At 67.4% G+C, this 55,984-nt stretch carries 51 protein-coding genes and 3 tRNA genes (2 of these 54 cut by a window edge); 15 read left to right on the top strand and 39 right to left on the bottom strand.

Annotated features, from left to right (window positions below):
* From AC1D1W_RS04325 to dxr, 4 genes are all read right to left on the bottom strand, one after another.
* A protein-coding gene (locus AC1D1W_RS04325; RefSeq protein ID WP_243179606.1) for a hypothetical protein crosses the window boundary here: on the bottom strand, positions 1–463 show its 5' portion. Its footprint begins 50 nt before the window's first position; 463 of the gene's 513 nt are visible here — the first part of the coding sequence; its start codon is at positions 461–463; the stop codon falls past the left edge of the window.
* Complete coding sequence (locus AC1D1W_RS04320; RefSeq protein WP_243179607.1) at positions 460–1,149, bottom strand: MarR family transcriptional regulator; 690 nt, start codon at positions 1,147–1,149, stop codon at positions 460–462. The genes AC1D1W_RS04325 and AC1D1W_RS04320 overlap by 4 nt, the downstream gene beginning before the upstream one ends.
* A gap of 120 nt (positions 1,150–1,269) precedes the next feature.
* Complete coding sequence (locus AC1D1W_RS04315; protein ID WP_476943022.1) at positions 1,270–2,601, bottom strand: M50 family metallopeptidase; 1,332 nt, start codon at positions 2,599–2,601, stop codon at positions 1,270–1,272.
* Between the two features lie 33 nt (positions 2,602–2,634).
* Positions 2,635–3,819 (bottom strand): 1-deoxy-D-xylulose-5-phosphate reductoisomerase, encoded by a 1,185-nt coding sequence (gene dxr, locus AC1D1W_RS04310; protein ID WP_243179609.1) that lies wholly within the window; start codon positions 3,817–3,819, stop codon positions 2,635–2,637.
* Positions 3,820–3,983: 164 nt separating this feature from the next.
* On the opposite strand from dxr, the gene AC1D1W_RS04305 reads away from it, so the two are divergent.
* On the top strand, positions 3,984–5,477 hold the full coding sequence (locus AC1D1W_RS04305; protein WP_476943021.1) for a lipase maturation factor family protein: 1,494 nt from the start codon (positions 3,984–3,986) through the stop codon (positions 5,475–5,477).
* A 136-nt stretch (positions 5,478–5,613) separates the two neighbouring features.
* On the opposite strand, the gene AC1D1W_RS04300 is transcribed toward AC1D1W_RS04305, so the two are convergent.
* Genes AC1D1W_RS04300 through AC1D1W_RS04285 form a run of 4 tightly spaced genes read right to left on the bottom strand, consistent with a single transcriptional unit; the run spans position 5,614 to position 8,908 of the window.
* Positions 5,614–7,146 (bottom strand): tripartite tricarboxylate transporter permease, encoded by a 1,533-nt coding sequence (locus AC1D1W_RS04300; protein WP_243179611.1) that lies wholly within the window; start codon positions 7,144–7,146, stop codon positions 5,614–5,616.
* Positions 7,139–7,678 carry a tripartite tricarboxylate transporter TctB family protein gene (locus AC1D1W_RS04295; protein ID WP_243179612.1) on the bottom strand — a complete coding sequence of 180 codons (540 nt, stop codon included), beginning with the start codon at positions 7,676–7,678 and terminating at the stop codon, positions 7,139–7,141. Before AC1D1W_RS04295 ends, AC1D1W_RS04300 begins: the two co-directional genes overlap by 8 nt.
* A gap of 2 nt (positions 7,679–7,680) precedes the next feature.
* Positions 7,681–8,727, bottom strand: a complete 1,047-nt coding sequence (locus AC1D1W_RS04290) for a Bug family tripartite tricarboxylate transporter substrate binding protein (RefSeq protein ID WP_243179613.1) — start codon at positions 8,725–8,727, stop codon at positions 7,681–7,683.
* 52 nt (positions 8,728–8,779) lie between these two features.
* The gene (locus tag AC1D1W_RS04285; protein ID WP_476943020.1) at positions 8,780–8,908 is read right to left on the bottom strand and encodes a hypothetical protein; all 129 of its coding nucleotides are present in this window, start codon (positions 8,906–8,908) and stop codon (positions 8,780–8,782) included.
* Here AC1D1W_RS04285 and AC1D1W_RS04280 point away from each other — a divergent pair.
* Together AC1D1W_RS04280 and AC1D1W_RS04275 are read left to right on the top strand one after the other, a co-directional pair.
* Positions 8,900–10,480 (top strand): ATP-binding protein, encoded by a 1,581-nt coding sequence (locus tag AC1D1W_RS04280; protein WP_243179614.1) that lies wholly within the window; start codon positions 8,900–8,902, stop codon positions 10,478–10,480. The two genes, AC1D1W_RS04285 and AC1D1W_RS04280, sit on opposite strands and share 9 nt — an antisense overlap.
* On the top strand, positions 10,477–11,205 hold the full coding sequence (locus AC1D1W_RS04275) for a response regulator (RefSeq protein WP_243179615.1): 729 nt from the start codon (positions 10,477–10,479) through the stop codon (positions 11,203–11,205). Before AC1D1W_RS04280 ends, AC1D1W_RS04275 begins: the two co-directional genes overlap by 4 nt.
* A gap of 441 nt (positions 11,206–11,646) precedes the next feature.
* On the opposite strand, the gene AC1D1W_RS04270 is transcribed toward AC1D1W_RS04275, so the two are convergent.
* The 7 genes from AC1D1W_RS04270 to AC1D1W_RS04240 all read right to left on the bottom strand — a co-directional run bounded on the left by AC1D1W_RS04270 (position 11,647) and on the right by AC1D1W_RS04240 (position 19,804).
* On the bottom strand, positions 11,647–12,489 hold the full coding sequence (locus AC1D1W_RS04270) for an HpcH/HpaI aldolase/citrate lyase family protein (RefSeq protein WP_079551424.1): 843 nt from the start codon (positions 12,487–12,489) through the stop codon (positions 11,647–11,649).
* On the bottom strand, positions 12,486–13,058 hold the full coding sequence (locus tag AC1D1W_RS04265; RefSeq protein WP_028277097.1) for a MaoC family dehydratase: 573 nt from the start codon (positions 13,056–13,058) through the stop codon (positions 12,486–12,488). Before AC1D1W_RS04265 ends, AC1D1W_RS04270 begins: the two co-directional genes overlap by 4 nt.
* A complete protein-coding gene (locus AC1D1W_RS04260; RefSeq protein WP_028277096.1) occupies positions 13,055–13,816 on the bottom strand; it encodes a CoA transferase subunit B in 762 nt (253 codons plus the stop codon). Before AC1D1W_RS04260 ends, AC1D1W_RS04265 begins: the two co-directional genes overlap by 4 nt.
* Before the next feature lie 2 nt (positions 13,817–13,818).
* Positions 13,819–14,619: a CoA transferase subunit A gene (locus AC1D1W_RS04255; protein ID WP_243179617.1), complete on the bottom strand. Its 801-nt coding sequence runs from the start codon at positions 14,617–14,619 to the stop codon at positions 13,819–13,821.
* Positions 14,620–14,638: 19 nt separating this feature from the next.
* A complete protein-coding gene (locus tag AC1D1W_RS04250) occupies positions 14,639–15,802 on the bottom strand; it encodes an acyl-CoA dehydrogenase family protein (RefSeq protein WP_476943019.1) in 1,164 nt (387 codons plus the stop codon).
* 107 nt (positions 15,803–15,909) lie between these two features.
* The gene (locus AC1D1W_RS04245; protein WP_476943018.1) at positions 15,910–18,189 is read right to left on the bottom strand and encodes an acetyl/propionyl/methylcrotonyl-CoA carboxylase subunit alpha; all 2,280 of its coding nucleotides are present in this window, start codon (positions 18,187–18,189) and stop codon (positions 15,910–15,912) included.
* A gap of 7 nt (positions 18,190–18,196) precedes the next feature.
* Positions 18,197–19,804: a carboxyl transferase domain-containing protein gene (locus AC1D1W_RS04240; protein ID WP_243179619.1), complete on the bottom strand. Its 1,608-nt coding sequence runs from the start codon at positions 19,802–19,804 to the stop codon at positions 18,197–18,199.
* A gap of 118 nt (positions 19,805–19,922) precedes the next feature.
* On the opposite strand from AC1D1W_RS04240, the gene AC1D1W_RS04235 reads away from it, so the two are divergent.
* Entirely contained in the window at positions 19,923–20,621 is a 699-nt protein-coding gene (locus AC1D1W_RS04235) for an SACE_7040 family transcriptional regulator (protein ID WP_279294146.1), read from the top strand.
* A 114-nt stretch (positions 20,622–20,735) separates the two neighbouring features.
* Here AC1D1W_RS04235 and AC1D1W_RS04230 read toward each other — a convergent pair whose 3' ends face one another.
* From AC1D1W_RS04230 to pdhA, 3 genes are read right to left on the bottom strand one after another with little or no spacing between them, the layout of a single operon-like run.
* On the bottom strand, positions 20,736–22,172 hold the full coding sequence (locus AC1D1W_RS04230; RefSeq protein ID WP_243179621.1) for a dihydrolipoamide acetyltransferase family protein: 1,437 nt from the start codon (positions 22,170–22,172) through the stop codon (positions 20,736–20,738).
* Positions 22,169–23,179: an alpha-ketoacid dehydrogenase subunit beta gene (locus AC1D1W_RS04225; protein ID WP_476943017.1), complete on the bottom strand. Its 1,011-nt coding sequence runs from the start codon at positions 23,177–23,179 to the stop codon at positions 22,169–22,171. The genes AC1D1W_RS04230 and AC1D1W_RS04225 overlap by 4 nt, the downstream gene beginning before the upstream one ends.
* Complete coding sequence (pdhA, locus tag AC1D1W_RS04220; protein WP_374706662.1) at positions 23,179–24,357, bottom strand: pyruvate dehydrogenase (acetyl-transferring) E1 component subunit alpha; 1,179 nt, start codon at positions 24,355–24,357, stop codon at positions 23,179–23,181. The genes AC1D1W_RS04225 and pdhA overlap by 1 nt, the downstream gene beginning before the upstream one ends.
* Before the next feature lie 195 nt (positions 24,358–24,552).
* Between pdhA and AC1D1W_RS04215 the strand changes: the two genes are divergently transcribed.
* Positions 24,553–25,026, top strand: a complete 474-nt coding sequence (locus AC1D1W_RS04215) for an Lrp/AsnC family transcriptional regulator (protein ID WP_026266622.1) — start codon at positions 24,553–24,555, stop codon at positions 25,024–25,026.
* A 136-nt stretch (positions 25,027–25,162) separates the two neighbouring features.
* Positions 25,163–25,876 carry a hypothetical protein gene (locus AC1D1W_RS04210; protein WP_476943016.1) on the top strand — a complete coding sequence of 238 codons (714 nt, stop codon included), beginning with the start codon at positions 25,163–25,165 and terminating at the stop codon, positions 25,874–25,876.
* Between the two features lie 88 nt (positions 25,877–25,964).
* Here the strand turns inward: AC1D1W_RS04210 and AC1D1W_RS04205 are convergent, their stop codons facing one another.
* Together AC1D1W_RS04205 and AC1D1W_RS04200 are read right to left on the bottom strand one after the other, a co-directional pair.
* Positions 25,965–27,581, bottom strand: a complete 1,617-nt coding sequence (locus AC1D1W_RS04205; protein WP_476943015.1) for a solute symporter family protein — start codon at positions 27,579–27,581, stop codon at positions 25,965–25,967.
* Entirely contained in the window at positions 27,578–27,958 is a 381-nt protein-coding gene (locus tag AC1D1W_RS04200) for a DUF485 domain-containing protein (RefSeq protein ID WP_026538258.1), read from the bottom strand. The genes AC1D1W_RS04205 and AC1D1W_RS04200 overlap by 4 nt, the downstream gene beginning before the upstream one ends.
* 218 nt (positions 27,959–28,176) lie before the next feature.
* Between AC1D1W_RS04200 and AC1D1W_RS04195 the strand changes: the two genes are divergently transcribed.
* The 4 genes from AC1D1W_RS04195 (at position 28,177) to AC1D1W_RS04180 (ending at position 32,150) form a co-directional block, all read left to right on the top strand.
* A complete protein-coding gene (locus AC1D1W_RS04195) occupies positions 28,177–29,394 on the top strand; it encodes a sensor histidine kinase (RefSeq protein WP_243179624.1) in 1,218 nt (405 codons plus the stop codon).
* A gap of 90 nt (positions 29,395–29,484) precedes the next feature.
* Positions 29,485–30,204: a LytR/AlgR family response regulator transcription factor gene (locus AC1D1W_RS04190; RefSeq protein ID WP_243179625.1), complete on the top strand. Its 720-nt coding sequence runs from the start codon at positions 29,485–29,487 to the stop codon at positions 30,202–30,204.
* Positions 30,201–30,608, top strand: a complete 408-nt coding sequence (locus AC1D1W_RS04185) for a DUF485 domain-containing protein (RefSeq protein ID WP_243179626.1) — start codon at positions 30,201–30,203, stop codon at positions 30,606–30,608. Before AC1D1W_RS04190 ends, AC1D1W_RS04185 begins: the two co-directional genes overlap by 4 nt.
* Before the next feature lie 66 nt (positions 30,609–30,674).
* Entirely contained in the window at positions 30,675–32,150 is a 1,476-nt protein-coding gene (locus AC1D1W_RS04180; protein WP_476943014.1) for a sodium/solute symporter, read from the top strand.
* A gap of 163 nt (positions 32,151–32,313) precedes the next feature.
* On the opposite strand, the gene AC1D1W_RS04175 is transcribed toward AC1D1W_RS04180, so the two are convergent.
* The 6 genes from AC1D1W_RS04175 to rpsB form a co-directional block, all read right to left on the bottom strand.
* The gene (locus tag AC1D1W_RS04175; protein WP_043434151.1) at positions 32,314–32,940 is read right to left on the bottom strand and encodes a DivIVA domain-containing protein; all 627 of its coding nucleotides are present in this window, start codon (positions 32,938–32,940) and stop codon (positions 32,314–32,316) included.
* 31 nt (positions 32,941–32,971) lie between these two features.
* Positions 32,972–33,892 carry a phosphatidate cytidylyltransferase gene (locus AC1D1W_RS04170; RefSeq protein WP_079551459.1) on the bottom strand — a complete coding sequence of 307 codons (921 nt, stop codon included), beginning with the start codon at positions 33,890–33,892 and terminating at the stop codon, positions 32,972–32,974.
* On the bottom strand, positions 33,892–34,449 hold the full coding sequence (gene frr, locus AC1D1W_RS04165) for a ribosome recycling factor (protein WP_018774548.1): 558 nt from the start codon (positions 34,447–34,449) through the stop codon (positions 33,892–33,894). Before frr ends, AC1D1W_RS04170 begins: the two co-directional genes overlap by 1 nt.
* A gap of 134 nt (positions 34,450–34,583) precedes the next feature.
* A complete protein-coding gene (gene pyrH / locus AC1D1W_RS04160) occupies positions 34,584–35,321 on the bottom strand; it encodes a UMP kinase (RefSeq protein WP_018774549.1) in 738 nt (245 codons plus the stop codon).
* A 174-nt stretch (positions 35,322–35,495) separates the two neighbouring features.
* Positions 35,496–36,332: a translation elongation factor Ts gene (gene tsf / locus AC1D1W_RS04155; RefSeq protein ID WP_028275233.1), complete on the bottom strand. Its 837-nt coding sequence runs from the start codon at positions 36,330–36,332 to the stop codon at positions 35,496–35,498.
* Between the two features lie 133 nt (positions 36,333–36,465).
* A complete protein-coding gene (gene rpsB / locus AC1D1W_RS04150) occupies positions 36,466–37,374 on the bottom strand; it encodes a 30S ribosomal protein S2 (RefSeq protein ID WP_476943013.1) in 909 nt (302 codons plus the stop codon).
* A 490-nt stretch (positions 37,375–37,864) separates the two neighbouring features.
* Here rpsB and AC1D1W_RS04145 point away from each other — a divergent pair, with 490 nt between their 5' ends.
* Complete coding sequence (locus tag AC1D1W_RS04145; protein WP_476943012.1) at positions 37,865–38,575, top strand: M23 family metallopeptidase; 711 nt, start codon at positions 37,865–37,867, stop codon at positions 38,573–38,575.
* A gap of 134 nt (positions 38,576–38,709) precedes the next feature.
* Here AC1D1W_RS04145 and AC1D1W_RS04140 read toward each other — a convergent pair whose 3' ends face one another.
* The 6 genes from AC1D1W_RS04140 to AC1D1W_RS04115 form a co-directional block, all read right to left on the bottom strand.
* The gene (locus AC1D1W_RS04140) at positions 38,710–39,900 is read right to left on the bottom strand and encodes an acyl-CoA dehydrogenase family protein (protein WP_459384265.1); all 1,191 of its coding nucleotides are present in this window, start codon (positions 39,898–39,900) and stop codon (positions 38,710–38,712) included.
* A 221-nt stretch (positions 39,901–40,121) separates the two neighbouring features.
* Positions 40,122–40,195, bottom strand: a tRNA-Ile gene (locus AC1D1W_RS04135).
* Between the two features lie 194 nt (positions 40,196–40,389).
* On the bottom strand, positions 40,390–41,586 hold the full coding sequence (locus tag AC1D1W_RS04130) for a glycosyltransferase (RefSeq protein WP_028278277.1): 1,197 nt from the start codon (positions 41,584–41,586) through the stop codon (positions 40,390–40,392).
* Positions 41,587–41,691: 105 nt separating this feature from the next.
* The gene (locus AC1D1W_RS04125; protein WP_028278278.1) at positions 41,692–42,594 is read right to left on the bottom strand and encodes a DMT family transporter; all 903 of its coding nucleotides are present in this window, start codon (positions 42,592–42,594) and stop codon (positions 41,692–41,694) included.
* Positions 42,594–43,217, bottom strand: coding sequence for a CDP-alcohol phosphatidyltransferase family protein (locus tag AC1D1W_RS04120; RefSeq protein WP_243179632.1), 624 nt, complete (start codon positions 43,215–43,217; stop codon positions 42,594–42,596). The genes AC1D1W_RS04125 and AC1D1W_RS04120 overlap by 1 nt, the downstream gene beginning before the upstream one ends.
* A 55-nt stretch (positions 43,218–43,272) precedes the next feature.
* Positions 43,273–44,151: a phage holin family protein gene (locus AC1D1W_RS04115; protein ID WP_476943011.1), complete on the bottom strand. Its 879-nt coding sequence runs from the start codon at positions 44,149–44,151 to the stop codon at positions 43,273–43,275.
* A gap of 184 nt (positions 44,152–44,335) precedes the next feature.
* Between AC1D1W_RS04115 and AC1D1W_RS04110 the strand changes: the two genes are divergently transcribed.
* Entirely contained in the window at positions 44,336–45,559 is a 1,224-nt protein-coding gene (locus tag AC1D1W_RS04110; protein ID WP_476943010.1) for a multidrug effflux MFS transporter, read from the top strand.
* 370 nt (positions 45,560–45,929) lie between these two features.
* Entirely contained in the window at positions 45,930–46,337 is a 408-nt protein-coding gene (locus AC1D1W_RS04105; protein ID WP_028278282.1) for a hypothetical protein, read from the top strand.
* A gap of 137 nt (positions 46,338–46,474) precedes the next feature.
* Here the strand turns inward: AC1D1W_RS04105 and AC1D1W_RS04100 are convergent.
* The 7 genes from AC1D1W_RS04100 to AC1D1W_RS04070 all read right to left on the bottom strand — a co-directional run bounded on the left by AC1D1W_RS04100 (position 46,475) and on the right by AC1D1W_RS04070 (position 54,363).
* A tRNA-Asn gene (locus AC1D1W_RS04100) sits at positions 46,475–46,547 on the bottom strand.
* 134 nt (positions 46,548–46,681) lie between these two features.
* A tRNA-Asn gene (locus AC1D1W_RS04095) sits at positions 46,682–46,754 on the bottom strand.
* A 53-nt stretch (positions 46,755–46,807) separates the two neighbouring features.
* Positions 46,808–48,763, bottom strand: a complete 1,956-nt coding sequence (gene dnaG / locus AC1D1W_RS04090) for a DNA primase (protein ID WP_476943009.1) — start codon at positions 48,761–48,763, stop codon at positions 46,808–46,810.
* Positions 48,764–48,815: 52 nt separating this feature from the next.
* The gene (locus AC1D1W_RS04085; protein ID WP_243179636.1) at positions 48,816–50,114 is read right to left on the bottom strand and encodes a deoxyguanosinetriphosphate triphosphohydrolase; all 1,299 of its coding nucleotides are present in this window, start codon (positions 50,112–50,114) and stop codon (positions 48,816–48,818) included.
* Entirely contained in the window at positions 50,098–51,276 is a 1,179-nt protein-coding gene (gene dusB / locus AC1D1W_RS04080; protein WP_018774562.1) for a tRNA dihydrouridine synthase DusB, read from the bottom strand. The genes AC1D1W_RS04085 and dusB overlap by 17 nt, the downstream gene beginning before the upstream one ends.
* Before the next feature lie 99 nt (positions 51,277–51,375).
* Positions 51,376–52,920, bottom strand: coding sequence for a YibE/F family protein (locus tag AC1D1W_RS04075; protein WP_476943008.1), 1,545 nt, complete (start codon positions 52,918–52,920; stop codon positions 51,376–51,378).
* A 69-nt stretch (positions 52,921–52,989) separates the two neighbouring features.
* Positions 52,990–54,363, bottom strand: a complete 1,374-nt coding sequence (locus AC1D1W_RS04070; RefSeq protein ID WP_476943007.1) for an FAD-binding oxidoreductase — start codon at positions 54,361–54,363, stop codon at positions 52,990–52,992.
* 269 nt (positions 54,364–54,632) lie between these two features.
* On the opposite strand from AC1D1W_RS04070, the gene AC1D1W_RS04065 reads away from it, so the two are divergent.
* Both AC1D1W_RS04065 and AC1D1W_RS04060 read left to right on the top strand, forming a co-directional pair.
* Entirely contained in the window at positions 54,633–55,397 is a 765-nt protein-coding gene (locus AC1D1W_RS04065) for an alpha/beta hydrolase (protein WP_043437079.1), read from the top strand.
* A protein-coding gene (locus tag AC1D1W_RS04060; protein WP_476943006.1) for a DUF1295 domain-containing protein crosses the window boundary here: on the top strand, positions 55,397–55,984 show its 5' portion. Its footprint extends 225 nt past the window's final position; only the first 588 of its 813 coding nucleotides appear in the window; it begins with the start codon at positions 55,397–55,399; its stop codon lies off the right edge, out of view. The genes AC1D1W_RS04065 and AC1D1W_RS04060 overlap by 1 nt, the downstream gene beginning before the upstream one ends.

Here is a 55,984-nt window from a genome sequence, read left to right as displayed (position 1 = left end):
GCATGGAGGTGAGGGTTCCGATGATGAACCGCTCGGCGGCCACCGGGGTGGCTTTCAACTCGGCAAACCGGCCGAGGCCCTTGATGGCCACGACGTAGGCGATGGCGACGGGCTGGCCGGCCAGGATCGCCAGGCACACGGCGAACCGTTCCAGGATGCCGATAATGGCACCGCCGCGCAGGATGCGCACGCTGCTGACGGTCTCGGCGGGCGGCGCGGCGGACGCCGCTGCCGGGGTAGGCGCTGCTGCGTCCGGCCCGGCCGGCTCCGGGGCCGCCTGGAGGTCGGGGTCCGTGGTGGAGTCGGCGGCGGGGTCCTCGGCTGCGTCCCCGCCGGCGCCGGCGCCGCTTCCGGCGTCGGCCCGGTCATCAATGGTGCGGGCGAGGCGGAACACCCAGGCAGTGACCGGCCAGCCGACGAATCCTGCGGTGAGCAGGGCCAGCGTGATCCACAGGGCGTTCACTTCTCTCCTTCGGTGCTGTCGTGGGCGAGGGTCAGCAGCAGTTCTGCGGCCGGCCTCGCGGCCCATTCTTCCTGCCAGCCCGAGCGGAGGACTGCGCGGCTCACCGACTGCTCCGTGATTCCGAGTTTCTGTGCCGCTATTTTTTGGCTGCCGTGGGTTCCGTGGGTGTCGTTCCGCACCGAGCGCAGCACGTCCACCACCTTCCATTGCGCCGCGGTCCGGTCCTGGACCAGGCGGCCAATCAGCCGGAGCACCGCCTCCGCATTGGCGCAGGCCTTGGCCCCCTGGGACCCGCTGGCGCCGTCCGCGGCCGTGGTTGCTGCATTTGCCCGACGGCGGTCGCGGCCGGCAACCACGGCGAGGGGAACATGGGCGGCCGCCCCCTTGGCCCGGTCGACGGCGGACCGGGCCGCCACGAAGGCGGGACCGGAGCCTTCGCGCGGGCTGGCGGGCAGCGGCAGGTCCACCTCCCCCACCCCGATCCCGACATACCAGCGGCCGCTGCGCAGGGCGTGCAAGGCGATCTCCACCACCTCGTCGGCCCGTTCTACGACGCCCTGGACCTCGTCGCCCACCGAACGCTCAAAGCGCCCGGCGGTGGAGAGCGCACTGAGCCCCTTCAGGAGGCCGGGAACCCGGTCGATGTCGCCCGTGCTGCCGCGCTGGTCGATTGTCATGACGTACATGACCCCAGCCTAGGGGAGGTGATCGGGAATAATCAACCATTTTCAACTGATTAATTAATATCAGCCTAAATAGGCTTATGAATGATAGTCAGCGGAATTTGGCTGAAATGCCAGCCGGACCTACCCGAAGAGGTTGACCGGCTTGACGATGTCGGCGTAGATCAGCAGCGCGCCCATGCCCATCAGCAACACCGCCACCACATACGTCACCGGGAGCAGCTTGGCGATATCGAAGGCGCCGGGATCCGGGCGGCCGAACAGCTTGGCGATCTGGCGCCGGGCCCCCTCGTACAGCGCGCCCGCAATGTGGCCGCCGTCGAGCGGCAGCAGCGGAATGAGGTTGAAGACGGCCAACGCGAAGTTGAGCCCGGCCAGCAAACCCACCAGGGCGGCGAAGCGGGACTGCAGCGGGACCTCCTCCATCGCGGCGACCTCGCCGGCCACGCGGCCCACGCCCACCACGCTGATGGGGCCGTTGGGGTCCCGGGGTTCCTCGCTGAAGGCTGCCTTGGCCACGCCGGCCACGCGCTCCGGCAGGTTCACCACCACACCGGCGACCTGCTTGATGTTCTMCCCCGCCATGGGCAGCACGGCCGACGCCGGCTGCTGCACGAGTGCCGTCTGGGCGCCGATGCCCAGGAAGCCGACGTCCTGGTACTGCAGGCTTCCGTCAGCGGCCTTGGCCTGGCGGCCGTCGGGACCGAGAACCGGGCGGGCGGAGAGCACGGGCGTGACGGTCGTCGAGACGGTGGCGCCGCCGCGCTCCACGGTGATGCTCACCTGCCGGCCCGCCGAGGCGCGGATCCAGCCGGTGAGTTCGTCCCACTTGGTGACGGCCTTGCCGTCGAAGGAGGTGATGGTGTCGTTCGGCAACAGGCCCGCGGCCGCGGCCGGGGTGGGCTTGCAGTCGGCGGAGTCCGGGTCCACGGTCTCGCCGGCCTTGACCTGGCATTTGGAGACGTCCGCGATCGTGGTGGTCTGGCTGGCGGTGCCGAAGCCCATCAGCAGCACCGCGGTCAGCACGACGCCGATCAGCAGGTTCATCGCGGGCCCGCCGAGCATGATGATGATCTTTTTCCAGACCGGCAGCCGGTAGAAGACCCGGGTTTCGTCGCCGGGGCCGATTTCCTCGTGGGCCAGGGAACGGGCATCGGATGCCAGTGACTGGAACATTCCGGTGCTGGAAGTGCGGACGGTTCCGTCTTCCTTGTTCGGCGGGTACATCCCGATCATGGACACGTAGCCGCCCAGCGGGATGGCTTTGAGGCCGTACTCGGTTTCGCCCTTTCTCTTCGACCAGACGGTGGGTCCGAAACCGATCATGTATTTGGTCACGCGGACCTTGAAGAGCTTGGCTGGGAGCAGGTGCCCGACTTCATGCAGGGCAATGGACACGGCGATGCCGATCGCCACGAAGACGACACCGAGGACAAAGAGGAGGACGGGGCTCATGCTGTGATCTGCTGCTTCCTGAAAACTGGCAATCTAGACGCTTCTTACGGCTAAACGTTCGTGGGTGCGGGCGCGTGCCCATCTTTCAGCATCCAGTACGGACTCCACCGTCAGCCCGGAGGAGCCTGAGTGTTCGCTGAGGACGGCATCGATGGTGTCCACAATGTCGGTGAACCGGATCTGCCCGGCGTGGAAGGCCATCACCGCTTCCTCGTTCGCGGCATTGAACACGGCCGGGAAGGTGCTGCCCTGCGTGGCGGCCGCCTTGGCGAGGTCGACGGCGGGGAACGCCACGGTGTCCAGCGGCTCGAACGTCCAGCTGGTGGCCTTGCTCCAGTCGCAGGCCCTGGCGGATCCGGGGACCCGGTCCGGCCAGCCGAGGCCGAGGGCAATGGGCAGGCGCATGTCCGGCGGCGAGGCCTGGGCGATCGTGGAGCCGTCGACGAACTGGACCATGGAATGCACCACGGACTGCGGATGGACCACGACGTCGATCTTCTCCAAGGGGATGTCAAAGAGCAGGTGCGCCTCGATCACCTCCAGGCCCTTGTTGACCAGGCTGGCGGAGTTGGTGGTGACCATCAGGCCCATGTCCCATGTGGGGTGGGCGAGGGCGTCCTGCGGTGAGACGTCGTGCAGCTCGTCCCGGGTCTTGCCGCGGAACGGCCCGCCCGATGCCGTCAGGATCAGCCGGTCCACTTCCGCGGCGGAGCCGGAGCGCAGGCACTGGGCAATGGCCGAGTGCTCCGAATCCACAGGCACGATCTGCCCTTCGCGGGCCGCGGCCTTGACCAGGGCGCCGCCGACGATCAGGGACTCCTTGTTGGCCAGTGCCAGCGTGGCCCCGGAGGCGAGGGCGGCCAGGGTGGGGGCAAGTCCGATGGAGCCGGTGATGCCGTTGAGGACGACGTCGGCGGTGATTTCCGCGACCCGGGTGGAGGCGTCGGGGCCGGTGATGAGTTCGGGGCTGTACCCGATGAGTCCTGCCGCGCGGGCGGCGTCGTCGATCAGCCCCCGGAGGGCGGAGGCATCCCCGGAGGCGACACCGACAGCCTGGGCGCGGGTGTGGACGGCCTGCCGGGCCAGGAGTTCGAGGTTGCCGCCGCCGGCGCTGAGCGCGACGACCTCAAAAAGGTGCGGGGCGCCGTCGACGACGTCAATCGCCTGTGTGCCGATGGAACCGGTGGACCCGAGGAGGACGATTTTGCGCGGCTGCATGATTCAAGTATCCCGCACCGCGCCGGTGCGCCGCGTTCGCCTCGGGGTAGCACTTCACGGCAGTCGCGGCGGGCAACGCTGCCGTGAAGTGCCACCTCGACGCCGTCGGGTTGAGTCTTCCGCCGCTCGTTGACGCAGCAGGGCGGAGGCGTAACGTGGAAAACGTGGAGTGGACCGCGTGGTTCGACGCGCCGGAGTACGAGTTCGCCCGGCAGGTGCTGCAGCGCAGCACCGCCACCCTGTATTTCGTGGCCTTCCTCTCCTCGCTGAACCAGTTCCCGGCCCTCCTCGGCGAGCGCGGCCTGTTGCCGGTGCCGGCGTATCTTGAGGGCTTCAACCGTCTGGGCCGGCCCAGCCTGTTCCGCTGGCGCTACTCGGACCGGCTGCTGCGGACGGTGTGCTGGAGCGGCATGGCCATTGCCGCCACGCTTATCGCCGGGCTGCCGCAGCTCGGGCCGCCGTGGGTTCCGCTCATCGCGTTCCTGGCCCTGTGGCTGTTGTACATGTCGATCGTGAACGTGGGGCAGACGTTCTACGGCTTCGGCTGGGAGATGCTGCTGCTGGAGGCCGGGTTCACGGTGGCCTTCCTCGGCTCCGACCAGACTCCCCCGCCCCGGACCATCCTGATCCTGCTGGTCTGGTTGGCGTTCCGGTTGGAGTTCGGAGCCGGCCTGATCAAGATCCGGGGCGGCCAGGAATGGCGAGACCTGACTGCCCTGTACTACCACCACGAGACCCAGCCGATGCCGGGGCCGCTGAGCCGGCAGGCCCACCTGCTCCCCAAGGCCTGGCACCGGGTGGAGGTCCTGGGCAACCACTTCGCCCAACTGGTGGTGCCCTTCTTCCTCTTTGCCCCGCAGCCCCTGGCCAGCGCCGCCGCCGGAATCATCGTCTTCACCCAGCTGTGGCTGGTGGCGAGTGGAAATTTCGCCTGGCTGAACTGGATGGCGATCATCCTGGCCTTCGCGGCGGTCAGCGATCCCGTGGCGCACGCCGTGATTCCGGCGATCCCGCTGGACTGGTATGCCGCGTCCGCGCCCGCAGGCGCCGGAGCAGTGGCCGGCAGCCAGGCGCCGGTTCCGTGGCTCGTGGTGGTCGTGTTCGCCACTGTGCTGCTGGTGGTGCTCAGCTACCGGCCCATCGAGAACCTCTTGTCCCACCACCAGCTGATGAACGCATCCTTCAACCGCTGGCAGCTGGTCAACACCTACGGCGCGTTCGGCACCGTCACGAAGCGGCGGATCGAGATCGTGGTGGAGGGGACCCTCGACGAGGACCCCGGGGACGACGCGGACTGGCGGGAGTATGGGTTCAAGGGCAAGCCCGGCGACGTCCGGCGCATCCCGCGCCAGTACGCCCCGTACCACCTGCGCCTGGACTGGCTGATGTGGTTCCTGCCGCTGCGTACCGTGCACGAGGAGTGGTTCTACGCGTTCCTGGCCAAACTGCTGGCGGCGGACCGGCCCACGCTGCGGCTGCTGCGCCACGACCCGTTCGACGGCGGACGTCCGCACTGGATACGTGCCACCAGCTACCTCTACCATTTCTCCACCCGGGCCGAGTTCCGCGCGACAGGCCAGCGCTGGATCCGGACCCCGCTGTATGTCGTCATCCCGCCGTCGCGGCTCCCCGCGCCGCGCCCGGCGTCGGAGGCGTGAGGCCCGGCGTCGGAGGCGTGAGGCCCGGCGCGGTGCGGCCCTGAGCGGTGCGTTCCCGTGGGCCCTTTTACCGCAAAAGGCCGGAATGATTGTCGTCATTCCGGCCATTTGCGGCAATTCAGTTCAACGCCCGCGCTTAGACGGACACCTCTTCCTTCGCCGGCGCAGCCTCCAACGTTGTCTGGCGGCGGCGCAGCCACCACGAGGCGGCGAAGATCAGTGCCATGGAGACGTACACCACCAGGGCGAATGGCGAGGAGAACAAGGCCGTGGGGTCGTTTTGCGAGAGCTGCAGCGAACGCCGCAATTGCACCTCGAACATCGGCCCCAGGATCATCGCCACCACCATGGGCGCCACGGGATAGCCGTAGCGGCGCATGAAGTAGCCCAGGATGCCCACCACCAGCAGGATGCCGACGTCGCTCGGGGAGAAGTTCACCGAGAAGGCGCCGAGCGCGGCGAAGACCAGGATGCCGGCGTAGAGGTAGGGCCGCGGGATCTGCAGGATCTTCACCCACAGGCCCACCAGGGGCAGGTTCAGCACCAGCAGCATGAGGTTGCCGACGTACAGCGACGCGATCAGGGTCCAGACAAGCGCGCCCTGGTTTTCGAACAGGAGCGGACCGGGCTGGATCTGGTAGCGCTGGAACGCCGTGAGCATCATGGCCGCCGTCGCCGTCGTCGGGATTCCGAGGGTCAGCAACGGCACCAGGACACCGGCGGCCGCCGCGTTGTTGGCCGCTTCCGGTCCGGCGACGCCTTCGATCGCGCCCTTGCCGAACTGGGCCTTGTTGGCGCCCTTGGCCAGCTTCCGCTCGGCGGCGTAGGACAGGAACGTGGAGACGTCCGCGCCGCCGGCCGGGACGGTGCCGATCGGGAACCCGATGAAGGTTCCGCGCAGCCACGGCTTCCAGGACCGCTTCCAGTCCTCCTTGGACAGCCAGGCGTTCTTGCCCTTGCTGACCGGGATCAGCTCCACCGGGCCGTGCCGCAGCTTCGATGCGACATATAGCGCCTCGCCGAGGGCAAAGAGGCCCACGGCCACGAGGACCATGTCGACGCCGTCCACCAGGGTGGGGTTGTCGAACGTGAAGCGCTGCTGGGCCGTGCTGTCATCGATGCCGATCAGGCCGATGAACAGCCCGAGCGCCAGGGATGCCAGGCCGCGCAGGACGGAGGCGCCCAGCAGCGCGCCGACGGTCAGGAAGGCCACCACCATGAGGGCCACGTAATCCACGGGGCCGAGGCCGACGGCGAAGTCGGCCACGACGGGTGCCAGGAAGGTCAGCAGGACCGTGGCGATGGTGCCCGCGATGAAGGATCCGATCGCCGCCGTCGCCAGGGCTGCCGCTCCCCTGCCGGCTTTGGCCATCTTGTTCCCTTCAAGCGCCGTGACGATCGAGGAGGACTCGCCCGGCGTGTTCAGCAGGATGGAAGTGGTGGAACCGCCGTACATGCCGCCGTAGTAGATCCCGGCGAACACGATCAACGCGGCCGCGGGGTCCAGGGCATACGTGATGGGCATGAGCAGGGCCACGGTCATGGCGGGGCCAATGCCGGGCAGCACCCCGACGGCGGTGCCGACGAAGACCCCGCCCAGCGCGTAGAGCAGGTAGACGGGCTGCAGCGCGGTGCTGAATCCCTCGAGCAGGAGCATGAAGCTATCCATGGAAGAACGGCACCCCCTCGAGCAGCGGCCCCGGCGGCAGGGACACGCCGAGCAGGCCGCCGAAGACGTACTGCAGCACCAGCGCCAGGATCACGGACACGCCGATCGCCTTCCAGAGGGGTTTGGCGTCCAGGGACCAGGCGGCACCGCTGAAGAGCACGGCGGCGGCCACCGGCCAGCCGGCCGGCTCGATCAGGAAGATGTGCAGCACCACGAAACCCACGAGTTTGGCCAGGGCCACCCAGTCGGTCTTGGCGGTCACGTCCAGGTCTTCGCTGTCCTCGGCCTGCCCGACTTTGCCGCGGAGGACCTGCAGGACCACCCCGGCGCCGCACAGCACCAGCAAGCCACACACGATGTAGGGGAAGGCCCGCGGGCCGATGCCGGTCTCCGACGGCGGGATCGGAATGGATCCCGCCGTCGCCAGGCCCGCGACGCCCACGCTGACGAACACGAGGGCGAACAGGATCTCCCCTGTCGGCCGTTTGGCGGGCGCCGCGGCGGGTGCCGACGTTGATGCGAGGTCAGACACTGTTACTTGACCAGGCCGATCTGGGTCAGGGTGGTCTTGACCTTGGCGATGTCCTCGGTCAGGAAGGTCTTGAAGCCGTCACCGGCCAGGAACGCGTCGTCCCAGTTGTTCTTGGTCAGGGTGGACTTCCAGGCCTCGGACGCGTGCAGCTTGGTGACGACGTCGGTCAGCTTCGCTCGCTGGGCGTCGTCGATGGACCCGGGGGCCACCACGCCGCGCCAGTTGGTCAGCACGACGTCGATCCCCTGGTCCTTGAGCGGCTTGATCCCGGGAAGCGCCGGGGCCTCGGCCTTTCCGGAGACGGCGAGCGCCCGGACCTTGCCGGCCTTGACCTGTTCGGCATACTCGCCCACGCCGGAGATGCCGGCCTGGACCTTGTTGCCGAGCAGCGCCGCGATGGACTCGCCGCCACCGGAGTAGCCGATGTAGTTCAGCTTGTCCGCTTCCACGCCCTGGGATTTCAGGATCTGCCCGGCCAGGATGTGGTCCGCGCCCCCGGCCGAGCCACCCGTGATGGCCACGCCCTTGCCGTTGGCCTTGATGTCCGCGACGAGGTCGGCGACGGACTGGTATTTCGACGACGACGGCACGACGAGAACCAGCGGCTCTTCGGTGAGCCGCGCGATCGGGGTGGTGTCTTCGAGCCGGGTCTTGGCGCCATTGGTCTCGACCGCACCCACCATGACGTAGCCCATCACCATGAGGGTGTTGACGTCCTTCTCGGTGGCGAGCTTGGCGAGGCCGTTGGTCCCGCCGCCGCCGCCAATGTTAGTGACCTGGGCGGAGGAGACGAGTTTGTTGGTCTGCAGGTCCTGCTGCATGGCGCGTCCGGTCTGGTCCCAGCCGCCGCCGGGGTTGGCCGGGACGATGATGCTGAGCTTCTTGATCGGATCGGCGCCCGCGGACCCGCCGGCAGCCGTGCCGGTTCCGCTTCCCGCGCAGGCGGACATGGCCAGGACGACTCCGGCGGCGCCGGCAATGAGGGCGGCGCGACGTGTGTGGGTGGGACGCGTGAAAGCGGGCCGCGTGAAAAAGTTCTGGGCAGTCATGGTTTCTCCTTGAGCGAATGTGATGCACATCATTGGAATCACGTCACTGACCCTAGGAGCGCCCGCCGAACGGCAACAGCATTTGGCCGTAGAGGTAGTAGTGGTCATATTGGTCACGGCCCTGGCCGTCTTTTTGGCGGCCGGGCTGCGCCCGCAATGGGAAACTTGTGACATGTTTCACAGGATTCCCCTTCGGTTCCAGCTGGTCGCATTGCAGCTGGGCATCGTGCTGGCTGTCCTCACGGTGGTGGGGGCCGTGACCATCCGGATGCAGGAACAACAGCTCCGTGACGCCTACAAGGGCAGGCTGATCGGCGTCGCCGAAAGTGTTGCCCAGCTGCCCTCGGTCATCAACGCGTTCGGCACATCGTCGCCGGCGCAGACCATCCAGCCGATCGCGGAAGTCATCCGGCAGGCATCCAACGTCACCTATGTGGTGGTGACGGACCGGCACGGGGTCCGGCAGTCGCACCCCAATCCGGCGGAAATCGGCCGGCCGGTCTCCACCGATCCGTCCGTGCCGCTGTCCGGGGAGATCTATGTGGGTACCCAGACGGGCACACTCGGTGAGTCCTGGCGGGTGAAGGTTCCTATCTTCGATGCGGCCGGCGCCGTGATCGGCTCCGCATCCGTGGGAGTGCTGGAGAGCACCCTGGCCGCTGACCTCCATGAGGACATGCCGCAGCTGTTCGGCTGGCTGCTCGGGGCGGCGCTGCTGAGTTCGATGGGCGCGATGTATGTCTCGAAACTGGTGTGGCGGCGGATCTACAAACTCGAGCCCGAGGACATCGCTGCCCTGCTGGAAACGCGCGACGCCATGCTCCACGGCCTGGGTGAAGGACTGGTGGCGGTGGACGCCGACGGCAGGGTCGCGCTGGTCAACGATGAGGCACGCCGCCTGCTCGCCCTGGCCGGGGACATCACCGGGACCCCTGCAGAGGCAAGCCTGGAACCGGCGGTCCTCCGCTTGCTCTCGGCCGGATCCGCCACGGAGGAACTGGTGCTCTCGGGTGAACGGATACTGCTGGGCAAGGTCAATGCGGCCACCGTCGACGGCCGCGAAGTCGGCAAGGTGCTGATCCTGCGCGACCGCACGGAGCTCCACACCGTCCTGCGTGACCGCGACGGCGCCGTGGACGTGACGCAGGCACTCCGCGCCCAGGCGCACGAATTTGCCAACAAACTGCACGTCATCTCCGGGCTGCTGGAGCTCGGAAAGCAGGACAAAGCCATCGAATACCTGGGCCGCAGCCACAACGACGCCGTCTTCGCGAACCGGCCGCTGGCGGCCGGAATCACCGACCACGGGGTCCAGGCGCTGCTGATCGCCAAGTCCACGGTCTGCGCCGAGCGCGGCATCGAGATCATCGTCAGCCCGGATTCGCTGTGCTCGGTTGATGACTCAGGCGACGTCATCACGGTGCTGGGCAACCTGATCGACAACGCTGTGGACGCTGCGGGTTACGACAGCACTGTTGCCATCCGGCTGGGCGAGAGTGCCGACGGCGGGCGGACCATCGTGGTGGAGGACGACGGACCCGGCGTCCCGGTTCCTGAACGCGCTAAAGTGTTCGAGCCCGGCGTGACCAGCAAGGAGTCCGAGGGAATCAACAGCCGCGGGTTTGGGCTGGCCCTGGTCCAGCGGGTTGCCCTCCGGCGCGGAGGCCGGGCGGCAGTATCCTCATCGGTGTTGGGCGGAGCCTGCTTCTCGGTAGTGCTCAGGACAAAAGAGGCGGAACTACAAAACCAATGAGCGCCATACGCACCCTCATCATTGACGATGACGTAGCAGTGGCCGGGATCCATCACGGGTTCCTGCTCGCACGCGGCGGATTCGACGTCGTGGCCATGGCCCACACCGGGCAGCAGGGCATCGATCTGGCCGCGGAGCTGGGCCCGGAGCTGGTGTTGCTGGACATCCATCTGCCGGACATGTCCGGCCTGGACGTCCTGCAGCGGCTGCGCGCGCGCCGGCGGCCCGTGGATGTCCTCGTGATCACCGCGTCCAGGGAGCTTGACACGGTCCGCGGCGCGATGGCCGGCGGTGTGCTGCACTACCTGGTCAAGCCCTTTTCCTCGCAGGCATTGAACGAACGGCTCGACGAGTACGTCATGCTGCGGGACCATCTGGCCTCCGGCGCTTCCGGGCCGCTTGACCAGGCGAGCATCGACCGCCTGGTGGCGCCCTCCCGCCGGTCCGGGGCGGCGGAAACCCCGGCGGGTCAGGCCGCCCAGCCAGACCAGGCCGCCGTACGGCTGCCCAAGGGACTGTCGCGCCCCACCCTGGACGCGGTCATCGAGGCACTGAAGGCCAGTCCGGAGGACGTCTCGGCGGCCGGCCTGGCGCTGCAACTGGGCCTGTCCCGGGTCAGCGCCCGCCGCTACCTCGAGTACCTCGTAGTTCACGGCCATGCCCGGCTGACGCCCCGCTACGGAGCCGCGGGCCGGCCGGAGAACCGCTACCTCTGGCGCCGCTGACATGTCCGGTTCTTGGAGGCAGCATTGAGCATGTCCAGTTCATGACGGCCACACTGAGCATGCCCAGTTCATGACGGCCACACTGAGCATGCCCAGTTCTTGGGGCAGCCCGGGACACGTGGCACAAATGCGGGGCACGGGCCGCGGAGACTGGCCGAGGTTCAGAGCCACAAGCCACCCATTCGACGCAGATGGCCGCAATAGGACCAGCCAATCCGGCCATCTGAGGCGAATCGACGAAGTCAACCCCGGCCGGATCCCACCTCTGCACCCACGACGATGCCCGGCCATCCTCCGGGACGCCGGCAGCCACTCAGGGACCCATTGGCAGTGGCCGCGGAGACTGGTCGAGGTGCATCCACGACGATGCCCGGCGCCAGCCCCGGGACGCCGGCCAGCCCACTAACCCAGAGCACGTGTCGGTGGGTAGCCGTCCCGCGGTCAGGACCCGACGCGGCCCGCGCGGCGCAGTGTGGACGCGGCGTGCTTGAGGATGGGCCCGTCGACCATCTTGCCCTTGAACTGGAAGACGCCCGAGCCGGCTGCGGAGGCGGCATCGAGCAGCTCCGCGGCTGCCGAGACGTCGGCCTCGGAGGGTGCGTAGGCTTCGCGGACGACGGCCACCTGGTCCGGATGGATGCAGGCCTTGGACGAGAATCCGGATGCCACCGCGTCACGGGATTCGAGGGCCAGACCGGCCAGATCCGGGATGTTGACGTAAACGGCGTCGATCGCGTCCTTGCCGAAGGCGCCGGCGGCCAGCAGCACGCTGGAACGGGCGTGCAGCGCGACGGCCCGGTAGCTGCCGTCCTCCGCCCGGCTCGAGGTTCCGCCGAGCGATGCCAGCAGGTCCTCCGCACCCCACATCAGGGCCACCACATTGGGCTCGGCGGCGATGGCGGCGGCGTTGAGGACGCCGGCGGCCGTCTCGCAGAGGGCAATTACGCTGTAGCCCTCGAGTTCCCTCAGCTGGGCAGCGCTCTCCGCCTTGGCCAGCATGATGTGCCGGTAGGGCGTGTGCTTGAGGCAGTGCAGGTCCTTCTCGAACTCGTCCGTGCCGGCCGGGTTGACCCGTACGATCGTGCGGGACGGATCCAGTTCCGGGACGTCGCCGGTGGCGCCAAGCTGGGCAAGGATGGCGCCGCGGGCCCGCTGCTTGTCGGCAGGGGCAACGGCGTCCTCAAGGTCTACGATCACGGTATCGGCGCGTTCCGCGGCTTTCTGGTACCGCTCGGGGCGGTCGGCGGGGCAGAACAGCAGGGCAGGGCCCATCAGGAAACTCATGTCTCTATTCTCCCCTTTTGCGCCGCTTCCAGCTCGGCAGCGGCGTGGGCCTCGCGTGTCCACATCAGGCAACTGCGGGCGGCGAGCGCCACCACGTCCCCGTGCTGGTTCCGTCCGGTGTGCTGCATGGTCACGATGCCCTGCCCCGGGCGGGACGCGGACAGCCTCTTCCCGGTCACCACCGTCTCCGTGTAGAGGGTGTCCCCGTGGTACAGCGGGTGCGGAAAAGACACATCCGTCAGGCCGAGCTGGGCGATGATGGTGCCCTGGGTCAGCTGCGGCACGGACTGGCCCACCACGGTGGCCAGGGTGAACATCGAATTCATCAGCCGCTGGCCGAAGGGCTGCCCGGCGCTCCAGGCCGCGTCGAGGTGCAGGGCCTGGGTGTTCATGGTCATGGTGGTGAACAGGACGTTATCCGTCTCCGTGACCGTCCGGCCCGGCCGGTGGGCGTAGACCACGCCCTCATCCAGCTCATCGAAATAGAGGCCGCGCTGCTCAATCACCCGGGGGGTGCCGGTACCCGGGTGCGCGCCTGTGCCCGGTGAAGTCGTGCCTGCATCACTCATACGGTCAGTTCCTGGTCTTCCTCAAAGAGTTCGGCTCCGGTGGCCGCCACGACGTCCTCCACGGACACGTTCGGCGCCAGTTCCCGCAGCACCAGCCGGGACTTCCCGCCCTCGGTCACGACGTCGATCACGGCGAGGTCGGTGATGATCCGGTCCACGCAGCCTTTGCCGGTCAACGGCAGCGTGCAGGTTTCCACGATTTTCGGCTTGCCGTTGCGGTCCACGTGATCCATCATCACGATCACCTTCTTGGCCCCGAACACCAGGTCCATCGCGCCTCCCATGCCCTTGACCATCTTGCCCGGGATCATCCAGTTGGCGAGGTCGCCGTTGACGGCGACCTCCATGGCGCCGAGCACGGCCACGTCGACGTGGCCGCCCCGGATCATGCCGAAGGAGGCTGCGGAATCGAAGAACGCCGCGCCCTTGTTGACCGTGACGGTTTCCTTGCCGGCATTGATCAGGTCGGGGTCGACTTCATCCTCGGCCGGGTACGGCCCGACGCCCAGGATGCCGTTCTCCGAATGCAGCACCACCTCGACGCCGGCCGGAATGTAGTTGGGTATCAGCGTCGGCATGCCGATGCCGAGGTTGACGTACTGGCCGTTGTGCAGTTCCTGCGCGACGCGGGCCGCGAGTTCATTGCGGGTCCAGCCCTTGCCCTCAGCACCGGCGGCGTGTTCGACGGCGGAGCGCCGGTATTCGTGGCGCACGGCCTCGGGACGGGGCGGGGCCTCTGCGGCTTTGTTCGTTTCCACGGCTAGGCTCCTGCCTGCTCCGGCGACAGTTTTGGTGTGCCGGAGGCGCTGGTGGCCACCGCAACCGTCCGCTTTTCAATGCGTTTCTCGCCCTGCGGGGCCAGAACCACGCGCTGGACGAAGATCCCCGGGACGTGGACGTGCTCCGGGTCCAGCTCCCCCGGCTGCACGAGCTCCTCGACCTCGGCGATGGTGATCTTCCCTGCCATGGCGCACAGCGGGTTGAAGTTCATGGCCGTGGCGTGGAAGACGAGGTTGCCGTGGCGGTCACCCTTCCAGGCGTGCACGAGGCCGAAGTCGGGCGTCAGCGATTCCTCCAGCACGTACTCGGCGCCGTGGAAGCTGCGGACTTCCTTCGGGGCGGAGGCAATCGCGACGTTGCCCTCGGCGTCGTACTTCTGCGGCAGGCCGCCTTCGGACACCTGGGTGCCGACGCCGGCCGGGGTGTAGAACGCGGGGATACCCGCGCCGCCGGCGCGCAGCTTTTCGGCCAGCGTGCCCTGCGGGGTGAGGACCACCTCCAGCTCGCCGGAAAGGTATTGCCGGGCGAACTCCTTGTTCTCCCCCACGTAGGAGCTGATGGTGCGCCGGATCCGGCCGTCCTTGAGCAGGATCCCGAGGCCCCAGTCGTCGACGCCGCAGTTGTTGCTGACGGTTTCCAGGTCCGTGGCACCGCGCTCATGCAGGGCCTCGATCAGCGTCACGGGAATGCCGCACAGCCCGAACCCGCCGACGGCGAGCGAGGCGCCGTCGTGGATGTCCGCGACAGCCTCGGCGGCGCTGGCAACAACTTTGTTGATCATCGGTGATCCTTCCGGCCGGCTACAGTCCCAGTTCGCGGGCGATCAGCATCAGCTGGACCTCCGTGGTGCCCTCGCCGACTTCAAGGATCTTGGAGTCGCGGTAGTGGCGCGCCACGGTGAATTCGTTGATGAAGCCATAGCCGCCGAACACCTGGGTGGCGTCCCGCGCGTTGTCCATGGCTGCCTCGCCTGCGACCATCTTAGCGATGGCCGCCTGCGTCTTGAACGGCTTGCCGGCAAGCATCCGGGCGGCCGCGTCGTAGTAGGCCAGGCGGGCCGTGTGGGCGCGGGCTTCCATCCGGGCGATCTTGAATGCGATGGCCTGGTATTTGCCGATGTTCTGCCCAAACGCGCTGCGTTCCTTGGCGTATTTCACCGACTGGTCCACGCATCCCTGGGCGGCGCCGACGGCCAGGGCCGCGATCGCGATCCGGCCTTCGTCCAGGATGGAGAGGAAGTTGGCGTAGCCGCGGCCCTGGGTACCGAGCAGGTTCTCCTCGGGGACGTGGACGTTGTTGAACGTCAGCGGGTGGRTGTCCGAGGCGTTCCAGCCGACCTTGTTGTAGGCCTTTTCCGCGGTGAAGCCCGGAGTGTTGGTGGGCACCAGGATGGTGGAGATTTCCTTCTTGATGCTGCCGTCCGCGCGTTCCTCCTGGCCGGTGACCGCGGTGACGGTGACGAGCCTGGTGATGTCGGTGCCGGAGTTGGTGATGAACTCCTTGTTGCCGTTGATGACCCACTCTCCGCCGCCCAGCTTGGCGGTGGTCTTCGTCCCGCCGGCGTCCGAGCCGGCTTCCGGCTCGGTCAGGCCGAAGCCGGCGAGCGCCTTGCCGGAGGCCAGCAGCGGCAGCCATTCCTGCTTCTGCGCCTCGTTGCCGAAGCGGTGGATCGGCATCGCACCGAGCGAGACGCCGGCCTCGAGGGTGATCGCGACAGACTGGTCCACCCGGCCGAGCTGTTCCAGGGCCAGGGCCAGAGCGAAGTAGTCCCCGCCCATGCCGCCGAACTCTTCCGGGAACGGCAGGCCGAACAGGCCCATGTCCGCCATCTGGGAGACGACCTCGTAGGGGAAGCTGTGCTCTTCGTCGTGCTTGGCGGAGACAGGGGCCACCACCTCGTCGGCGAATTCGCGGACGGTGTCGCTAAGGATCTGGTAGTCCTCGCTGAGTTCAAAATCTGCCATGGGGTGTCTCCTGTGTCTGAGGTACATCTGTGGTCTGGTGAAAAGGGGTGTTGGCTGCGCTGTGGTTGGTCAGCCGGGGTGAGGGCGGTGGTGTCAGTAGGGTGCGGTCATTCGGCCGCGCCCATGGCGATGACCGCTTCCTCGATCGTGTCCTCGGCTTTCGAGGGCTCCGTCGGGACGGCGGGGTGGATCGTCGCCAGCACCTGGTCTGCCTTGACGAGGTCGCCGGAGCCGACGCTGATGTGGACGGTTCCGTCCAAGGGCGCCACGAGCTGGTGCTCCATCTTCATGGCTTCGACCGAGAGCAGGACCTGGCCGGCCTCCACGGTGTCGCCGTTGCTGACGGACACGGACACCACGGTGCCGGGCATCGGCGAGCGCACCGCCGGGTCGGCGGCGCCTTCCTCGCGTTCGATCGCCGCCAACACCCGGGCAAGCCGGGTCTCCCGGGTGAGCACCTCAAGGCGGCAGGACCAGCCCTCGCTGCCGAGGAAGATTTCCGACAGGACGCGGGGATCGGGAGCCATCCAGCTCTGGGCGGGAGGACCGGTGCGAACGGGTGCAAGTGCATAACTGCTGGTCTCGCCCTCGAGGGTGAGCACCGGGCGATCCCGCGCGGTGAACTCCATGAAGGCTGTGAGCTGCGGACCTCCGTTAACCCTTACAGTGACTTGCTCCCCCGCGACCGGGCCCCTCACCTCCACTGTGGCGACGCCCCCGTCGGGGGTTCCCAGGCTGATCCGGCGCGGCGCCGGCGCACCGATCCGCCAGCCGTCGCGGCGCTGCCACGGGCTGCCTTCACGCTCCTCCTGCTTGGCTTCCTCCGCCATGGCCAAGGCGTACAGTGCGGCGACCACAAGTTCGCTGTCGCCCACCCGCCGGAAGCTGAATTCCGGCATCTTGCGTTCGATCAGGCCGGTGTCGAGCCGGCCGGCGCGGACGTCGGCGTCGTTGGCCAGCAGCCGGAGATATTCAACATTGGTATCGATGCCCAGCACTGTGTACCCGGCGAGCGCCTCGTCCAAGGTATCGAGGGCAGTCGTTCGGTCTTGGCCCCAGGCAATGACCTTGGAAATCATCGGATCGTAGCTGGAGGAGATCTCGAGTCCGTGGACGAGGGCGGAGTCCACCCGGACGCGGCCGTGGGCCGTTTCGACTTCGTTGCGGGCCGGAGCACTCGGGCGCTGGGCCGGGCCGGGCAATTCGTCCAGCAGCAGCACTTCACCGCCGGAGGGCAGGAAGTTCTTCTCCGGCACCTCAGCGTAGACGCGTGCCTCCACGGAGTGGCCGGTCAGGACGACGTCGGCCTGGGTCACCGTAAGTTCCTCGCCGGCGGCGATGCGCACCTGCCATTCGACGAGGTCAATGCCGGTGACCATCTCGGTGACCGGGTGTTCGACCTGCAGGCGGGTGTTCATCTCCATGAAGAAGAACTCGTCCGGGGCGGCGTCCGAGACCAGGAATTCCACGGTCCCGGCGCCGGAGTAGTGGACGCTGCGCGCGGCCTGGCAGGCGGCCTCGCCGATCCGGGCGCGGATCTCCGCTCCGTCGGGCAGGGATTCCAGCAGCGGGGACGGTGCTTCCTCGATGACCTTCTGGTGGCGGCGCTGCAGCGAGCACTCGCGCTCCCCCAGGTGGATGACGTTGCCGTGGTTGTCCGCCAGGATCTGGACCTCGATGTGCCGCGGCGTGAGCACGAGCCGTTCCAGGAACAAGGTGTCGTCGCCGAACGCACTCGCGGCGACCCGGCGTGCGGTGGCCAGGGTGGCTTCCAGGTCCTCGGCGCGTTCGACGATGTGCATGCCCTTCCCGCCGCCGCCGGCGGAGGGCTTGATCAGCAGCGGGAACCCGACGCCGGCCGCGGCCTCGATCAGCTGCGCGTCACTCATGCCGGGTTCAGCGATGCCCGGGACCACGGGGACGCCGTAGCCGGTGACGTGGTTCTTGGAGCGGATCTTGTCGCCCATGACGTTGAGGGATTCGACGCCGGGGCCGATGAACGTGATCCCGGCGGCTTCGAGGGCACGGGCGAAGTCGACGTTCTCGCTCAGGAAGCCGTAGCCGGGGTGCACGGCCTCGGCGCCGGTGTCGCGGCAGGCCTGGATGATGGCCTCGATCTTGAGGTAGCTCTCGGTGGCCGCGGCGGGGCCGATCCGGACCGCCACGTCGGCTTCCCGCACGTGCCGCGCGTCGGCGTCGGCGTCGGAATAGACGGCGACCGAACGGATGCCGAGGGCGCGCAGGGTCCGGATGACGCGGCAGGCGATTTCGCCGCGGTTGGCGACGAGCACGGTGCCGAACAACGGGGTGCCGGTTGTGGGGGTGGCTGGAGGGGTGGCCACGGAAGGCGTGGTGGGCGAAGAGATGGTCGGCGAAGAAAGGTTCATGGCTGGCTCACATCCGGAAGAGGCCGAAGGAGGTCTCCGGCAGCGGGGCGCGGGAGACGACGTCGAGCGCCAGTCCCAGGACGGTGCGGGTGTCCGCGGGGTCGATCACGCCGTCGTCCCAGAGGCGGGCGGTGGAGTAGTAGGGGCTGCCCTGGTCCTCGTACTGGGCCTTGATGGGGGCCTTGAAGGCTTCCTCGTCCGCGGCGGACCATTCCTCGCCGCGGGCCTCGTACTGGTCCCGCTTCACGGTCGCGAGCACGCTGGAAGCCTGGTTGCCGCCCATCACGGAGATCCGCGACGCCGGCCACATCCACAGGAAGCGCGGGGAGTAGGCGCGTCCGCACATCGAGTAGTTCCCGGCGCCAAAGGACCCGCCGATCACGACGGTCAGCTTGGGCACGCGGGCGGTGGCGACGGCGGTGACCATCTTGGCGCCGTTCTTGGCGATGCCGCCCTGTTCGTAGTCCTTGCCGACCATGAAGCCGGAGAGGTTCTGCAGGAAGATCAGCGGGATCCCGCGCTGGTCGCACAGTTCGATGAAGTGCGCTCCCTTGAGGGAGGACTCGCTGAACAGCACGCCGTTGTTCGCCACGATGCCCACGGGGTGGCCGTGCAGCTTGGCGAAGCCCGTGACCAGGGTGGTGCCGTAGTTTTTCTTGAACTCGTGGAACCGGCTGCCGTCGACCAGCCGGGCGATGACCTCACGCACGTCGTACTGGGCGTTGACGTCCGTGGGCACGGCACCGTAGAGCTCATCCGGGTCGGCAACGGGCTCGACGGCGGTGTCCACGTCCCAGACGGGTGCGGCAGGCTTCGGCAGGGTGGAGACGATGTCGCGGACGATCTGGAGGGCATGCTCATCGTTCTCGGCCAGGTGGTCCGTGACCCCGGAAATCTTCGAGTGCACGTCGCCGCCGCCAAGTTCCTCCGCGGTCACGATTTCGCCGATCGCGGCCTTCACCAGCGGCGGGCCGCCCAGGAAGATGGTGCCCTGGTTGCGGACAATCACGGTCTCGTCGCTCATCGCCGGAACGTACGCGCCGCCGGCGGTGCAGGAGCCCATCACGGACGCGATCTGCGGGATCTTCGCCGCGGACATCCTCGCCTGGTTGAAGAAGATCCGGCCGAAGTGTTCCTTGTCCGGGAAGACCTCGTCCTGCTTGGGCAGGAACGCCCCGCCGGAGTCCACGAGGTAGATGCAGGGCAGCCGGTTCTCCAGCGCGATTTCCTGCGCGCGGAGGTGCTTCTTCACTGTCATCGGATAGTAGGTGCCGCCCTTGACTGTGGCGTCGTTGGAAATGACCAGCACCTGGCGGCCGTGCACCAGCCCGATGCCGGCAATGACGCCTGCACCGGGCGAGTCGCCGTCGTACATGCCGTCCGCGGCCAGCGGGGCGATCTCCAGGAAGGGGCTGCCGTCGTCGAGCAGCTGGTCAATGCGCTCGCGCGGCAGGAGCTTGCCGCGCGCCACGTGGCGTTCCCGGGACTTCGCGGGCCCGCCCAGCGCGGCGGTGGCGAGCCGTTCCCTCAGCTCGCCGGCCAGCCCCAGTTGGGCCTCCCGGTTCGCGGCGTAGGCGGTGCTCGTCGCATCCACCCGGCTGGCGATTGTCTCCATTGACTGCTTCCGTTCCCTGACCTGCGCGGACTTGCGCGCCGGAGCGGCAACTCAGGCCGCCCGACTATTTCGGTTAGTACCGCATAACTGAGATTTAGGTTAGTCTCTATTAACTGTGATGTCCAACACAGGGATCATTTTGCAACGAGGGGATGCGCCGGTGACCGAGCCCAGCCAGACTGCCCAGCTTCCGTCAACCCAGGCAGCCTCAACGCAGCGCAGCCAGGCGAAGGCGAACAGGCGGCAGGCCCTCCTGTCCGCCGCCGCTGCGCTCTTTGCCCTGGAGGGCTTCAACCGCGTTTCCCTGGAGGATCTCGGGGCCGCGGCCGGCGTCAGCGGACCGGCGGTCTACCGTCACTTCGCCGGCAAGCAGGCCGTCCTCGGCGCCCTGCTGCTCAGTGTCAGCCAGGACCTGCTCGACGGCGGCCGCAAGGTAGTGGCCGATTCCGACGGCGATCTGGCGGCGTTGGGCGGGCTGGTGGCCTTCCACGTCGACTTTGCCCTGAGCAACCCGGACGTCATCCGGGTCCAGGACCAGGACTTCAGCAACCTGGCCGGCGAGGACCAGGCCGAGGTCCGCACGCTTCAGCGCAACTACGTTGAACTCTGGGTGGACGTGCTGGCCGGACTGCACGAGGGTACGGAGGCCGCCGAACTGCGGATGCGCGCGCACGCCACGTTCGGGCTGATCAATTCGACCCCGCACTCGGTGCGCAGCCACGGACGCCGGATCGGCGTCCGCCGCGCCAGGCCGCTGCTGGAAAGCATGGCGCTGGCCGCGCTCCTGGCACCGGCCCCCACCGAGCCGCTCGGCTAAGCAACTCCCCGGTCCCGGGCGCCCTCCCGGGTCCGCGGGTCGGCCCCGCACACCACGAAGCTGCCGGCCGCCCCTTCCTTTCGGACGGGGCAGCCGGCAGCTGTGTAGAGGGACCTAGACCATCGCGAGGACCATGCCCGGATCGGCCAGCATGGCCCCGAGGTCCTGGAGGAACCGCGAGCCCTGCTCGCCGTCGACCAGCCGGTGGTCGAAGGACAGGCTGAGCGTCATGACCTGGCGCAGCGCGACCTCGTCCTTGTACTCCCACGGCATCTTCCGGACCGCGCCGAGGGCCAGGATGGCTGCCTCGCCCGGATTCAGGATGGGCGTGCCGGCGTCAATGCCGAAGACGCCGATGTTCGTGATGGAGATCGTGCCGCCGGAGAGCGCCTCAGGGCTTGTCTTCCCGGCCCGGGCCGTGTCCGTCAGTTCCGTCAGGGCCGAGGAGAGATCCATGAGGGACATCCGGTCCGCGTCCTTGATGTTCGGAACGGTCAGCCCCCGCGGGGTCGCAGCCGCGATGCCCAGGTTCACGTAGTTGAACTGGACGATCTCCTGGTTGGCCTCGTCCCACCGGGCGTTGAGGGTCGGGTGGTTGCGCAACGCAATCAGCACGGCCTTGGACACGAGTGTCAGCGGGGTGAGCTTGTACCCGGCGAACGCGCGGCTGGCCTTGAGCCGTGCCAGCAGCTCCATCGTGGGCGTAACGTCGACGGTCAGGAACTCGGTGACGTGCGGCGCAGTGAAGGCACTGGCCACCATGGCAGCCGCGGTGAACTTCCGTACGCCCTTGATCGGCGTGCGGGTCTCGCGCTCGCCCGGGGCCTGGACAAGCCATGCGGCCTGCGCCGTCGCACCGGCGGGTTCCTGGGCGGCCGCGGGCAGCTCCCCGCCGCCGACGAAGTTCAGCACATCGTCGCGGGTGATGAGCCCGCGCTCCCCGGTACCGGTCACGGCCTCGAGGTCGACGCCGAGATCCTTGGCCAGCTTGCGCACCGGAGGCGTGGACCGCGGGCGCTCCCCCGGCGACATGTCGCCAGCTGTGGTTGCGGGCGTCGTTTCGACCGGCTGGGTTTCGGCCGGCCCAGCAGCGCGGACCGGCGCGGCCGGCTCGGCTGCACGGACTGATGCCACCGGTTCGGCCGCGACGGCCGGAGGGGCCGCCGGGGCCGCGAAGGTGCGGGCGCGGCGGGCCGGCCGGCCGGAGGCTTCCAGGACGGCGCCATAGCCCACGAGGTTCGGCTCACGCTTGCCTGCCGCGGCCCCGTCCGCACCGGCGGAACCGGCGGCCCCGTCGTCGCCCTCGATCTCGAAGGAGACGATCGGCTTCCCGACCTCAACAACGGTGCCGGGCTGTTCGTGCAGGGCCGCGACAACGCCGGCAAACGGCGAGGGCAGCTCGACGACGGCCTTGGCCGTCTCTACCTCGGCGATGATCTGGTTGAGGGTGACGGTGTCCCCTACCGCGACCTTCCAGGCGACGATTTCCGATTCCGTCAGTCCCTCGCCGAGGTCCGGGAGCCTGAATTCCTTGATCATGGTGGCGCTCATCCTTCCAGCCCGCTAAGGGAGTTGGGGCGGCCGAGGGCACGGTCGACGCCGTCGAGAATCCTGTCAAGGCCCGGCAGGTGGTGCATTTCCAGCTTGGAGTAAGGGTAGGGAACGTCGAAGCCGGTCACGCGGACGGGAGCGGCCTCGAGGTGGTAGAAGCAGCGCTCGGTGATGCTCGCGGCGACTTCGGCGCCGAGGCCGCCGGACTGGCTGGCCTCGTGCGTGATGACCAGACGGCCGGTTTTGCGGACCGAGGCCTCAAGGGTGGCGAAGTCCAGTGGTGCCAGCGAGCGCAGGTCGATGACCTCAACCGAGATGCCTTCGTCGGCGGCCGCCATGGCGGCGTCGCGGGCGGTCTTGACGAGCGGGCCGTAGGCCACGAGGGTGACGTCCGTGCCCTCGGTGACAACGCCGGCCTTTTCCATGGACAAGGCAGAACTCAGGTCGACGCTCTCGTCCACCTCCCCCTTGTCGTGGTAGCGCCGCTTGGGCTCGAAGTACAGGACGGGATCGTCGGAGGCGATGGCCTGCTGGATCATTGTGTAGGCGTCCTGGGGGTTGGACACGCTGATCACGCGCAGCCCCGAGGTGTGGGTGAAGTAGGCCTCGGGCGATTCCGAGTGGTGCTCCGGCGAGCCGATGCCGCCGCCGAACGGCACGCGGATGGTGATGGGCATCTTGACGGCGCCCTGGGTGCGGTAGTGCATCTTGGCGACCTGGCTGACGATCTGGTCGAACGCCGGGTAGATGAAACCGTCGAACTGGATCTCCACCACCGGACGGTAGCCGCGGTATGCCAGGCCGACGGCGGTGCCCATGATGCCGGACTCGGCAAGCGGGGTATCCACGACGCGGTGCTTCCCAAAGTCTTTCTGCAGCCCGTCCGTGACCCGGAAGACACCGCCAAGGGCGCCGATGTCCTCGCCCATCAAGACCACCTTGGGATCGTTTTCCAGGGACTTGCGCAGGCCCGAATTGATGGCTCGGGCAAAGGTCATCTTCGTCATCAGCGTGCACCTTCTTCAGAAGCGGCTTCTGCGGGATCGCCGAAGGAAGCCAGGTAACGGGAGTAGTGCTCCTGCTGGCGGTCCAGCCAGGAGTTGGGCGTGCTGTACACGTGTTTGAAGATATCCAGCGGCTGCGGCTCGGGCATGTTGATGGTCCCGGCCCGGAGTTCCTTGGCCACTGCGTCAGCTTGCGCAGCGACGGCGGCCTCGAGGTCCGCGGTCAGCAGTCCCTTGCGCTCGAGCAGCGACTTCATCCGGCTGATCGGGTCCTTGGCGGCCCAGTCCTCGAGTTCGTTGGCATCCCGGTAGCGGGTGGGGTCGTCCGCCGTCGTGTGCGGGCCCATCCGGTAGGTCACGGCCTCGATGAAGGTGGGGCCGCCGCCGCGCCGGGCACGGTCCAGGGCAATGCGGGTGGCTGCCATCACGGCGAGGACATCGTTGCCGTCTACCCGCATGCTGGGGATGCCGAAGCCTGAGGCGCGGTCCGCGAGCTGGATGTGGGACTGCAGCCGGACGGGTTCGGAAATGGCCCAGTGGTTGTTCTGGCAGATGAAGACGACGGGCGCCTGGAAGCTCGCGGCGAAGACCATGGCTTCGTTGACGTCGCCTTCGCTCGTGGCGCCGTCGCCGAAGTAGGCCACGGCGACGCAGTCGGCGCCGTCGTTCTGGATGCCCATGGCGTAGCCCGTGGCGTGCAGGCTCTGCGCACCGATGATGATCTGCTGGGTGGCAACGTTGACGGTGAACGGGTCCCAGCCGGCGGAGGCATTGCCCCGCCAGGCACGGACGAGGTCCTCCGGCTTCACTCCCCGGCAGTAGGCGACGCCGTTGTCGCGGTAGCTCGGGAAGACAAAGTCGTCCTCGCGGAGGGCGCGGGCCGAGCCGATCTGGGATGCTTCCTGGCCGAGCAGTGGCGGCCACAGTGCCAGTTCGCCCTGCCGCTGGAGGGCCGTGGCTTCGGCATCGATCCGGCGGATAACCACCATGTCCTCATAGAGCGCGCAGAGCTGCTCATCGCTGACGTCCTGGAGCCAGGGATCGAACTCGGGATGGCTGATGCGCTCGCCCGCCGGGGTGATGAGCTGGACGAGGTCGCCGCCCGTCCGCCGCATAGAATTTTCACTGTTTCCGGGGCCCCCGGCGGCAATGCCGCCCTTGCCCGCGTCGTCGGTAAACACTGTTGTCCGCACCTTCTGACGTCGTCTGACCGGAACTCGCAGGACTCGTGATCCCGCGGCGCGCCAGCCGCCCGGGCGCCGTTGCCCCGGATAATTGTGACCCTACTCACAATGCTCATCGGGTACAACCACCCGCAAAGATATTGAGCATTATGCCCTGTTTGGCGTCCGTCAACCGTGCTAATCTTGCGCATTATGCAAACCTTGGATGGCACTGACACCCGCCTGCTTTCGGCCATGGCGCGGGACCCCCGGCGGACCGTGGTTGCCCTCGCCCAGAAGCTCGGACTCTCGCGCAATACGGTGCAGGCCAGGATGGCCCAGCTGGAGAAGAAGCACGTGTTCCTCTCCTTCGAGCGGCGGATCAACCCGGTGTCCCTGGGGTACCCGCTGATGGCTTTCATCTCCGTCCACGTCCAGCAGCAGAAGCTCGGACCCCTCGCCGTCGAGCTCGCCGGGATTCCGGAAATCCTGGAGGGCTACGGCCTGACGGGCTCGGCCGATTTGCTCCTGCGGGTGGTGGCGCTCGACGCCGAGGACCTGTTCCGGATCAACGGCAAGATACTGGCGTGCGACGGCGTGGACCGGACCGATACCGCACTGGCGATGGGCGAGCTGATCCCGTTCCGGATCCAGCCCCTGCTGGAGCGCGGATCCGCCGATAACTGATCCGCTTTTCATCTGTGCCGTGGGCGGCCGCGGCGCTAGGCTGTGTCCGTTGGGTCCCCCCTGAGTCCTTGGGTCCGCGCACGCGGCCCAGTGCAACAGGCAGTGGCTTGTCTGGACTGCCGGAAAGGCTTGAACCGTGAGCAGTCCCGAGGAACCACACCGCCCGGTACCGCCGCAGCCCGGGCATGAGCCTGCAGCCGGCCACCCGGCGCCCGGCCAGCCGCCCGTTCCGTACTACGCCCCGCCGCCCGGGCCCCCCGCCGACGCCGCGGTGCCCAACTACGCGGCACCCAGCTACCCGCCACCCGCGACCGGCGCGGCTCCCAGCTACCCGCCACCTGCCGGCGGCGCACCTCCGTACTACGGCGGGCCGGGGCAGCCGCCGCCCTACTACGGAGGCGCCGCCCAGCCGCCCCCGAAAAAGAGCCGCAAGGCCCTGTGGATTGTCCTCGGGATCGTCGGCGGTGTGCTCCTGCTGGTGAGTGCCGGCGTCGTCGTCCTGCTCAACGTGGTGGGCGGAGCCACCAACCAGGCACGGGGCATCGCGGACGATTTCACGAAGCTGATCATCGCCGGCGAGGTCAGCACCGCCTACGAGAAGTACCTGGATCCGGCCCTCATGCAGAAGATTTCCCCGGAGGAGTTCGCCGCGGGGGTGCAGAGCCTGGAGCTTGACGGCAGCTGTAAACCGAACTTTTCAACCCTCAACGTCAGCTCCAACAACGGCTCCAACGCCGCCGACGTCGCCGGAACGATCGACTGCGACACGAAAAGCGTGGAGCTGGCCTACCGCTTCGAGGGCCACGACGAGCTGAAGATGGTGAACATTCGACTGAGGCCCCAGCGCTGACCTCGGAAAACTCAGTCCAAGCTGGCGCCCATCCATGGGAGAAGCTCCCGTGCTGCTGCACGGGAGCTTCTCTGTTGGTGCGGCCTTCCTAGTGGTTGGTAGCCTTCTCGGCGCCCACCCCGGTCAGGGAACGGACCTCCATTTCGGCCTGCTTTGTGGCGTCTTCCTTCCGCTTGTCCAGGACGGTGCCCAGCCAGCCCAGGAAGAACGCGAGCGGGATGGAAACGATGCCCGGGTTGCTCAGCGGGAAGATGGCGAAGTTGGCGCCGGGGATCATCGACGTCTTGGCCCCGGAAACCACCGGGGAGAGCGCAATCAGGATGATGGCCGCGGACAAGCCGCCGTACATGCTCCACAGGGCTCCCTGGGTGGTGAACCGGCGCCAGAACAGCGAGTAGAGGATGGTCGGAAGGTTGGCGGAGGCAGCCACGGCGAAGGCGAGCGCCACGAGGAACGCGACATTTTGTCCGTTGGCGAAGATGCCGCCGGCGATGGCCAGCAGCCCGATCACCACCACGGTGCGGCGGGCAACCTTGACCTCGGTGGCGGCGTCGGCCTTCCCCTTGGCGATGACGCTGGCGTAGATGTCGTGTGCGAAGGATGCCGCCGCGGTGATCGTCAGGCCGGCGACGACGGCCAGGATGGTCGCGAAGGCCACCGCCGAGATGAAGCCCAGGAGCAGCGGACCGCCGAGGTGGAAGGCGAGCAGCGGCGCGGCCGAGTTGACGCCGCCCGGGGCGGCCTTGATGGTGTCGGCACCCACCAGCGCAGCTGCGCCGTAGCCCAGGACCAGGGTGAACAGGTAGAAGATGCCGATGAGCCAGATGGACCACACCACGGACTTTCGGGCTTCCTTTGCGGTCGGAACCGTGTAGAAGCGCATCAGCACGTGCGGCAGGGCTGCGGTGCCGAGTACCAGGGCCAGGCCGAGGGACAGGAAGTCGACCTTGGAGGTCTCGGTCTTGCCGTACTGCAGTCCCGGGTTGAGCAGGTTCGGGTTGCCCGAGGTTTCCACCGCGCCGCCCAGCAGGTCCGAGATGTTGAAGCCGTAGATCGCGAGGACCCAGAAGGTCATGACAGCGGCTCCGGCGATCAGGAGCATGGCCTTGATGATCTGCACCCAGGTGGTGCCCTTCATGCCGCCGATCAGGACGTACATGATCATCAGGGCGCCGACGACGATGATCACCAGGGCTTGTCCGCCCCAGTCGCTGATGCCCAGGAGCAGCGAGATGAGGCTGCCGGCACCGGCCATCTGGGCCAGCAGGTAGAAGAAGCAGACGGCCAGCGTGGAGATGGCCGCCGCGATGCGCACGGGGCGCTGCTTGAGCCGGAAGGAGAGGACATCGGCCATGGTGAACTTGCCGGTGTTGCGGAGCAGTTCGGCGACAAGCAGCAAGGCGACGAGCCAGGCGACGAGGAAGCCGATGGAGTACATGAAGCCGTCGTAGCCGTTGATGGCGATGGCTCCGGTGATGCCGAGGAAGGACGCTGCGGAGAGGTAGTCGCCGGCGATGGCGGTGCCGTTCTGCGGGCCTGTGAAGGAACGTCCGGCGGCGTAGTAGTCGGCTGCCGTCTTGTTGTTGCGGCTGGCCCTGATCACGATGACCATGGTGATCGCGACGAAGAGGGCGAAGATGCCCATGTTCAGCAGGGTGGTGTCCTTGAGATCCGCAACGTTTACTGCGGGAACCATGAGTGTCATTTTGCTGTCCCCCCAACCGGGTTGCCGTGCTTGTCGAATTCGTGCCCCTCGATTTCCTGGCGGATCTCGGAGGCAATGGGGTCCAGCTTGCGGTTCGAATAGCTGACGTACCAGCCGGTGATCGCGAACGTGGAGACGAACTGCAGCAGGCCAAGGATCAGGCCGACGTTGATGTTGCCCCAAACCTTGATCGACATGAATCCCACCGCGTAGTCGGCCAGCAGGACATAGGCGAAGTACCAGAGCAGAAAGGCAATGGACAGCGGGAAGACAAAGCTGCGGTGACGTGTGCGCAGTTCCTGGAACTGCTCCGTCGACTGGACTTCCTTGAAGTCCACGGCCGCCGCAGCGTCCGTTTCTTGGGCGTCGTGACCCATCGGTTCCTCCTCATTGAGACTGGTGAGTCCACACCGGCTGCCGTGGTCTGCGCGGGACGCGCCCTGCAACCCATCCTGCTGATGTGACTGCAATCACTGTGCACTGTGGCGCGGGTTACCTGCCACAGCCGGGGCGGCCTGCGTCGCTCAGCGGTCCCGACGCTGCGCCAAACGGCGCCCCCGGCCGCCGAAAGGAACCCCGGCGGTAGGCTGGCACCATGCCGGATTCTCCCCTGCTCACCGCCGCCGCCGTCGCGGTGATTGCCCTGGCGATCGCTGCCGTCGTCGCCGTGGGACTCAAGGTCCTCCGGTCCTTCCGCGATCTCGGCACCGATGCGGAGCGGGCCACCTACCAGACGCTGCATGCCGCATCCCGTGCCGGCCAGCACCTGAGGACCGGCCTAAACCCGGCCGGCGCGGCCAAGGCCAGCAAACAGCTGCGCAGCCTCCTGGGCTGTGACGCCCTGGCCATCACGGATACAACCGGCGTGCTCGCGTGGGACGGCGCCGGCGAGGAACTCAAACCTGCCCTGATGGGGCTCGCGTCTAAAGTGTTCGAAGGCGGCCACCTCGCCGTCATTCCGGCGGGCGAACTCCAGCTCCTGGCCGCCGGCGACGGCGGCGTGACGCTGGCGCCGGAGGTGGAGCGCGCCGTCGTGATCGCCCCGATCAAAACCGGCGCGCGTGTGGTGGGTGTGGTGGCCGCCTTCGCGCCGGCCGCCGGCGCCGGACTGGTCCGCGCCACCGGCGAGGTGGCTGACTGGGTGGCCACCCAGGTGGAACTCGCCGAGCTCGACGCCTCCCGCACCCTCCTGATGGAGGCGGAAGTCCGGGCCCTCCGCGCCCAGATCAGCCCGCACTTCATTTACAACTCGCTGAACGCGATCGCCTCCTTCATCAACACGGATCCGGTCCGGGCGCGCGAGCTCGTGGTGGAGTTCGCCGATTTCACCCGCTACTCCTTCCGCCGCCACGGCGACTTCACCACCCTGGCCGAGGAACTGCGCTGCATCGACCGCTACCTGCTCCTGGAACGGGCCCGCTTTGGCGACCGCGTGCAGGTCAGCCTGCGGATCGCTCCGGAGGTCCTGAGCACGGTGATTCCCTTCCTGAGCCTGCAGCCGCTGGTGGAAAACGCGGTCCGGCACGGCCTTGAGGCCAAGGAGGGCCCGGGGCACATCTCCATCACGGCGAACGACTCGGGGGCGTTCGCGGAGGTGACGATCGAGGACGACGGCGTGGGCATGGACCCGGACCAGCTCCGCTCCGTCCTTGCCGGGCACAGCGACGGCGACCACGTCGGATTGCGCAACGTCGACGCCCGCCTGCGGCAGGTCTACGGGGACGAGAACGGCCTCGTGATCGAGACGGCACCGGGCGAGGGCACCCTGATCACGATGCGCGTCCCCAAGTCCCAGCCCCGGCACGACGCCTGATTTCCGGTCGGTTCCCGGCGGTGTCGTGCCCGGCGGCAGTTGGCTGACGGGCTGAGCCGGCCACAATGGCCGCGGCAGTAGGCTAGTGGCATGATTAACGTCCTCGTCGCCGACGACGAGCTCCCCGCCGTTGAGGAACTGGCTTTCCTGCTCGGCAGGGATGACCGGATCGGCACCATCCACCGCGCTTCCTCGGGCGCCGAGGCCCTGCGGGCACTGGAGGCCGAAGAAGTCGATGTCATCTTCCTCGACATCCACATGCCGGCGCTGTCCGGGCTGGACATTGCCCGGGTCATCTCCCGCAGCGCCCACCCGCCCGCCGTGGTCTTCGTCACCGCGGACGAGGACTGCGCGCTGGAGGCCTTCGAGCTCGCGGCTGTGGACTACCTCCTCAAGCCCGTGCGCGCCGATCGGCTGGCGAAGTCGATCGGCCGGATCAGCGAGCTGCTCAAGGACGGCGCGCCGGCCCCGGAAATGATCACCGTGGACCTCGGCGGGACCACCAAGATGATCCGGCGCGAGGACGTGACGTACGTCCAGGCGCAGGGCGATTATGCACGGCTGCACACGGCGGAGGCCAGCTACCTCATCAGGGTTCCGCTGGCCGACCTAGAGCAGCAGTGGGCCGACGCCGGGTTCCTGCGCATCCACCGCTCGTACCTGACCGCCTTGGGCCACATCAGCCACATGAAGCTCGCCGCGGCGAGGCCCAGTGTCACCGTGGCCGGGGCCGAACTGCCCATCAGCCGCAGGCACCTCCCGGCGGTCCGGGAAAAGCTCGAAGCAAGCCGTATCCGGCCGCAGGCATGACGCGGGTCCGGGTCACGGCGCCGCGCAGCGTCACTTCGGGAAGTGTCACACCGGGAAGTGCCGCATCGGGCAGCGCCGCCCTGACCGGCGGGCGCTCTGCGGCGGCCTCACAGGAGGCGGCAGAGGAATCCGACGCCGGGCAGCTGTTCGTCCGCTCCCTCATCCGGTCCCAGCTCCGGCTGGGCCTCGTGGTGGCCCTGGGATTCCTGCTGATCATGCTCGCCTTCCCGCTTGTGCTGGGGCTGGTCCCGGGCCTTGCGCACTCCACCATTGCAGGCCTGCCATTCGACTGGGTCCTGCTGGGTGCCGGCATCTATCCGGTGATCGGTCTCAGTGCCTGGCTGTATGTGCGGACCGCGGCAAGGAACGAGGCCCGCTACCGGGACCTCGCTGGCGACAAGTGAGGGACTGGTGAGGGCCCAGGTGAACGGCCCGGTAGGCGGCCACGCACGGGGCCGGGTGGGCGGAACGTGAACCCCGTCGTCGGGGTGGCGGCGTTCGCCGCCGTCTCGCTTGCCACGGCAGTCATCGGTTTCTACGGGCTGCGGATCTCGCGCACCACGGGAGACTTCTACGTGGCGTCCCGGACGGTCAAGCCGTGGTGGAACGCCTCGGCGATCGGCGGGGAGTACCTCTCGGCCGCCAGCTTCCTGGGGGTCGCAGGGCTGATCCTACTCTCCGGCACCGACGCCCTGTGGTATCCGGTGGGGTACACGGCCGGCTACCTGATGCTGCTCCTGTTCGTCGCCGCTCCCCTGCGCCGGTCCGGGGCCTACACGATTCCGGACTTCACCGAGGCGCGCCTCGATTCGCGTGCCGTCCGCCGCGTCACAAGCCTGGTGGTGGTCCTGGTCGGCTGGCTCTACATCGTCCCGCAGCTGCACGGCGCTGCCCTGGCCATCCGGATCACCACCGGGCTGCCGGCGTGGGTGGGCCCGGTGGCGGTGGTCGGCGTCGTCTGCTTCACCGTGGTGGCGGGCGGAATGCGCTCCATCACGTTTGTCCAGGCGTTTCAGTACTGGCTGAAGCTCACCGCGGTGGCGGTGCCCATCGTGTTCATGCTGCTGGCGCTGGGCGGCGGGGACTCCGCCGCGGCGGAGTTGCCGCCGCCCAGTACGGCCAACCCCACGGCGCTGGCGCCCGCGGGCCCCTACCAGATCATTTCGCTGCTGGTGGCCCTGCTCTTTGGCACGCTCGGGCTGCCGCACGTGCTGGTCCGTTTCTACACCAACCCGGACGGGCAGTCCGCCCGCCGGACCACCCTGATTGTCCTGGGCCTGCTGTCCGTCTTCTACTTGTTTCCGACGGCGTACGGCATGCTCGGCCGAGCGTTCGCCCCCGACCTTGCCCGGAGCGGCCAGGCTGATGCCCTGGTTCTGCTGCTGCCCGGCCGGATGATTGGCGGGGTGGCCGGCGACTTGCTGACGGCGCTTGTGGTGGCCGGAGCGTTCGGGGCGTTCCTGTCGACGACGTCCGGCCTGGTGGTCTCGCTGGCCGGCGTGATCAGCCAGGACGTGTTCGGCGGCAGTGTCCGGGGCTTCCGGCTGGCAGCAGTGGTCTCGGCCATGGTCCCGCTGGGGATCGCCTCGATGACCGAATCGCAGGCACTGGCCGGCAGCGTGGGGCTTGTGTTTGCCTTTACCGCGTCCACGATCTGCCCGGTCCTGCTGCTGGGCATCTGGTGGCGGGGGCTGACGGACGCCGGGGCTATCGCGGGCATGGTGACCGGCGGCGTGCTCTGCGGCAGTGCGATGGTGGCCGGCTCGGTGCTGGGTGCTGCGCAGACGCCGTCGTGGCTGGCGCAGCCCGCCGCCTGGACGGTGCCGGCCGCGTTCGCCGTCACGATCCTGGTGTCCCGGGCCACGCGGGGCCGGGTGCCGCGGACAATGACACGGCTGATGACCCGGCTGCACACCCCTGAACGGCCGCTCGCGACGGAACGGTGACCCTGCCGTGCTGACCCGGGCGGGGCTCCGGCAACGCTGACCCTGCGGTCGCGATCCGGGCGGGGCTCCGGCAACGCTGACCCTGCGGTCGCGATCCGGCGTCGGTGACCCGGCCGGGTGGTTGGCCGGTGGGGCTCCAGGCGTGGGTCCGCGCGGGGCGTGACTAGTCGATGGCCGCCATGAGCTCGACGGCGCGCTCCAGGAATGCGTCGACCTGGCTTTCCTCGTAGCCCTCCCGGCCCACTGCGGGACGGAACACTGCGCGCCGGACGTTGTCCACGCTCAGCGGCTGGTCCTCCTCGAGGTAGCCGATCAGCTCGTGGCAGAGGTCGTCGACGTCGGTGGTGTTGTAGCTGCGGGCCTTGGGCTTGGACGGGCGCCGGAAGCGCTGGCCGTCCGGGCGGTGCAGGCGCCCGCGCAGGACGCCCGCGAGCCGGCCGATTTCGCGCAGCCAGGCATCCTCGCCGCGTTCGGCAACGAGCTCATCGCGCTCGCGCCGGGCGAGGGCGTCTTCGAGCCGGTCCAGCGCGGCGTCCACGCCGGCGGCGGCGTAGCCGCCCTTCACGGGATCGAAGGACACGGAGCGGACGTCCGAGCTCTTGATGGCGCGGGAGGCCGAGGACGGAGCTTCGAATGACACCCGTGCGCGCTGCAGGAAATCGTCGACCTGCCTGGCGTTGTAGCCATACTGGTTCCGCTGCACGCGGTCAAAAGACGCAGGAATCTGCCGTTGAATGTCCACTGTTACTTTGTTCCTTTGATGCCGTTCGGCTGGTTTGCTCGGCACCATTCTAGGCGCCGGAAGTGCTGGTCCGGTGCTTCTAGGCGGCTGTGAGGGCCGAGAACAGGATGAACGCCACCGGCGAGGCGAAGACAATCGAGTCCAGCCGGTCCATGACGCCTCCGTGTCCGGGGAGGATGCTGCTCATGTCCTTGATGCCGAGCTCGCGCTTGACCATGGATTCGGCGAGGTCGCCGGCGGTGGCGGCTGCCACCATGCCCACGGCGAGCACGACGCCGAACCACCACGGTTCGCCCAGCACGAAGATCATGGCCAGCACGCCCACGACGACGGCCCCGGCGATCGAGCCGGCGAAGCCTTCCCAGGTCTTCTTGGGGCTGATCTTGGGGGCCATCGGATGCTTGCCCAGGGAGGCGCCCACGAGGTAGCCGAAGGTGTCGTTGGCTACCACCAGGAGCAGCAGGGTCGCGATTTCCCACGCACCCGCCGGAATCACCCCGTCAGGCCACAGGCCTACCGGCGTCTCGCCGTCGGCGGTGTGCAGCAGCAGCGCCGCAAAGCTGATCAGGAACGGCACCCAGGACAGGGTGAAGACCCCTGCGAAAATGCTCCGCGCCGAACCGGCGGCGCCCTCCAGGGTCCGCCACAACAGCACCGCCACGCTGCTGACGAGCATGGCGAAGAGCAGGCTTTCGAGGCCGCCGAAGTAGGCGGCGATCGGCATGGCGACCGTGCCGACCATCACCGGCACGATCGGCAGGCGGGTGCCTGCGGCCTCCAGCGCACGGAAGATCTCCCAGACGCCGAAGATCGCAAAGGTGGCGGTCACCAGGACGAAGCCCAGCGGGAGGAACAGCAGGCCGCCGAGGACGCATACCAGCATGCCAACGCCCACCACGGTGGCGGCGGGCAGGTTCCGGCCCGCTTTGGGCGTTGGGTTCTCGCGCTGCTTCCCCCGCCTCCGGGCGCGCGGCCCGGAGGCCTCCTGTGCCTGATTCATCAGACCTCGAGCAGCTCAGCTTCCTTGCGCTTGAGCAGCTCGTCGATCCCGTCCACGTGTGCCTTGGTCATGGCGTCGAGTTCCTTCTCACCGCGCGCGCCTTCGTCTTCGCCGGCGTCGCCGTCCTTGACGAGCTTGTCCAGCGTTTCCTTGGCTTTGCGGCGGATGTTGCGGATGGACACCTTCGCGTCCTCACCCTTGGACTTGACGATCTTGACGTATTCCTTGCGCCGTTCGGACGTCAGCTCGGGAATGGTGATCCGGATGACGTTGCCGTCGTTGGACGGGTTGGCGCCGACCTCCGAGTCGCTGAGGGCACGTTCGATGTCGCGCAGGGCCGTCTTGTCGTACGGGGTGACGAGGATGGTGCGGGCATCCGGGACCGCGAAGGAGGCCAGCTGCTGCAGCGGCGTCGGCGTGCCGTAGTACTCGACGATGACCTTGTTGTACAGGCCAGGAGTCGCGCGGCCGGTCCGGATCGAGGCGAAGTCTTCCTTGGCTACCTCAACTGCCTTGTCCATCTTGTCCCCGGCTTCGAGCAAGGTTTCTTCGATCACGGTCTCTCCTCAGAAATTGGTGCGTCCCGGGGGCCGGGGCGCGGCACGTCTTCTTTGTGCGCCTGCCGTATTCCGCCGGGCGCTTTTGTCTTCCGCCTGGCGGCGGAAAGGTCCTGAAAACATCCTAGCCGTTGCTAGGGGGTGACGACGGTGCCCAGGTCTTCGCCCCGGATGGCGCGGGTGACGTTACCCTCGCCTTCCATGCCGAAGACCACCATTGTGAGGTTGTTGTCCTTGCACATGGTCATCGCGGTCTGGTCCATCACGCGGATGTCGCGGCGGAGGGCGTCGTCGTAGCTGAGGCGGTGCAGTTTCTCCGCCGTCGGGTCCTTCTTCGGGTCGGCGGTGTAGACGCCGTCGACGCCGCTCTTGGCCATCAGGACGACGTCGGCGTGGACCTCCATGGCACGCTGGGCGGCCACGGTGTCAGTGGAGAAGTACGGCAGGCCGGCGCCGGCGCCGAAGATGACAACCCGGCCCTTTTCCATGTGGCGGATGGCGCGGCGGGGGATGTAGGCCTCGGCAACCTGGCCCATGGTGATGGCGCTCTGCACGCGCGTTTCCACCCCGGCTTGCTCAAGGAAGTCCTGGAGCGCGAGGCAGTTCATGACGGTTCCGAGCATGCCCATATAGTCGGCGCGGGAGCGGTCCATGCCGCTCTGGGACAGTTCGGCGCCGCGGAAGAAGTTGCCTCCGCCGACGACGATTGCCACCTCCACATCGGGAACTGCGGCGGCGATCTGCTTGGCCACGCCGCGGACGGTATCCGGGTCGACGCCCAGTTTCCCACCGCCGAAGACCTCGCCGGAGAGCTTCAAGAGGACGCGGCGCCTGTTCTTCTTTGGCTGGGCTGAAGTGGTGACGGTTTCCATGGTGCCTTCCCGTTGGTGAACTCTGAGTTAGGTTATCGTGCTGGGCGCCCAAGGAGGCATTCCGGCCGTGACCGGAAACGGTGCCTCACGGGTGCATGCAAAAGGGGTGGCCACCGTGGTGACCACCCCCTTAGCGTGTCTGGCTAGTGCCTGACTGGTGTCTGGCCAGTCTGACTAGGAACCGACGCGGAAGCGCGTGAAGGCAGTTGCCTTGACGCCGGCTTCTTCGAGGACCTGTGCGACAGACTTCTTGGCATCCTTGGCGAATGCCTGGTCAACGAGGACCTCGCCCTTGTAGAAACCGGTAACCCGGCCTTCGACAATCTTGGTCATCGCAGCTTCGGGCTTGCCCTCGGCCTTGGCCGTTTCCTCGGCGATGCGGCGCTCGGACTCGACGAGATCGGCCGGAACGTCCTCACGGGTGAGGTAGTTCGGAGCCATGGCGGCGACGTGAACGGCGACGTCGTGGGCTGCGGTGGCAGCCGCTTCGCCTTCGCCGTCAACAGCGAACAGCACGCCGACCTGGGCCGGGAGGTCCTTGGAGGTCTTGTGCAGGTAAGCGTCGACCGTGGCGCCCTCGATGCGGGAGATGCGGCGGACAACAACCTTCTCGCCCAGAACGGCGCCCTCTTCGATGACGACCTCGGACAGCGGCTTGCCGTCGACCTCGGTGGCAAGCAGGGTCTCGAGGTCGGCAGCGCCGGACTCGACGGCCACAGCCAGGACCTTGTCGGCCAGCTGGATGAACTTGTCAGCCTTCGCGACGAAGTCGGTCTCGCAGTTGACTTCGATCATCACGCCGACGCCGTTGGCGACCTTGGCGGCAACCAGGCCTTCGGCGGTGGAGCGGCCTTCGCGCTTGGTGGCGCCCTTCAGGCCCTTGATGCGGATGATTTCGATGGCCTTCTCGGCGTCACCGTTGGCTTCGTCAAGAGCCTTCTTGACATCCATCATGCCGGCGCCAGTGCGCTCGCGCAGAGCCTTGATATCAGCGGCAGTGTAGTTCGCCATGTGAACCCCTCTGTCTAGAAATTTATGTGGTGTACGGACCGACAGGACGGCTGCTCACCGAGTGAGCGGCCATCCTGTCGGTACCCCCTATGCAGCTGAGCGCATGTGGGGAGATCCAGATTTACTTGTCTGACTACTTGGCTTCGTCGGCGGCCGGTGCTTCTTCAGCAGCCGGCGCTTCTTCAGCAGCTTCGGCGGCCGGAGCAGCTTCGGCGGCCGGTGCTTCGTCAGCAGCCGGTGCAGCCTCAGCGGCGGGCGCTGCAGCAGCTTCAGCCTTGTTGCCTTCGAGGAGCTCGCGCTCCCACTCGGCCAGCGGCTCTTCCGGAGCTTCCGTGGTGCCGGTGGCGCGCTGGTTACGGGCGATGAGGCCCTCAGCAACGGCGTCGGCGACAACGCGGGTCAGCAGGTTGACGGAGCGGATGGCGTCGTCGTTACCCGGGATCGGGAAGTCGACTTCGTCGGGATCGCAGTTGGTGTCCAGGATGGCCACAACCGGGATGTTCAGCTTCTTGGCCTCGTCGACAGCAAGGTGTTCCTTCTTGGTGTCAACGATCCACAGCGCGGACGGCGCCTTGGTCAGGTTGCGGATACCACCGAGGTTGGTTTCCAGCTTGGTGAGTTCGCGGCGAAGGAGCAGCAGTTCCTTCTTGGTGTAAGCCGAACCGGCGACGTCGTCGAAGTCGATCTCTTCGAGTTCCTTCATGCGTTGGATGCGCTTGGAGACCGTCTGGAAGTTGGTCAGCATACCGCCGAGCCAACGCTGGTTGACGTACGGCTGGCCAACGCGGGTGGCCTGCTCGGCGATGGATTCCTGCGCCTGCTTCTTGGTGCCGACGAAGAGAACGGTGCCGCCGTGTGCAACGGTGGCCTTCACGAACTCGTAGGCACGGTCGATGTAGGACAGCGACTGCTGCAGGTCAATGATGTAGATACCGTTGCGCTCCGTGAAGATGAAGCGCTTCATCTTCGGGTTCCAACGGCGGGTCTGGTGTCCAAAGTGGACGCCGCTGTCAAGCAGCTGGCGCATAGTTACGACGGGCATGCCGACGCTCCTTCCGGCAGGTCATTCATGAGAGAGCCCATGGCCCTCTTACCCTGCCAATAGTTGACGGTTGTTTAGCATTCGCCCGGGGCGGGCGTTGCTCCTGGCATCCACCGCGCTTCCCATCCGCGCCATATGGACATGCCATGTGGAACGGACCGCAGGAGGCGCAGTCCTCCGCATCGGAAGTTTCAGGCTTCTTTTGAGGAGGGCTGGATACGCGTAGTCAGCTGCTGCTCCCCCGCACCCCTGAATGAGGCGTGCCGGCTTCGGCAATCACGAAGTATCGCGACTTACAAGCGTGAGGGCACAGCAAACTGCTCCACCAAGTGTACTACAGCGGCCCCGCCCAGACGGACGGTTTTGCCGCGGCAACGGCACGGGGTTCCGGGGCTTTGGCGGGGGCCGGCGGGCACCTTATCCACATAGCCATGGCGGGAGATTCCGCCCGGGGTGCCACCTTGGCAGGCTAGGGCCATGAAGCTCCCACTTGGCCTGCGGGCCTTGCTCCTGGCGGCACAGCTCCTGGCAGCACAGCTCCTGGCGGCATTGTTCCTGGCAACGTTCCTGGCGCCGCCCCCCCATCACCGCCGACGCCGATATCGCTGCCGCTGCCCATGCCTCCACCTCCGACGCCACAGACGCCGTCCGCTCCGGCCCCACAGACGACGCCGCCGCCCGCTCCGGCCCCACAGACGCCGGCTACTCCGCCATTGCCGCCCGGGCTGCGAATTCCTCCGGTCGGGCCTCCCCGAGGGCGGGGCCGGTCCCTCCGTCTGCCTGGAGCTGGCCGCTGAGCCCGCGGCCGGCGGTGCTCCGCGCCTTCGATCCCCCGGCCAAGCCGTGGCTCAGCGGTCACCGCGGCGTCGACCTTGAGGCGCCCTTCGATGGCGCCCCGCTCAAGTCGCCCGCCGCCGGGACGGTGAGCTTTGTCGGGACGGTGGTGGACCGGCCGGTCATCACGATCGATCACGGCAACGGGCTGCGCAGCAGTTTCGAGCCGGTGGCGAGTTCACTGAGGGCGGGGTCCGCCGTGGCGGAGGGCGATGTCCTGGGGCAGGTACAGACCGGCCACTGCGGCCCGGCCCCGCCCTGCCTTCACTGGGGCGTCCGCCGCGGCGAAGACTACGTCAATCCGCTGGCATTCGTGATGGACCTTCGGCCTTCCGTTCTGCTCCCGCCCCTGAATCCGGGTCCGTGATGCAGCATTTGGCGCCGTCTTTGATGCGCTGCTCGTCCGTTGACGCCCGCGGGCAGCCGCGGCGGGCGTTTGGCTTTGAAGCGCGGATCGTCCGTTGACGCCCGCGGGCAGCCGCGGCGGGCGTTTGGCGCCCGTCAGACGATCGCTGATATGCCCGTGATCGCCCGGCCGGTGACGAGGGTGTTGATTTCATGCGTGCCCTCGTAGGAGTAGATGGCTTCGGCGTCCGCGAAGACTTTGGCCATCTCGAAGTCCGTCACGATCCCGTTCCCGCCGAGGATGCTCCGGCCCAGGGCCACGCTTTCGCGCATCCGCGCGGTGGTGAACGCCTTGGCCAGGGCGGACTGCTCGTCCTTCGCCTCCCCCGCGTCCTCCAGCTGGGAAAGCCTCACCATCATGCCCATGGAGCTCACCGCATTGCCGAGGATCTGTACGAGCTGGTGCTGGATCAGCTGGAAAGAGGCAATCGGACGGCCGAACTGGCTGCGTTCCACGGCGTAGCGCCGGGCTACGTCGAAGGCCGCGAGCTGCTGGCCCACCGCTTGCCAGGCCACGGCCAGGCGGGTGACTTTCAGGACCTTGTTCGTGTCGCGGAAGCTGTTGGCGTTGGCGAGCTTGAAGAACTCCGGCACCACAACGTTGTCGAGCGTGATGTCAGCGTTCTGGACCGTGCGCAGCGAGATCTTGTTCTCAATTTTCACGGCACTGTATCCCTCGGCCTTGGTGTCCACGAGGAACCCTTTGACCTGGTTGTCGTCAACATCGCGGGCGTAGATGACCACCCAGTCGGAGAAAGTCGCGTTGCCGATCCAGCGCTTGGCTCCATTGAGGATCCAGTTATCGCCGTCGCGCCGCGCCGTGGTGCGCGTACCGCCGGCGACGTCGGAGCCGCCCAGGGGCTCGGTGAGGCCGAACGCGCCGATCTTCTTGAGCGAGTAGATCTCGGGAAGCCACGCATCCTGCTGCTCCTGGGAGGCAAGGGCTTCGATGGAGCCGGTGAAGAGCCCGTCGTGGACGCCCATGAACGTCGCGATTGACGTGTCGGCGCGGGTGGCTTCCGCGTGCAGGATGCCTGCGAAGAGATTCGAGTAGCCCTGCCTCCGAACGGGGCTGACCAGGTCGATTTCGGCGAGCTTCGGGATCAAGTCCATGGGGAACTCCCCGCGATTCCAGCAATCGACGGCGATCGGCCGGACTTCGCGGGTAAGGAATTCACGGACTTCGGCCAGCCTGTCCTGCTCCTTGGCGCTGAGCAACTGCTCGAACGCAAAGAAATCGCCATCGGCGTAGGGCAGGTTGTGGATGTCGATGGCAGCTTTGGACATGATGTTCCTTCACTCGATCAGCGGGGACCAAAGGGCGCGGGCTTCGCGCCGGCGATATGTTACTCATCAGTAACTTATCGCAGTGTCGGGACGCCTGCAAGTGCCGGCCCAATGAAAACCCGACAAACCCGACAAAAAGGGAGCCGCGGCCGACGTCGGACGTCAGCCACGGCTCCCGTGGTTGCGGACCCCGGATGAGGAGGCTGCCGCAGAAATGAATGTAGGGCTACTCGGACTTGAACCGAGGACCTTAGGATTATGAGTCCCGCGCTCTAACCAGCTGAGCTATAGCCCCCTGCGCCCGGAGCCAGACCTGGCCCGCGCGGGCCGGATTGGTTCCGGGCAAAAATACTCTAGCAATAGTAGACGCATCACACGTGCATGCCGTCACCGGCAGGCGGCCTGCTGCAACTGACTTGGATGCTGTTGGACTGGGCGCCCTGGAGCTTGAAGCGTTCGGAGTGGACGCCGTTCTGCCAGACGGCGCCTCTAGAGGACCAGGTCGTCGTAGCTCGCGCCCCGGTAGATGTCCTCAAACGTCTGCAGCGTGCGCGCGATACCGTGGCTTTCCACCATTTCGCGGCTGGTCTTGCCCATCGCATCAAGCTCGTGGTCGGGCAGCGAGAACACGCGCGTCAGCTTGGCGGCGAGGTCGTCGCTGTCGTTGGGGATAAAGAGATAGCCGTTTTCCCCGTCCCGGACCAGGTGCGGCAGCGCCATGGCGTTGGCCAGCAGGACTGGCGTGGACGCCGACATTGCCTCCAGGGTCACGAGGGACTGAAGTTCTGCGGTGCCGGGCATGCAGAACACATCGGCCGTGATGTAGGCCTTGCGAAGCTCGGCGTCACTGGCCAGGCCGAGGAACCTGACCCTGTCCTTCAGTCCGAGCCGGGCGACCTGCGCCTCCAGGGCAGGGCGGACTTCTCCGCCGCCGACGATTTCGAGGTGGATGTCCAGTTCCTTAGGCGTCTTGGCGACGGCATCGATCAGGACGTCCACGTGCTTCTCCTCCGCCAGCCGGCCGGCGAAGAGGACTGTGGGGCTGGCGTGGCGTTCCGCCGTTTCGTCGGGATGCAGCTCGTAGGCTGCGGCGTCGATGCCGTTGGAAAGGGGCAGGACCTGGCGGAGGAAGGCGTGCTGGTGCATGGCTTTGGCGGCAAGCGGCGTGGGTGTGGTCACGACGTCGGCCTGGCCCATGACCTTGCCCATGTCCCGCCAGGAGATCCGGCCCACAATGTCTTTGAACCACTGCGGGAACGGCAGGAAAGGGTTCAGGTTTTCGGGCATGAAGTGGTTGGTCGCCACCACCCGGATACCGCGCTTCACGGCCTCGTACAGGACGTGCTCGCCGATCATGTAGTGGCTCTGGATGTGCACCACGTCCGGCTGGATGCGGTCGAACAACAGCCCGATTTCCTTCTTGATCTCCCAGGGGAAGGTGACCCGGAAGTACTCGTGCGTGGGCACCGAGTGGGAGCGCAGGCGGTGGACGGTGGCCTCGTCGCTGAACTCGCTGTAGCTCGGGCCCTTGCCCGGGCGGCACGCCAGGACGTGGACATCGTGACCCCGGGCTGTCATCCCCTTGGCCAGGCGGTAACCGAACTGGGCGGCGCCGTTGACGTGGGGCGGGTACGTGTCAGCGGCAATCAGGATGGTCAGCGGGGGCTGGTTGTCGGACGTGGTCACGTGAAGAGCTCCTGGTGGTCGCTGTGCGGACAGCTGGATCAATGGCGGCCGGCTGGCAGTCGGCACAGGCGCGCCGGGCCTGCAGCCGAAGTCTGGACTGACGCCCTAGGACCTGCCCGCTGCCTTCCGCGCGTCCTTCTTGCGCTTGGTGACTTCCGGGTGGTGCCTGGAGAGGGCTATGACTCCCACGATAGCAAGCAATGCGGCCGTCCCCATGGCAATAGCCGTCACGGCTTGGACATCCGGACGCAGTTCTCCCAGAATCACGATGCCAATCGCGATGCCCACAATGGGGTCGATCACCGTCAATCCGGCGATCACGAGGTCCGGCGGTCCGCTGGAGTAGGCGTTTTGGACAAACCACGATCCCAGAACGCCTGCAGCAATGATTGCAACGACGCTGTACCACGGCACATTCAGCAGGAACTGTCCATTTGGATCGAGCAGATGCCTGCCGATGATGCGGGTCAGCACAGCCACGAAGCCGAACAGGACGCCGGCGCCGAGGATGTAGACGAAGGCGCTCATGCGGTGCCTGAACAGGACCGCGAGCGTGCCAAAGGCCGCGACCGCAATGGCCAGGAGCAGCACGATTGTCAGCTCGTCCTCGCTGCTGACGTTGTGATTCTCCTGCGTGGCGGTGACGGCCAGCAGCACGAACAGCGCTGAGCCGGTCACGCAGAGCGAGATGGCCACGACAGTTGCACGGTTCATGCTCAGGCCCTGGTCCTTGGTGTTGACCACGGTGGTGATGACCAGTGCGATCGCGCCGATCGGCTGCACCACCGTCAAGGGCGCCATGACGAGGGCGATCGCGTTCATTCCCATCCCGGCGCACAGCAGAAGAAACCCGAATACCCAGCGCGGGTTACGCACGAGCCGCAGCAGGCCGTGGGTGCTCAGCGCCAGGCCGCCGGTATCGGCCTTGACCGCACTGCCCTGGCGCTGTGCCCCAAACGCCAGGCAGAAGGCGCCGAGGACCGCAAGCAAAACCGCAACCCAGACCATCAGCGGGAGCCGCCGTCGTGCGCCCGAAGCTGCCTGCCCTTGCCGATGATCGCCCAGACGTAGTTGTAGGCCGCGATCCAGTGCCCCACGAGCCCCAATCCCAGGAAGATCCACGCGACCGTGGCATAGACGTCCGCGGCGGGCACCGGAAGCTTGGAGAGCACCAGCAGCGGCGTGCCCACCAGCAGCAGGCCCGTCCGGATCTTTCCGATGCGGCTCACCGGCAGATCCGGGTGGCCGTGGAAATAGAACACTGACAGAGCCAGCAGGACCGCGTCCGGGACCAGCAGCGCGGCGAGATACCACCACTCGACGACGCCTGCGATCACGAGGGTCACGGCGACGGCGATCAGGGAAAGCCTGTCCGCAATCGGGTCCATGACCCGTCCGAGGTTGGACATCTGATTGAAGCGGCGGGCAATGTAGCCGTCCACCCAGTCGGTACTGGCCATGACCGCGAGCACGAGGGCACCGTAGCCGTACTTGTGCTCCGAGAGGACAAGCCAGATGAATAACGGAACGCCAAGGAAGCGCACCACGGTCAGGACATTGGGAACCGTGAAGACCGAGTCGCGGTGGACGAGGGGCTGCCCGGGGCGGGCGCCGGCGCCGATGAACTTCATCGATTCCCCCTTTCCGTGGACGGCAACGGTTTGGCGTTTAGGTTCAGGGATCTGTCTAGCCCTTTATCAGCCTGCGCACCAGGACCGCGAGAGCGGCTCCAGAGGCGGCGAGCACAGCCAGGGGCTTCCAGCGCCGCTTGATCGTGTCGGCCAGGCCCTGCCCGTCAGCGGATGTGGCCGAGCCCGCCGAGGACCGGGCTGAGGCGCGGAAGCCTGCGATCTTGTCGCTGAGCTGCTCCTTGCCGTCCTGGAGCCGGACCTGGGCGGCCGCCAGCAGGATTTGGGTCTGGGTCTTGACATCGAGTTCACGGCCGAGGTCGTCGCGGACGCCGGTAAGGTGCGTGCGCCGCAGGTCCAGCCGGCGTCGGAGTTCAGCCTCTGTGGGCGGCGGTCCGAAGTCGGGCTTGGCGGCAGCCTTTGCTTCCTTTTCCGCCGTCGCTTTGGCTGCGGCGGCTTCCTTGGCGGCCTTCGCTGCTTTGTACTGCTCGGTGCTCGGATCCAGGATCCTGGCGTCGAAGGCGGAGCCTTCCCTGGCGATGCCGAGATCGTATTTAAGCCCCCGGATCGTATCCTCGGGGACCAGCGGCATGAGCTTCTTGAACTTGTTCTGCCCGATGAGCGCCCCGATCGCGGCGATAATCAGGCAGACGGCAGAGACCAACAAGGCGGCGAGCCACGCGGGCATGATGGTGGCCAGTCCCATGATCGCTGCAATGAAGAGTCCGATCACCAGGAGTCCAACAAAGACAAGGGCGACGGCGAAGAAGGCACCGGCGACGCCGAGCTGGGTCCCCTTGCGTTTGATTTCGGCCTTGGCCAGGGCAATCTCGTCACTGAGTTGCCGGGGCGCCAGCTTGAAGATCATCTTCAGGGTTTGCGGCAGCGCGGAAATCCGCAACCCGCTGCCTGTGCCGCCGCTGTGACGTCCGCTCATCGGTCCCGCCTAACTGGTGCCATCCGTCGATCCGCTCGCGCGGGCTTGCCGGGTCTGGACAGCTTCGCACAGACCCCGGTGTCAAAACTATCATTTAGGCTCTTGGGAGGCCTTTTCGGGCAAGGTGTGGCGCGCCCGCCCAGCCACCGGCCGGCCACCCCGGCGGGCCCTAGGATGGACCTCTGTGAGCACACCCCACAATCCCGGTGATTCCCTGAGCCGCCGTCGCAAATTCCTCTACATCCTGACGCTCGGCGCTTTGACCGCCCTAGGGCCGTTCACGGTCGACCTCTACTTGCCCGCATTCCCGGCCCTGGAAGACAGCCTTGGCGTCTCCGCGGCCGCGGTGCAGCTGACGCTCACGGGGACGACCATAGGTTTCGCGCTGGGACAGCTGGTGGTGGGCCCGCTGAGCGACAAGTTCGGCCGACGCCTGCCCCTGATCGTGGCGACGGCGGTCCACATCGCGGCATCCCTGGGCGCCGCGCAGTCCACGGACATCGCCACGCTGGGTTTCTTCCGTGTCCTCATGGGTGTCGGGGCTGCCGGAGGCGGTGTAGTGGCCATGGCCATGGTCCGTGACCTGTTCAGCGGCTACGCGATGGTGCGGATGTTCGCAAGGATGGCCCTGGTCAACGGGCTGGCCCCGATCCTCGCCCCGGTCATCGGCTCTCAGCTGCTGTTGCTGATGCCCTGGCCCGGCATCTTCTTGTTCCTGGCCGCCTACGGGACCTGCGTCATCATCGCGGCCCTCTTCGTGATCCGGGAGACCCTGCCGCCGGAACTGCGCGGCAAAACCGGGATGACCATGGGCCAGCGTTATAAGGTGCTGTTCTCCGACCGGATCTTCGTAGGCCTGCTGCTGGTGGGCGGGATGAACTTCGCGGGCCTCTTCACCTACCTCTCCGCCTCGCCGTTCCTGTTCCAGAATGTCTACGGGTTCACGCCACAGCAGTACGGCCTGCTCTTTGGCGTCAACTCGCTGGGCATCGTGGCAGGCGTGCAGACCAGCGCGCGGCTCATCAAGCGCGTCCCGCCGCAGTGGATCCTGGCTTGTTCCACGGCCTGGATGTTCGTCATGGCCGTCATGATTGTCGTCTTCGACCAGCTGGGGTTCGGGCTGTGGGGCGTCCTGGTGCCGCTGTGGTTCTACATCCTGGGCGCCGGTTTCACCTTCCCCACCGTGCAGGTCCTGGCCCTGGCCAAACACGGGGCCCAGGCCGGAACCGCGGCTTCACTGCTCGGCGCGGCGACCTTCTTGATGGCTGGCCTGGTCTCGCCGGTGGTCGGCTGGCTCGGCGTCAGCTCCGCAACCCCGATGGGCGCCGTCCAGGCCGTCTGCATCCTTCTGGCGGCCGCTGCACTGTGGCTGGTTGTTCGGCCCAGCACGGTGCCACCGATTCAGTAGCCGGGCCCTCCCCCCGCGGGACATGCCCATTTATCGCGGCCTCCCCGCGGGACATGCCCATTCTTCACGGCCTCCCCACGGGACATGCCCATTCTTCACAGCCTCCCCGCGGGACATGCCCATTCTTGGCTCCCGGGGCTGGACATATTGGCACTATGTCCATCCGCCAGGACCACCACTGGACATGTCCCCAGGGGCATCCCGCCAGCACTGAGCATGTCCCCCGGGCAGCCCCAGTACAGCGAACACCGTGGCCGCGCCCTGTGCCCATGGCCCCGCCCGTCCGCCCACGCAGCCCTGTCCGTTGCCTGCAGCCCCGCGCCCCCGTTGTGCCCTGTTCGACATCCGCGGCGGGCGATAAAGTTATTTCATGCCCGACAGGCAGGATCACCAGCCCCTTCCGGCCACTTGGCAGCGGTCCGACGCCGGAATCCTGCCCCTGTGGTGGGATCGCTTGTGCGCTCAGACTAGTCCTCAGTCGGCGGCCCTGTTCGCCGCCGGCCTGTTCACCGAAGACCGCCGCCGTCCGATTGCCCAGTGGTACAACCCCGCATATGACTCCGCCCTTCTCGTGGCACCGGAATCTTCCCCGGAGTGGCCGGTGCAACGGTTCGGCATCTTCTATGCGCCCCCGGGCGGCGGTTTCACCCAGGTGCACTCGGCGCCGCATGAATGGCACCCGCGGGAGCCTCGGAAGTCCCCCACGGAGCTGGAGGCCTTCCAGGCAGCGGTCGCCGAGGCCCAGCGCTTCCTCCAGGTGGAAATGTACTTCGTCTGAACCTCCACCTGAACCGCCCGCCACTGCGTTGCCCGGCAGAAAGCCCTGGCCACAGACGGAGCAACAAAGACGAGGAAATAAAAGAGGAAACAAAAAAGGTCCCGCAGCTGGTTTTCACCGGCCGCGGGACCTGTCCGCTCCTCCTGCTGGACTTGAACCAGCAACCCTTCGATTAACAGTCGAATGCTCTGCCAATTGAGCTAAGGAGGAATGAAGCAGGTACGACATTAGCAAAGGTTTTGCCGGTAGGGAAATCGGCCGCGGGGCCAGCGCCTGCCAGTCGCGAAATACCCCTCCGGGTATAAAAAAGTCCCCGTTCCGGAACCCGGAACGGGGACTGCGCGCTCCTCCTGCTGGACTTGAACCAGCAACCCTTCGATTAACAGTCGAATGCTCTGCCAATTGAGCTAAGGAGGAATGAAGCGGGTATAAGCCTAGCAAACACCAGCCCGGGAAACGAAATCGGCGGCTCAGGCGTCCGAGCGCAGGGACCGCCGCTGCATCTCAAGTTGCATGAGTTCGCGATTCAGCCGCTGGAATTCTTCGGGGTCGGCCGAGGCGTCCAGACGCTGCAGCTGGCCCATCTTCTCGGCCTTGACCCGGGTGATCTGGAGCTCGAACAAGCGGGCGAGGATGTCCTTGCAGTAGCGCAGGACGCCTTCGGGGGTGTTGGCCGGCAGGGGCACCACGGAGAGCTCGGACACGAGCGGGCGCAGGGGCTCGGGGACCTCCTGCAGCAACTGCTCGACCCAGCGCACCGGATCCCCCGAAAACTCGAGTCCGGTGGCCCGGATGGCCTCGTGGATGGCGAGGTAGGCGGGTGTGGAGAACCGCGCCTCCGAGAAGCGCTGCCACGTCTCGCCCTCGAGCATGCCGGGTTCCTGCAGCGCGACCTCAAGCGCCTGGCGCTCCATCGCGGCCACGGGGTCCCGGGGATCAGGGCGGTTGAAGGACGGGAGTACGGCCGACGGCGGCAAGGGGGCAACGCCGGGCGCGGTCCCGGCAAAGCCGCGGCCGGACCCCGCATAGCCCTGCCCGCCGCCCTGCCCGTGGCTCTGGGCCTGGCCGCTGCCCGGCGGAGCCGATGCAGCCTGTGCGGCGCGCTTGGTCGCCGCGCCGACGGCCCTGCTGACCTCCTCGACCGGCATCCCCAGCCAGCCGGCCAGCTCCCGGGCATAGGCCGGCCGGATTCCGGCGTCGCGGATCTGCGCCACCACGGGCGCGGATTCACGCAGGGCCGCGATCCGGCCCTCGACCGTGTCCAGATTGTGCCGCTTCAGCGTGGCCCGGATGGCGAACTCAAACAGCGGGCGCCGGCTACCGATCAGATCCCGGACGGCGGAGTCGCCCTTAGACTGGCGCAGTTCGCAGGGGTCCGCGCCGTTGGGTTCGACCGCCACGAAGGTTTGTGCGACAAACCGCTGGTCCTCTTCGAAGGCGCGCAGGGCGGCCTTCTGCCCGGCGGCGTCGCCGTCGAACGTGAAGATGACCTCTCCACCGCTGCCGTCGTCGGAGAGCAGCCGGCGGGCGATCTTGATGTGCTCGGTGCCGAAGGCGGTCCCGCACGTGGCTACCGCCGTCGGAATGCCGGCCAGGTGGCAGGCCATGACGTCGGTGTAGCCTTCCACCACCACGAGCTGGCGGTCTTTGGCGATGTTGCGCTTGGCGAGGTCGATTCCGTAGAGGACCTGGGACTTCTTGTAAAGCGCGGTTTCGGGGGTGTTCAGGTACTTTGGTCCCTGATCGTCCTCGTAGAGCTTGCGGGCACCGAAGCCGATGGTGTCGCCGGCGATGTCCCGGATGGGCCAGATCAGCCGGCCGCGGAAACGGTCATAGATCCCCCGGCCGCCTTCAGAGAACATGCCGGTCAGCTTGAGTTCCGGGTCCGTGTAGCCGCGGCCGCGGAGGTGTTTGAGGAGCGAGTCCCAGCCCTGCGGCGCGTAGCCCACACCGAACTGTTCGGCCGCCGCGCGGTCGAAGCCGCGCCCGTAGAGGAAGTTGCGGCCCTCTGCGGCGCCGGGGGTGAGCAGCTGGGCGCGGAAGAACTCGTCGGCCACCTTGTGCGCGTCCAGCAGCCGCTGGCGCCGGCCGATGTCCTCCCGGTTGGGCCCGGAGCCGCCGTCCTCGTAGTGGAGCTCGAAGCCGATCCGGTGGGCCAGCTTCTCGACGGCCTCGTGGAAGGAGATGTGGTCCAGCTTTTGGACGAAGGAGATGACGTCGCCGTCCTCGCCGCAGCCAAAGCAGTGGTATCGGCCAACCTGGGGCCGAACGGTGAAGGAGGGTGAACGCTCGTCGTGGAAGGGGCACAGACCCTTGTAGGACCCGAGCCCGGCTCCCTTGAGCGTCACGTAGCCATCGATGACTTCCTTGATGTCGGTGCGTTGGCGTACTTCATCGATGTCTTCGCGTTTGATCAGGCCGGCCACATTGCCATCCTAGTCCCCGGGTATGACGCCGACGGGCCGGCCATGGTGGCCCTCACCACAGCGACGGCAGGCTGCCCACGAGACGCTCGTACATGGCCAGCGCCGAGCCGTCCGTCAGCGACGCGACCTGGTCGATGACGACACGCAGCCGCGCGGCGTCGTCGCCCGCGTCGAGCCAGTCGGCGGCGAACATCGGTTCCAGGTGGCGGGCCCCCGTGGCGCTGAGTGCGGTGACGAGGGCGTGCAGGACCTCACGCTGGCGCTCGTAGATGGGCTGCCTGTGTTCGGTGGTCATCACGAAGGTGGTGGCCAGGCCCTTCATGACCGCGATTTCCATCACGGTCTCATCCGGGACGATCAGCTCCGCGTTGTAGCGGGTCAGGTTTTCCGGGCCGTAGACCGTGCGGGTGGCCTCCAGTGCGCTCTGGCAGAAGCGGCCGATGAGCTGGCTGGTCATGTCCTTGAGCGCCGCCATGGCCTTGCGGCTGCCGTCGGCCTCGCGCACCCAGACGTCCGTGGCCTCCAGCCGGGCCAGGGCGGCGTCGATCGCGGCGGGATCGTTGTGCGGCAGGTACCACTGCTTGGCGTAGCCGACGACGCGGGCGCGGTGGTCCGGGTTGTCCATCCAGCGCAGCTGGAAATGCCCCGCGACGATCGCGTCCTCGACGTCGTGCACCGAGTAGGAGATATCGTCCGCCAGGTCCATGACCTGCGCTTCGAGGCAGGACCGGCGTTCCGGGGCGCCGTCGCGGATCCAGTCGAAGATGGGGAGGTCGTCCTCGTAGGCACCGAACTTGCTGGTCCGCTCCCCGTGGATGACCGGGGCGTTTACCGCGGACCACGGGTATTTGGCGGCGGCATCGAGACTGGCCCGGGTCAGGTTCAGGCCGGCCGGCCGGCCGTCGGCGGCGAGGACCTTTGGCTCCAGCCGCGTCAGCAGCCGCAGCGTCTGGGCGTTGCCCTCGAAGCCGCCGATCCCGTGCGCCACTTCGTTGAGGGCCGCTTCGCCATTGTGGCCGAAAGGCGGGTGGCCGAGGTCGTGGCTGAGGCATGCGGTGTCCACGACGTCGGGGTCACAGCCCAGCGCACGGCCCAATTCGCGGCCCACCTGGGCAACTTCGAGGCTGTGCGTGAGCCGGGTCCGGACGAAGTCGTCGGTATCCGGGGCCACCACCTGGGTCTTCGCGCCGAGCCGGCGCAGCGCCGAGGAGTGCAGGACCCTTGCACGGTCCCGCTCGAAGTCCGAGCGGTAGGTGCTCTTGGGCGGCTCCTCGACCCAGCGGGCCCAGTCGCGGGAGGTATACCCGTCGAGGACGGGCGCGGTGGTCCGGGTCTCAGCCACCGGAGACATCCAGTTCGGCGAAGGAAATATCGCGGGTCTGGGCATCATCCAGCGTCCGGTTCAGCAGCCAGTCCTTGGGCAGTGCCGGTTTTTTGGGCGAACCGGCGCGGCCGCGCGGACCCTCGGCGTCGCCTCCGGGATACGGCGAGTCGAGGTCCAGCTGGTCCAGGGTGCCGCGCAGCACCTCCAGGCTGGTGACGAGCGCCAGCTTGGTCCGCAGTTCGCTGCCGACCACGTAGCCCTTGAAGTACCAGGCAATGTGCTTGCGGATTTCGCGCAGGGCTTTGCCCTCGTCCCCGAACGTCTCGACCATGAGCTCAGCGTGCCGGTACACGCTCTCGGCAACCTGGCGCAGGTCCGGCCGGTGCCGCTGGTCGCTGCCTTCGAACGCGGCCATGAGGTCGCCGAACAACCAGGGCCTGCCCTGGCAGCCACGGCCGACGACGACGCCGTCCACACCCGTTTCGCGGACCATCCGGACTGCGTCCTCCGCGGACCAGATATCTCCGTTGCCGAGAACGGGAATGTCCGGCAGGGCCTCGCGCAGCCGGGCGATGGCGGACCAGTCGGCCTGGCCGGAATAGAACTGTGCTGCCGTTCGGCCATGAAGGGCGACGGCTGCGACGCCGGAATCGCGGGCAATCCGGCCGGCGTCGAGGTAGGTCAGGTGGTCCTCGTCGATGCCCTTGCGCATCTTGATGGTCAACGGGACATTGCCCTTGGAGGCTTCCTTCACCGCGGTCTGGACGATGGAGGTGAAGAGGTCGATCTTCCATGGCAAGGCCGATCCGCCGCCGCGCCGGGTGACCTTGGGCACGGGGCAGCCGAAGTTGAGGTCGATGTGGTCCGCCCGGTCCTCCTCCACCAGCATCCGGACGGCCTGGCCGACGGTGACGGGGTCCACGCCGTACAGCTGGACGGAGCGGACTTTTTCGTCGTCGTCGTGCGAAATGATGCGCAGCGACTCCGGCGTGCGCTCGACGAGGGCACGCGAGGTGACCATCTCCGCCACGTACAGGCCGCCGCCGTATTCACGGCACAGTCTGCGGAAGGCGGAGTTGGTGATGCCCGCCATGGGAGCCAGGATCACGGGGGTGTCCACCGTGATCGGGCCCAGCTTCAGGGGCGGGAGTTCCAGCTTGGGGGCGGGAGGGGTTGCTACAACAGTCACCCGACCATTGTCTCAAAGACGGGCAAATCGGCCCGGTCCCGCTCCGGCTATGTGGAAATCTCCCCGATCTGGCGGCGTTCGGTGCGGGCAGATTCGTCGTCAGCCCCGCAGTGCGGCCCGCCGCCCGCGGCGCGTGGCGCCACCGGCACCGGCACCGCCGGACCCGACTAGGTCTGGCTCGGTCTCATCCGGCCCAGTCCCAGCCKGCCCGATGCCATCCGGCTCGGTCTCCGCAGACCCGCCGCCGTCGGACCCGCCCCAGTCGGACGCACCGGCGGCGGGCGCGCGGCCGCCGGCCAGCACGCGGGCGGAAGCGGCACCGGGCGTCTCCGCGCCGCCCCTGACCGCACCGCCCCTGGCCGCACCGCCCCTGATGCCGGTGGCCTTGACCACCAGCACGGCGATGAGGGTGGTGACCGGCACGGCCAGGACGAGTCCCACGGAGCCGACGAGGGTGCGGATGACTTCCTCGGAAAGTTCGGCACTGGTCAGGGCGTCCCCGAGCGGCCGCTCGTAGAGCATGACCAGGATCAGCACCGGCAGGGCCGCGCCGGCATAGGCAAACGCGATGGTGTAGACGGTGGAGGCGATATGGTCCCGGCCGATCCGCATGGCGGACGTGAAGAGCTGCCGGGCGCTGGTTTCGGGGGCYAGTTCCCACAGTTCCCAGACGGCCGAGGACTGTGTGATGGTGACGTCGTTGAGCACGCCCAGCCCGGAAATGATCAGTCCGCACAGGATGATGCCGGAGATTGAGATGTTGTCCGAGATGTTGGTCAGGGTGGCAGCGTCGTGGCTGCCCACACCGGCGAGGTTGGCGGCGTCGGTGGCCCAGGCCGCCAGCAGCGCCGTAATGGCGAGGCCGAACATCGTCCCGAGCAGCGCCGTCGACGTGCGGGCGGAGAAGCCGTGGGCGAAGTAGAGCACCCCGATCATGATCACCGTGGATCCCACGAGAGCCAGGAGCAGCGGCGGCTTGCCCTCGACCAGCCCGGGCAGCATGAACGAGACAAGCACCACGTATGCGCCGACAAGCCCGATCAGGGCCCGCAGTCCGCGCCAGCGCGCCACGGCGATCACCACGACGGCGTAGAGCACGGCCAGGAAGATGATGGGCAGGGTCCGGACAAAGTCGACGAAGACATAGGCCGGCGCGCCCTGGCCCGCGGCGCCCTGCACCTTGGAGAGGTTCAGGTAGCGGATGCCGTCCCCGGGCTTCACGCCGTGGGACTTCGCGACGTCAGGGTTGATGACCACTTTCACCGGGTTGCCGCCCTTGTCCGGCTCGGTGTAGGCGAACGTGCATTGAGAGCCCTCGTTCGGCGGCTGCGGCGCGGCCCCGGAACCGGAGGTGCCCTGCTGGGCGGCGTCACCGCCGGCCTGGACATCCGAACAGCTGCCGACGACGACCCGCTGGATCTTGCCGGTGTCAAACGTCACCCCCGGGGCCGCCGCGTACGGGCTGGCCAGCGTGATGCCTTCCTTGCTTCCCGACGGCCACATGAAAGCCATGGCCGCCAGGGTCAGCAGCGTCAGCGGGATCAGGATGGCAGCCAGGATCCAGTTGGCCTTCTTCCGCGCAGCCAGCATTTGAGGCGTCGGCTCCGGATGTTCGTTGTGGGAGTGCGAGTGTCCGGCGCCCATCAGCAGTTCAACCTCATGCCGAAAACTTTACGGCGTGGGCGGTTCCGCTCAGGACCGATGACGCCGCGCTTACGCCGGCGCGATGTTCTGGTTGACGTGGAAGAGGTTCTGCGGATCGTATTTGGCTTTGACCTCCCTCAGCCGCTTGTAGTTCTCCCCGTAGTTCTCCGCAACCCTGGGCAGATCATCGCCGTCCATGAAGTTGATGTAGCCGCCGGGGGCCGAATAGGGCCGCAGGGCGGCCGCGTAGTCCCGCACCCACGCGATGTTTGCCTCGTTTTCCGCGGGGTCCATCCACTGCGCCGCGATCACGGGCGAAAACTTCACGTTCCGGTTGGCGAACGCCGTGTCCGTCACGCCCACCCGCTGGACCGCACCATCGATGGGGTAGAGGTGTACCGCGGTCTGCACGCTGGGGACCTTGCTGCCGTGTTCGATGTGCGCCGCGATGGCACCGTCGTTCAGTTCCGCCAGAAAATCCGCTTTCCAGTAGGCCTGCATGCCAGGGGGCTGCAGCGGGTCGAAAGCCGAGTTCAAGGCGGGGTACGGCATTGGTCCCACCATGGATCCCGCAGCCGGCGCGGCGTCCAGGAACGGCTGCCAGCGTGCCGGACCTTCCGCCGGATCACCGGTCCACATGCCGACGATGACGCACACCGGTTTGCCATGCCATTCCTCGGGCAGGAACGGAACAGGAGGACCCTGGTGGAAGCCCAGGAACGCGCCAAACTCTTCAGGGGCGGTGGCCATGTAGTCCCGGTAAAACCTCGCCACCGTCTCGGCATGCTTGATGGGATAAATGATGATGCCGGCGTGGACCATGTCCACGGGGTGCATCCGGTACTCGAACGACGTCACGACGCCGAAGTTCCCGCCGCCGCCGCGCAACGCCCAGAACAGGTCCTCGTTCTCGCTTTCGCTGGCGGTAAGGAATTTTCCCTCGGCCGTGACGACGTCGGCAGAGAGCAGGTTGTCGCAGCTGAGTCCATACTTGCGGCTCAGGTATCCAATGCCGCCGCCGAGGGTCAGCCCGGCGATGCCGGTCGAGCCGACAATGCCGCCGGGAGTTGCCAGCCCGAAGGCATGGGTCGCGTGGTTGAAGTCGGCCCACGTCGCACCCGGCTCCGCGCGCGCCGTCGCGGCTGCCGGATTAACCCGGACGCCGGTCATGGTGGAGAAATCGATGACCAGGGCGTCATCCCACGTGCCAAAGCCCGGGGCACTGTGTCCTCCACCGCGGACCGCCAGGTCCAGGGAATTGTCCCGGGCGAAGTTGACGCAGGAGATGACATCGGCCACCTGGGATACCTGGGCCACCGCTGCCGGCCTCTTATCGATCATGCCGTTGAAGACTGCCCGTGCCGCGTCGTAGCCGGCGTCGCCGGGCGTGATGATCTGCCCGCGGACTTGCCCGCGCAGGCTGTCGAACTGTGTTCCGTTCATTATGTATACCGTCGATTTCGTCGTGAGATTCGACCGGACGGTTCTCTGCGCTCCCAGCCGGCGTGGCGCCCGGAGGTTTACCTGCTCATGCCTACTCTTCCCGCATTTCCCCGTCAAGGGCGCCAGCAAATGCACCCGTGCCGGCCGCACCCATCACCGGGGGCGCCGGCTCCGAATCCACACTAGGGACCACCGGCCTTGACGGGAGGGGGCCGCAACCTATGGTTGGTAATTGACGGACGAAGGACCGGAAGGACACATACGTGGCAATGCGCAAACTCGACGACCGCGAGCCGGAGGCGGGCCGTTCCGGGCCCGTCGCCAAAGCCGTGCTGACCATCGCCGAAGCCGCCGGGGAGGCCCGCGGAGTCGTGTTGATCCTGCACGGCGGGCGGGCCGACAGTTTTGACGCAGTCCGCGGCCGGCACCTGAGTCCGGCCCGGATGGTGCCCTTCGCCCGGGCGCTGCACAGGCAGGGCGGCCCGCACGGGCTGGCCGTGTGGACCCTGCGCAACCGCTACCGCGGCTGGAACGGGGAGGACATGTCCCCCGTTCACGATGCCCGTTGGGCGCTCGCCCGGATCAGCCAGGAACATCCCGGCGTGCCGGTGTACCTGCTGGGCCACTCCATGGGCGGTCTCACGGCGCTGTGCGTGGCCGACGACGCGCAGGTCGAGGCCGTCGTCGCGCTCGCCCCGTGGCTGAACCACAAGACCTCGGTCCAGCCTGTCGCGGGCCGCCGCGTCCTGATCGTCCACGGGACCGACGACCGCTGGACCAGCCCGGCGAACTCACTGGACTATGCCCGGCGCGCCGAGGGCGTCGCCGCGTCCGTTGACTACGTCTCGCTCAAGGAGGCCGGCCATTTCATGATCCGCCGGCTGCCACTGTGGAACGTGCTGGCGAACGGCTTCGTCCTGGACGCCTTCAGCGAGGCAACGGGGGCCGATGTTTCCGGCGCCAGGGACGCATTGCGCAGCGCCCTCGGCGGCGCCCCGCCGGCGGCCGGAACGCGTATGCCGGTGGTGTTGTGATGCCGCCGTTCCCGCTCGATGCCTTCCTTGCCAGCCTGCCCTGGGTCATCGCGGGACTCGTGGCGCTGCTCGCAGTGACTTTCGCGGTTGCCGTGCGGCAGAACCGGCACTCCGTCATCGACACCGTCTGGGGTCTGGGCTTCGTGGTGGTGGCCGGCATCTCGTGGGTGCTTTCCGCCGGATACGGCGACGCCGGCAGGCGGCTGCTCCTGCTTGCCCTGGTCGCGGTGTGGGGCATCCGCCTCGCCGTCCACATCGGGGCACGCGCACGCGGCCGCCACGAGGACCCGCGCTACGTGGACATGCTCGCCGGAGCGTCCGGATCACGCAATGTCTATGCCCTGCGGCGGGTCTACCTGCCCCAGGGGCTGGTGATGTTCTTCGTCTCGCTCACCATCCAGGTCGGCATGTTCGCCACGGGAAGCCTGGGCTGGCTGGCGTTCGCCGGCGTCCTGCTCTGGATCCTTGGCTTCGTGTTCGAGACGGTCGGCGACTGGCAGCTGACGCAGTTCAAGGCCGATCCCGCCAGGCGCGGCACCGTCCTCAACACCGGCCTGTGGCGCTACACCCGCCACCCCAACTATTTC

The organism is Arthrobacter sp. P1_B4, assembly GCF_056406555.1.
This window is presented reverse-complemented; position numbering and strand designations above follow the sequence as displayed.

Bases quoted from the DNA above. Each gene is read 5' to 3' on its own strand.
- AC1D1W_RS04320 (WP_243179607.1), bottom strand. From the start codon at position 1,149: ATGTACGTCATGACAATCGACCAGCGCGGCAGCACGGGCGACATCGAC.
- dxr (WP_243179609.1), bottom strand. From the start codon at position 3,819: ATGCAGCCGCGCAAAATCGTCCTCCTCGGGTCCACCGGTTCCATCGGC.
- AC1D1W_RS04300 (WP_243179611.1), bottom strand. From the start codon at position 7,146: ATGGATAGCTTCATGCTCCTGCTCGAGGGATTCAGCACCGCGCTGCAG.
- AC1D1W_RS04290 (WP_243179613.1), bottom strand. From the start codon at position 8,727: ATGACTGCCCAGAACTTTTTCACGCGGCCCGCTTTCACGCGTCCCACC.
- AC1D1W_RS04280 (WP_243179614.1), top strand. From the start codon at position 8,900: ATGTTTCACAGGATTCCCCTTCGGTTCCAGCTGGTCGCATTGCAGCTG.
- AC1D1W_RS04275 (WP_243179615.1), top strand. From the start codon at position 10,477: ATGAGCGCCATACGCACCCTCATCATTGACGATGACGTAGCAGTGGCC.
- AC1D1W_RS04270 (WP_079551424.1), bottom strand. From the start codon at position 12,489: ATGAGTTTCCTGATGGGCCCTGCCCTGCTGTTCTGCCCCGCCGACCGC.
- AC1D1W_RS04265 (WP_028277097.1), bottom strand. From the start codon at position 13,058: ATGAGTGATGCAGGCACGACTTCACCGGGCACAGGCGCGCACCCGGGT.
- AC1D1W_RS04255 (WP_243179617.1), bottom strand. From the start codon at position 14,619: ATGATCAACAAAGTTGTTGCCAGCGCCGCCGAGGCTGTCGCGGACATC.
- AC1D1W_RS04245 (WP_476943018.1), bottom strand. From the start codon at position 18,189: ATGAACCTTTCTTCGCCGACCATCTCTTCGCCCACCACGCCTTCCGTG.
- AC1D1W_RS04240 (WP_243179619.1), bottom strand. From the start codon at position 19,804: ATGGAGACAATCGCCAGCCGGGTGGATGCGACGAGCACCGCCTACGCC.
- AC1D1W_RS04235 (WP_279294146.1), top strand. From the start codon at position 19,923: ATGTCCAACACAGGGATCATTTTGCAACGAGGGGATGCGCCGGTGACC.
- AC1D1W_RS04230 (WP_243179621.1), bottom strand. From the start codon at position 22,172: ATGAGCGCCACCATGATCAAGGAATTCAGGCTCCCGGACCTCGGCGAG.
- AC1D1W_RS04225 (WP_476943017.1), bottom strand. From the start codon at position 23,179: ATGACGAAGATGACCTTTGCCCGAGCCATCAATTCGGGCCTGCGCAAG.
- AC1D1W_RS04215 (WP_026266622.1), top strand. From the start codon at position 24,553: ATGCAAACCTTGGATGGCACTGACACCCGCCTGCTTTCGGCCATGGCG.
- AC1D1W_RS04205 (WP_476943015.1), bottom strand. From the start codon at position 27,581: ATGACACTCATGGTTCCCGCAGTAAACGTTGCGGATCTCAAGGACACC.
- AC1D1W_RS04200 (WP_026538258.1), bottom strand. From the start codon at position 27,958: ATGGGTCACGACGCCCAAGAAACGGACGCTGCGGCGGCCGTGGACTTC.
- AC1D1W_RS04195 (WP_243179624.1), top strand. From the start codon at position 28,177: ATGCCGGATTCTCCCCTGCTCACCGCCGCCGCCGTCGCGGTGATTGCC.
- AC1D1W_RS04190 (WP_243179625.1), top strand. From the start codon at position 29,485: ATGATTAACGTCCTCGTCGCCGACGACGAGCTCCCCGCCGTTGAGGAA.
- AC1D1W_RS04185 (WP_243179626.1), top strand. From the start codon at position 30,201: ATGACGCGGGTCCGGGTCACGGCGCCGCGCAGCGTCACTTCGGGAAGT.
- AC1D1W_RS04175 (WP_043434151.1), bottom strand. From the start codon at position 32,940: ATGGTGCCGAGCAAACCAGCCGAACGGCATCAAAGGAACAAAGTAACA.
- AC1D1W_RS04170 (WP_079551459.1), bottom strand. From the start codon at position 33,892: ATGAATCAGGCACAGGAGGCCTCCGGGCCGCGCGCCCGGAGGCGGGGG.
- pyrH (WP_018774549.1), bottom strand. From the start codon at position 35,321: ATGGAAACCGTCACCACTTCAGCCCAGCCAAAGAAGAACAGGCGCCGC.
- tsf (WP_028275233.1), bottom strand. From the start codon at position 36,332: ATGGCGAACTACACTGCCGCTGATATCAAGGCTCTGCGCGAGCGCACT.
- rpsB (WP_476943013.1), bottom strand. From the start codon at position 37,374: ATGCCCGTCGTAACTATGCGCCAGCTGCTTGACAGCGGCGTCCACTTT.
- AC1D1W_RS04140 (WP_459384265.1), bottom strand. From the start codon at position 39,900: ATGTCCAAAGCTGCCATCGACATCCACAACCTGCCCTACGCCGATGGC.
- AC1D1W_RS04125 (WP_028278278.1), bottom strand. From the start codon at position 42,594: ATGGTCTGGGTTGCGGTTTTGCTTGCGGTCCTCGGCGCCTTCTGCCTG.
- AC1D1W_RS04120 (WP_243179632.1), bottom strand. From the start codon at position 43,217: ATGAAGTTCATCGGCGCCGGCGCCCGCCCCGGGCAGCCCCTCGTCCAC.
- AC1D1W_RS04115 (WP_476943011.1), bottom strand. From the start codon at position 44,151: ATGAGCGGACGTCACAGCGGCGGCACAGGCAGCGGGTTGCGGATTTCC.
- AC1D1W_RS04105 (WP_028278282.1), top strand. From the start codon at position 45,930: ATGCCCGACAGGCAGGATCACCAGCCCCTTCCGGCCACTTGGCAGCGG.
- AC1D1W_RS04085 (WP_243179636.1), bottom strand. From the start codon at position 50,114: ATGTCTCCGGTGGCTGAGACCCGGACCACCGCGCCCGTCCTCGACGGG.
- AC1D1W_RS04070 (WP_476943007.1), bottom strand. From the start codon at position 54,363: ATGAACGGAACACAGTTCGACAGCCTGCGCGGGCAAGTCCGCGGGCAG.
- AC1D1W_RS04065 (WP_043437079.1), top strand. From the start codon at position 54,633: ATGCGCAAACTCGACGACCGCGAGCCGGAGGCGGGCCGTTCCGGGCCC.